Genomic DNA, 56,899 nt, shown 5'->3' with positions numbered 1-56,899 from the left:
TCGCCGCCGCAGTCACTGCCGCGCATCACGGCTTGAACGTGATCGTCGCGGAAAAGGCCAGCCAACTGGGCGGCACCAGCGCCTGGTCGGGTGGCTGGTTGTGGATACCCCGTAACCCCCTGGCCGTCGCAGAGGGTTTCATCGAGGCCGACGACGGGCCTGAACGGTACTTGCGCGCACATACCCAGGTAACCGAACTGGACTCCCGCCAGCGCGCCTTCTTGCGCCATGGTCCGGACATGGTGGCGTTCTTCCAGCAACATACCGCCGTGCAGTTCTTCTGCGGCTCGACAATGCCCGACATGCACGAAGGGGAAGGCAGCGCACGGGGCGGACGGTCACTGTGTGCGCTACCGTTCGATGGACGCCAACTCGGGCCATGGATACACAAGCTGCGGCCACCACTGGACATCGTCAGCCTGGCAGGCATGGGCATCGCCGGTGGCGCGGACATGGCCGCGTTCTTCAATGCCACAAGCTCGGCAAAAGCCGCCATGCACGTCAGCAAGCGCCTCCTGCGCCATGGACGCGACCTTCTGTTGCATCGACGCGGCCTGCAACTGGTCAACGGCAATGCCCTGGTAGCGCGCCTGCTGCGCAGCGCTCTGGACCTTGACGTGTGTTTGCTCACCGACCTTGCCGCGACAGGCTTGCTGGGCGACGACGACCGAATCACCGGGGCACGGTTCGCCAACGGCCAACGGGTGCGGGCCCGGCGTGGCGTGATACTGGCTTGCGGTGGTTTTCCCCATGACCGCCAGCGCATCGCCCAGTTGGTCGGCCATGCACCCGACGGTAATGCTCATCATAGCGCCGCGCCAAGGGAAAACAGCGGCGACGGCCTGCGCCTGGGCGAACAGGTCGGCGGCCAGGTCAGCCCTACGCTGGCCCATGCCGGCGCGTGGGCCCCGGTCTCCCTGGTGCCGCGAGGGGATGGCAGCCTGGGGCATTTTCCCCACCTGATCGACCGCGCCAAGCCTGGCTTCATCGTGGTACGCCGCGACGGCCGGCGCTTCGTCAACGAGGCCGACAACTACCACGACTTCATGAATGCACTGTTCGCCGCAACGCCTGAAGGTGAGCCCCATGAAGCCTGGCTGATCTGCGATCACCCCGCCCAACGTCGATATGGCATCGGCTGGGCCAAGCCCTTCCCCTTCCCCACAGGCTTCTACGAGCGGCGCGGCTATTTGTTCAGCGGCCAGACGCTGGACGCGTTGGCCGAGCACTGCGGGATCGATGCCCGTCAACTGAAAACGACAGTGGACGCTTTCAATCATCACGCAGCCCAAGGCGAGGACCCTGAGTTTCAGCGCGGCGCCACCGTCTACAACCGGGCGCAAGGCGACCCACTGCAATCGCCCAACCCATCACTGCGACCGTTGCGGCAAGGACCGTTCCACGCCGTCAGGCTGTTGCCGGGCAGCCTTGGGACCTTTGCCGGGCTGCGTACGGACGCCTGTGCGCGGGTAGTGGACAGCCATGGACGAGCGATCCCCGGCTTGTTTGCGGTCGGCAATGACATGCAGAGCATAATGGGTGGGCATTATCCAAGCGGTGGCATCACCCTTGGTCCGGGCATGACGTTCGGCTACCTGGCCGGCCTGGCGCTGAGCCAGACTCAGGCAACCTCTCGCTATTGTTCGGTTACCGAACAATAGCCCCTCCCATGAATTGACGCCTCTCCATTCACTACTCACCATTGCCTGGCCTTGCGTGTGCCCCCTGCCTGGGAAACAGCCACGACCGAGACGTACCGCAGTCATTACAATTTCAAGAAATAGCCTCGACATGACCCAATCCAAGTTCGACACCGCCTTGCCACGGCTTGGCCACGGCTCCATCGGCGACAAGCTCCGCGGCGCCTTCGCCGTCGGCAAAACCCGCTGGGGCATGCTTGCTCTGGTGTTCTTCGCCACCACCCTGAACTACATAGACCGAGCGGCGCTCGGCATCATGCAGCCGGTCTTGTCCAAGGAAATGGGCTGGACGGCGATGGATTACGCCAACATCAACTTCTGGTTCCAGGTTGGCTACGCCATCGGTTTTTTGCTGCAAGGCAGGCTGATCGACAACATTGGCGTCAAGCGTGCGTTCTTCTGCGCGGTGCTGCTCTGGAGCCTGGCCACCGGCGCCCACGGACTGGCCACTTCGGCAGCCGGCTTCATGGTGTGCCGGTTCATTCTCGGCCTGACCGAGGCGGCCAACTACCCGGCCTGCGTGAAAACCACGCGCCTGTGGTTCCCCGCAGGCGAACGTGCCATCGCCACAGGGCTGTTCAACGCCGGCACCAACGTTGGCGCCATGGTCACCCCGGCCCTGCTGCCGGTGGTTCTGGCCGTGTGGGGCTGGCAGGCTGCATTCATCGCCATGGGTTGCCTGGGCCTGGTCTGGGTAGTGTTCTGGGGCCTCAAATACTTCAATCCTGAAGATCATCCACGCCTGCGCCAGAGCGAGCGGGAATACATCCAGCAGGACGCAGAGCCTGACGTGCCACGCCTGCCGTTCAGCCGTATCCTGCGCTTGCGTGGTACCTGGGCCTTTGCCGTAGCGTACTCGATCACAGCACCGGTGTTCTGGTTCTACCTGTACTGGCTGCCACCGTTTCTCAACCAGCAATATTCCCTGGGCATCAGCGTGACCCAGATGGGCATCCCGCTAATGCTGATCTGGCTGACTGCGGACTTCGGCAGTATTGGCGGCGGCATCCTTTCATCCTGGCTGATAGGCCGTGGAGTGCGCGCCACCCGCGCCCGATTGATTTCGATGCTGGTCTTCGCCTGCACCATCATCAGCGTCGTCTTCGCCGCCAATGCCAGCGGTCTGTGGATCGCGGTCCTGGCCATTGCCGTGGCGGTGGGTGCCCACCAGGCCTGGACGGCGAACATCTGGAGCCTGGTGATGGACTACACGCCCAAGCACCTGGTGAGCACCGTGTTCGGCTTCGGCAGCATGTGCGCAGCGATCGGCGGCATGTTCATGACCCAGATCGTCGGCAGCGTCCTGACTGCCACCCACAACAACTACGCGGTGTTGTTCACCATGATCCCGGCGATGTACTTCATTGCGCTGGTCTGGATGTACTTCATGGCACCGCGCACGATCGAATCGGCCTAAGCGCGAATCCCTTTCCTCTACGGGGCCCTTCGGGGCCTCTTTTTTGGCCAAGCCGTAGGAGCCGGCTTACCGGCTCCTACAGGCAACGATCAGACTTGCGCCAATACCCCGCGTGCTTTTTCCAAGGCCATCCGCGCCCGTTGCTCGGCACTCACGCCCTGCTCCATCAAGTGCCGTGTCGGAATTTCCAGGCTCAGCGGCACCGTGGCCGGCAAGGTACGTAGCAAGCCGACCAGGTCAGCGTCGCCCTCACCGGGGAAGCGCCGCTCGTTGCGGGCCTGGCGCAGGATCTCGTCCATATCGTCCGGCACCGGCCCGGCAACGTCGCAAAGCTGCGCATAATGCATGCGCTCGGGCGCCAGACTCGCGAGCGCCTGGAGGCAAGATCCGGAACGGTTGAAATGGAAGGCGTCAACCAGTACGCAGCCGTTGACTCGGTCAGCCGCTGCAACGATGTCCACCGCCTGGCTCAGGTTGCGCACGTCAGTCCAGGGCATGAATTCAAGGTGCGGGCGAATGCCATAGCTCACCGCCAGATCGCACAACGCGGCAAAGCGTTCGGTCAATCGCCCATGGTCAGGGTCGTTCCCCGCCACCAGCAGCTCGCTCCCCCCCAACTCAGCCCCCACCGCCAGGATAGGCTCGAAATCGGCGACACAGGTCTGCGGTTGCAACCGCAGGATTTCCAGGTCCAGCACCTTGATGCCCGTATCACGCAGTCGCGCTTGCGTTTGTCGGCGCAGCTCGGTATCCGCCACCAGCGGGAAATGTCGCTCTTCCCTGGTAGCGGGCACCAGACGCAGGCCCACGTGGCTGTAACCGGCGCGAGCGGCGACTTCCACCATCTGCGGTGGGGGAAGTTCAAGCACCGTCAGGGCGGCAAGGGAAAAGATTCGATCGGTCATGTGTTTCACCAAAAGCATGAAAAAGAAAGGTCTCGCCGCTGACCTGCCACAGTGGCAATCCCAGCGGCGAGGTGTAGACGTCAGATGGGGGCTGGAGCGCAGGCTCGACCGCTTTCGGCTGCCTGGCGGATGGCTTCGATCAGCGCCAGGGTGCGGCCACCATCGGCGGCATCGATCAGTGGTGCTTCCTGACCACGGGCAACGCGGATGAAGTGCTGCAACTGCAAGGTCAACGCCTCACCAGGGGGAGTGGCTTCTTCGCTTTGCAGCAGCGGTGTGTGCCAGCCCGAACCCGTCTCGGCGTAGTGCCAACGCTTGAGCTGCGGAATGCTCAGCGCACCTTCGGTCCCGGCCAGCAAGTAGCAAGGCTGGTCGGCCTGGCGTGGGTAGACTGGGCTTTCGCCGGAGCCCAGCTCCCAGCTCCAGGGCGCGGCCACCGCGTCGGATCCGGTCAGGCTGCCCAGTGCGCCGTTGGCGAACTGCAACAGCACAGCAGCGCTGTCCTCGTTGGCGAAGCCCCGCACGTCATTGCGGGTGAACGCCTGCACCTGGACCACCTCGCCACAGAGGTAGCGCAACAGGTCAAGGTCGTGAATCAGGTTGGTCAGCAGAAAACCTGCGCCCGGCTCTCGGCGCCAAGGCGTCTCGAAGTAGCTGTCGGGCTTCTGCAACTGCCACAGCGCGGTGACGTTGATCAGCCGGCCCAGTCGCCCGTCCTGAATCACTTGGCGGGCACGGGCGATCAAGGGGTTATGCCGCCGGTGATGGCCGACCAGGACCGGTACACCATGGCGTTGCGACGCCGCTACCAGTGCGCGGACCTCGTCCAGGTGTACGCCCACTGGCTTTTCTACCAGTACCGGCACCCCGGCCTCGACACAAGCCAGGGCCGTAGCGACATGCTGGTTGTTCGGGTTGGCGATGATCACCGCTTCAGGCTTGATCTGCTCCAGCATCTGGCGGTGATCAGCGAACCAAGCCACGCCACACTCGGTGGCGAAAGCCTCGGCCTGCGGGCCTGGGTCGGCCACCGCGCACAACTGCGCTTGAGGAACATTGCGCAGGTGCTGGTAATGCTGGCGGCCCATGATCCCGGCACCGATGAGTGCGATACGAAGGGGTGCGTTCAACAGTCTGTCCTCTTGTCATTATTGTCATGGCAATTCCAGAACCAGGTTCCAGAATCAACCAACAATAATTTAGAACCAAGTTCCAGATACCAGAAGCGCCCTCGACACAGACTGTGCGGTAATCGACCGCAAAATGCCCGGATACCTTTACGACGCGAACAATTCGCTGGCCTGACTGGCCGCCGACAGCTCCTCCACCGCCGCCAGCAACTGTGGCGCCAAGTCTGGCAAGCGCGCCTGGGCCATACGAGCGCTGGGGCCGGCGATGCTCAGCACGCCGATGACCTCATCACTTTGCGGACGACGCACCACGGCAGCCAGCGCCGAGGTGCCGACCGCGGAGGTTTCCTCGACCCAGGCGTAACCACGTTCGCGGGCGCGGTGCAGGTAACCGAGCAGTTCCTCCGTGGAACGCGGTGCATTCGGGCCGAACTGCGCAGGGTCGGCAATGCCTTGACGCAAGACCATCTGCAGCGCCGCTTCATCGCTCAAGCTGGCCAGCCAGGCATGCCCGGAGGCGGTGTAGAACAGCGGCGCATCCCGGCCCATGTCGGGGTCGTAGCGCAGCCCGGACCGAGCCCCCTGGGACTTGGCGATCCATGTCTGGCGGCTGCCGTCGATTACACCGAGGCGAACCAGTTCGCCGCTGTCCTGGGCCAGACGGTCGAGAATCGGCTGAATGATGTCGGCGCCGCTGTTGGAAAGGTAGCGAAAGCCCAGCGCCACCAGCTTGGCTGACAGTTGGTAGCGGCTGTTGTCGCGATTCTGACGCACGTAGCCCAGGCGAACCAGCTCGGCGAGCATGCGGTGGGTGGCACTTTTGGGGATGTCCAGGCGCTCGGCCAGGGTTTGCAATGCCAACCCGTGCGGTTCGCCGGTAAGGCATTCAACAAGACTGAAGGCGCGTTCGATCTGACTACCAGCCATGACTACGAGATCCCTTAAAAATTGGGCGAATTCTAGAAGAAAATGCCGCATCCACAGACGTCTTGACAGCCAAGTGTCCGGTTATCGACCACTAATTGCCTCTAGCCTGCGCGAATCGCTTGCATCACGCCCGGCCTGCCAAGAACATTGTGGAACCGAGTTCCAATAATAATGCAGGAGACCCCCCGATGCCCACCGATACCTTCCAAGCCGACTGTGACGTTCTGGTCATCGGCTCCGGCGCAGCCGGGCTGGCTGCTGCCGTCACGGCCGCCTGGCACGGGCAGAGCGTCATCTTGGTCGAGAAGGAGCCGGTGTTCGGCGGTGCCACGGCCTGGTCCGGCGGCTGGGCTTGGGTGCCGCGCAATCCATTGGCCCAGCGTGCGGGTATCGAGGAAAGCATCGAACAGCCACGCACCTACTTGCGCAATGAACTTGGCGAGCACTTCGACGCCGAGCGTGTCGATGCTTTCCTCGAAGCCTGCCCGCACATGGTGGCGTTTTTCGAGAAGCACACCGCGCTGCAGTTCGCCGACGGCAATGGTATCCCGGACATGCACGGCGATACCCCTGGGGCGGCCACCGGCGGCCACCAAGTGATCGCGGCGCCATACGATGCCCGCGAAGTCGGCGCCCTGCTGCCGCGCCTGCGCAAGACCCTGCGCGAAACCTCGTTCATGGGCATGCCGATCATGGCCGGTACCGACCTTGGCGCGTTCCTCAACATGACCCGCTCACCGCGGGCCTTCCTTCACGTGTGCAAGCGCTTTGGCCGTCACCTCTACCACCTTGCCCGATACGGACGTGCCATGCACCTGGTCAATGGCGTGGCGCTGGTGGCGCGGCTGGCGAAATCGGCGCAGGACCTGGGTGTGCGTCTGCTGGAGTCCGCACCGGCCAGGCACTTGCTAATGGAAGATGGCCAGGTGAAAGGGGCAGTCGTCACGACGCCCCAGGGTGAGATGCGCATTCGGGCCAAGGCAGTGGTGCTGGCCGCCGGAGGCTTTCCCAATGACACCAAACGGCGTCAGCAACTGTTCCCGCGCGACGCCACTGGCCAAGACAACCTTGCCCTGCCCCCGCTCTCCTGTTCGGGTGATGGGCTGCGCTTGGGCGAGTCGGCGGGCGGCGTGGTCGCGACCGACCTGAAGTCACCAGTGGCCTGGGCGCCGGTGTCGAAGGTGCCGCACCGTGACGGCAGCATGGGCCACTTTCCGCACATCATCGAGCGTGGCAAGCCAGGGATCATTGGCGTGCTGGCCAGCGGCGAGCGTTTCGTCAACGAAGCGCACGGCTACTACGACTACGTTTCGGCCATGGTCGATGCGGTACCACCAGGAAAAGAAGTCTGCTCATGGCTGATCTGCGATCACCGCTTCCTGCGCCGCTATGGCCTTGGTCACGCGCGTCCGGCACCGCTACCGGTATGGCCCCACCTTCGCAGCGGCTACCTCAAGCGCGGCGCGACACTGGAACAGTTGGCGCTTGCCTGTGGTATCGACGCTGCTGGATTGATCAACACCGTCGTCGATTTCAACCGCCATGCACGAACCGGCCAGGACCCCGCATTCGGACGCGGCTCCACGCCATTCAACCGAAAGCAAGGCGACCCTCTGCACAAAGGCCCTAACCCCTGCGTGGCGCCCATCGAGCAGGGCCCGTTCTACGCCGTTAAGGTTCAACCCGGTTGCTTCGGCACCTTCGCCGGCCTTCGCACCGACGGCCATGCACGAGTGCTGGACGAAGCGGGCCAGCCGATAGCCGGCTTGTACGCTGTCGGTACCGACATGGCCAGTGTGTTTGGCGGTTGGTACCCCTCTGGCGGAATCAACCTGGGTCCGGCACTGACTTTCGGCTATGTGGCTGGGAGGCACATTGCCGGGGCGACCGCCTACGAATGAACCGCTGGCACTGCTGGCGCCAGGGGCACATCATCAGAACGCATGAAATAGCATCAGGCCGCCTTCCGCATCGGGACTGGCGTCGGAGAAACCTTTGACCGCGTACAACTGAACCTTCCATTGCGCGCTCAGCTTATGGGTGACGAACAGGGTGAGTTCCTTGATTTGCGACCCAGTGGACACGACTTTCTGCCGCCAGTCATAGGAAGCACCTGCCGTGGTACCCCTCGCCACTGGCAGGGCGAACCCCAGGCTGGCGAATACCGGGTCATCGAAATCGCTGCCTGGCGGGTCGCCGTACTTCTTCCAGCCCAGAGTGGCGAAGCCGGTCACCGGGCCAAATGCCTTGGCGATGTCGACCTGACCGGTGTAGTCGTACTCACCGGTACCCAGGCACTGGTCTTCATCGGCAGTAGGGAATTTGACCTTGCCGATCAGGTCGAGCAAGACGCCACCTGCACTGCCGTCAAGCAAGGCGTAAGCCGCGCTGGTGACCGTGTCGCCCAGACCGCTTTCCACATCCCTGCAACCGCCGGGCAGCGGGTCGCCATCGGGGCCCACCTCAGGGTTGGTGATGCGTAACCAGGGTACGGTGACCTTGTACGTCATCGGGCCGGTCTCGTATTTCGCCACCACAGGGACGTACCAGATCTCCGATGTGGTGCCGGTGCCGTAGTCGCCACTGGAATAGTCCAGGCCTGAGGCCAGGGTGAACGTGTCAGCCATCGCCGATGCGCTGATGCTCGCCAGCAAGCTGGTGAACAGAGGGAGCATGGGTCTCATCCGCACCTCAACTTCCCGTTGGAACGTGTGATCCGTTTCTCCCAGCCTAGTTGTTCCATGCCGAACTGCTTACCTCTAATGCCCGGAACGTTCGGGGCGCTCGACCTTCTCGGTTTTTTCTACTTTCTCGACCTTCTCCACTTTTTCGATTTTTTCTACCTTCTCGACTTTCTCAATCTTTTCAACCCGCTCTACTTTTTCGACTTTGTCCACCTTGTCGATCTTTTCTACCTTTTCGACTTTCTCGACCTTTTCGACTTTCTCGACCTTATCGGGCTTTTCGACCTTCTCGCCTTTCTCGATCTTCTCCACTTTCTCGGCCTTCTCTACTGCCTCGGCCCTCTCTACCCTTTCGGGCCGTCCACTGTTGCCGTGGCTCTCCTGCTTTTGCGCCGCCTCGACCCGCTCTGATCCAGCGTGGTCAACCGACTCGGTCGCTCCGTGGTCATCTGCCCCGACCTCGACTCGTACGCTTTTCCCGCTGTGGTCGTCGTTGAAAGCGCGGGTATCGCCCCCGCCATGCCCACTGTTGCGCGAGCCTGTCGTACTGTTCGAGTTCTGGTCGGTGCTGCGCTCCCGATTCCCCTTGCCCGAATGGTCGAGGCGTTCGCCAGGGCTTTCGACACGTGCTGCCCGTAGCTCACGATGGCCAGTGAACACCCCACTGACCCGAACGCGCTGATCCACTGCCAGGGTCTGCGCCTGCTCGCCTACGATCACCGTGTCACGCCCCAAGGTAACCTGAATGCCGCCAACGACCAGTCGTTGGTTCTGCCGACGCTGCACAAGCCCCTCGATCACAGCCGTCTGCACCCGACCGGCGAACGGCAGGCTTGGGTCGGGCCTGCTCTGTACGACTTCCAGCTGGCGCCCGGTCCATTGTCCCCGCACCAGCACTTCCTGCGCGGGCGCCATGCGGGTCCCGAGCTTCAGCCCCTGGAGGGAGCCAGCACGGTCTATCGTGCCAATCGCGCTGGACGCCTTCAGGCCCGGCGCACGCTCGATACGGCTGGCCACCACTGCGCCATTGGCATCGCGCAGGCCGCTGACTTTGACCGGCTCGCCAGGGCGTAACCCCTCTGCCACCCTCGCCCCTGCGGCCAGCCGCACTGGCTGGCCCATTACCCGCAGTGGCCCAGCAGCATTGGGCAGCGCGGTCAACGGGCCTTCGTAGACATTGAGAATCGAGATGCGCCCAGCATTCAGACCACGCTGGGTGACGAAGGCTTCTATGGCAACGACCTGGCCGATGGCAAGGTGGGCACTACTGGCGGGCATGCCGTTCTCGCTGACTGGCACGTCTTTGCCAAAGTGAACTTCAAGGCCATTGACGCAAATCGACGCAAACCCGGTTATGGTGCCGACGATGCCTGTGCCACCGGTTCCTCCAGGGCGCAGCACCGGAGCCCCCGTTCCGCCAACACCACCGTTATCGCGATCGAACAGAATGCCGTCCACGCCGTCTGCCACTGCCCCGGTACCGCCCGTGCCACCTGGACGCTGCTGCGCAGGTGCACCCGTGCCGCCTACACCACCGCTTGCGCTCCGTACACCAGTACCACCCATGCCCCCCGGAGACTGCAGGCCCGCAGCGCCCGCCATGCCCACTTCGTCACGGCTAACACACACGGGGGCGGCTTGCACGCCGGCACAGGTCGCCAGCCCCAGACCCAAGGCCAGCATGACCACACTGAGGCAGCGCGAGAAGGCATTCATGTGTCAGGCGTCTTGTGCGAATCGGGTTGGGTAGGCTCAGTGTAGAAATAAAGCCCGATGGTGATGCGCTGACGTTGTTCAGGACTGGGCGAGTCGGCGCTTTCAAGGTCGGCGGCCATCCGACTGAAGCCTAGCAGTGTTTGCATGCCGTCCTTGGCCACCAACTCACGCAGACTTTCCACGCTGGCCAGGCTAAGGGCATCGTAGTGCACACTTCGCTCGAAAAAGGGCAGACCCTGGCCGCTCAAGTTGTGCACCGCCGCGCTGGCGTGGTCATGCAGGTTATGACCAAAGTACGCGGCTTTTTCGTCGAACCCCTTCTGCGGCACGAATGCCTCGGCTTCCAGGTGCACACGGTCTTGCTCGTCCAATCGGACGATGCCCAGTCGCAACCACTCATCGAGCACCACCCGGGCACGGATGTCGGTGCTGACCTTCGCCACCAGAGCATCGAACGAGCACGCCCCTCCGACGCTGGCCAGCCGCGGCAACGGCAGCGCCTGCCCAACATTGGCGCAGAACGGCGGGCTGTTGGTCCAGAGATTGACCAGTTGCGCACCAAGCGTGATGTTTTCCGGCAGCGCTTGCGACGCTTCACTCTCGCCGCGTAGGCGCCTGACGTCCTTGCGATGCACCCCCGTCAACAGACTGATGCGGCTATCGCTGGGCGCCTTTTCGTCCAGTCGAAACTCCCGATGGGCAACATCGACGAACACCTGCTTGAGCAGGTCGGCGAACACCGTATAGGTGACCCCCTTGCGCAGCATCAACCGCACCAGCGGGTACATCACCCGGCGCAAGGCATTGAGCATGGAGGGCGGTAATGTCGGCGATTGCATTGAGCGCATTTCCTTGACAGGTGGAAGCCGTATACGACGCGGGAAATAATCCCATACGTCCCGTAACCATTTCCTTCCCGAAACACCAAATTAACTGTCAGCGCTCATTGCACATGCGTTGAGAGGGGCAGTCGTGGACTGGGCAAGCCCAGGCAAAACCCGCCCCCCAAGGTTTTGCTCATGGCCTGTCAGCGTGGCTCAGCTCCTGCTGTTGTCATCCCCCGCTTCGCCGCCAGCGTGAGTGCCGCGGTCATCACCCGGTTCGCCACCCACAGGGTTGCCGCGATCATCGCCAGGCTCGCCACCGACGTGATTGCCATGGTCATCGCCAGGCTCACCGCCAACATGATTGCCATGATCGTCACCCGGCTCGCCGCCAACATGGTTACCGTGATCGTCGCCGGGTTCGCCGCCGACATGATTGCCATGATCATCGCCTGCTTCGGCGTGGTTGCCGCTGCGCCCGGCATTGGAGTTGCCGTCGTGACCACGGCCTGCATCGCCATGACCGCTGCCGCTGTGGCCGCCGCTGTGGCCTCCATGACCGCCACCGTCGCCGCCATGACCACCACTACCGCCGTGGCCACCACCATGACCACCGCCACCGCCATGGCCACCGCCGCCACCACCGTGGCCACCACCACCGCCATGGCCTCCGCCACCACCGTGGCCACCACCACCGCCATGGCCTCCGCCACCACCGTGGCCACCACCACCGCCATGGCCTCCGCCGCCACCGTGGCCACCGCCGCCACCTCCATGACCGCCCCCCCCACCCTCCTTGGCGTACGCGCTGGCGCTTTGGGAAATCGTGTCCGGAACCAAAACGATGGACGCTGACAGCACGGCGCCTATGGCCGCCGCCAGTAATGCCCTCTTGAACAACCTCTGGATTTGCATTTTCCGTCTCCTGGTCATCACCGCGAGAAACGCCAAATCAAGTCGGGAATCGTTGGAAGCTTTTACTTTTCTTAGCGTGGGAATTTTTCCCACACATATTAATTAGTCCCTTTCGCCGCGCGGTTCAAGCCGCGTCGGGAAAAGCCGACCGGTGGTGAGTGATGGCAAGTGGAGACAATCGCGACGAGGGGCGGCTTGGCGGGCTCAGAACACAGACCAGCGGGCATCAGCGCCCCGCGCTTGGAACTATTCTCTTCGATGGGGTTAGCTTCCAGTGGAGAAGAGCCATGCGTACATTCCCATGGGGATACTTGCTGGTACTGCTGCTTACCGCCTCCACAGCCCAAGCGCAGTCAGTCGTGCCGCTCAAGGGCCAAAGCAGCCAGCAGATGCAACTGGATATCAATGATTGCAACACGGTCGCCAACAATGCGACCAGCACTGCAACCCACTCCGAGCCTCACGTCGGCGGCAGGGTTCGCGGCGCGGCCGCCGGGGCCGCGGCAGGTGCGGTAGGGGCCCAGGTACGGGGCAACCAGCACGAAGAGATCTATGACCGGGCCAGCGACGAGGCCAAGCAGCAGTACCGGCAGAACCGCGCCGGTGAAGGGGCTGCGGCCGGGGCCGCCGTGGGCGGTATGCGCCAGCGCCAGGACCGCCGCCAGGACCGCCGCACTCAGGACCAGGCACAAAGCTCGGCCTATGCCAGCGCCTACAGCGGATGCCTTCAGGGACGTGGGTATCAGGTCAATCCATGATCAGCAGTACGAGGCTCTGTACGAAAAGCCTTGAAACTCGGTGATGCTGTGTTGAAAACAGCCTCGGAGTGCTCATTTACAACCCGTAAACTCCGCTTCCTCGGCTGTTTTCGCCTTGCTTGAGCTTCATCTCAAGACTATTCACACAGAGCCTAAGCGGCAGGGCAACGACCCTGCACTGCCGCGCTACGCACCGCACCGGCCAGTTGGCGCAGGTTGCTTTGCTGGGCGCTGACCAAGCTGCTGACACTGGCTTGCGCCGGTGTCTGTACCGTGGTGCGACAAGTCAGCTCGTCCTGGCCAGGCCGCTTCAACCGCCATACCGCCTCCAGCAAAGCGTGCTGGCCTGGCACTGAATCGAAGCGCTGCACGTCAACCCGCAGCACTGAGCGGACACTGCTGCCCACAGGTCCGCCAAGCTGGTCCTGCAGGGCGCTGCGGAACTCATCCACAAGGTTGGCGCCCCACCATTCGGTATCAAGTATTGCCAGGCCGCTCTGGCCCTGGCGCACCACCAATTGCGGTCGATCCACCTGCGGCGGAACACTGACCCGCTCCACCAGCACGTTAGTACCCTCTTCGCGGGTCGGCTGTGGCGGCACCAGAGTATGGTAGTGGGTGGGCGAACTGCTGCAGCCTGCAGCCAGCACCGCCAACGCGACCAGTATCACAGCGTGAATCTGAGGCATCAGGTATCACTCCTCGATCGGGTGCGGGGTCAAGGCTGCACGTCATCGGCACCCGCCGCCTTGGGCCGCCCACGAATCAGCGATTCGGGGTGCCGCCCCAGGAAGTCGGCAAGGTCACGCAGCGAACGCGACATGCGCTCCAGTTCCTGCAGCGCATCGCCCAGTTTCTCCCGCTGCGGCGAATCTTCGGCGATGGCCGAGTTGGCCGTCCGCAAGGTTTTCTGGACATCTTCCAGCGTCGCCTTCACGCCCGGCAGTGTCTGGCCGTCAAAGCGCTTGAGGGTTGCCCTGAGCTCCCGCAGGGTACCGTCCAGGTTGCCGGCGATGCTCTCCAGCGGCAGCTTGCCGAGACGTTCTACCATGTGCTGCAACTGCTCCTGCAGCTTCTCCAGGCTGCCAGGCACCGTGGGCACCGTGATCGGGCTGGCGTTCATGTCGAAGGCCACCTTCGGCGCTGCGGGGTAGAAATCCAGCGACACATACATTTGCCCGGTGATGAGGTTGCCGCTACGCGCCTGGGCTCGCAGTCCGTGCTCGACGAAAGTGCCAATCAGCCGGCGGGCACCGGCATCGTCACCGGGGGTATGGTTGAACGCCTTGAGCATTTTCTGGTGCACCGGGCCCAAGCGTTGCGGATAGATCACCGCATCCACCACCACTGGGAAAGTCTGCTTCTGTTCGTCGTAGTCGAGCGTCACTGCCACCACCTTGCCGAACTCGACCCCCTTGAATTCCACCGGCGCGCCTGGAGACAAGCCGCGCATCGACTGCTCGAAGCGCATGCGCAGGTGCTGCTGCTTGCCCGTGGGTGGCGCCAAAGCCGCGTCGCGGTCGACGAACAGACGAAACTGCTGTTGATCGGGCGCGGGGTCGGCAGGTGCCGCGAAGTCAGGCGCGCCGAACGCCAGGCCACCCATGAGGATGGATGACAGCGACTGGGTTTCGACTTTCAGTCCATTGGCACCGATCTGCATGTCGACCCCGCTGGCATTCCAGAAGCGGGTATCGGCGGTAACGAAGGCATCGTAGGGCGACTGTACGAACACGCCGATGTCCACCCCTTTGCCATCCTGCTGCAGGGCGTAGGAAACCACCTCGCCGACCGGGATCCGCCGGTAGTAGATCGACGAGCCGACATCCAGCGAACCGAGGTCGTCCGCACTCAGGGTGAAGTGCTTGCCCTTCTCGCCATAGGTGATCGGAGGTGGTAGTTCGAGCCCGGTGAAGCGCTTGCGCGGCGCCGTCGACTCACCGGCATCGGCGCCGATGAAACTGCCCGAGAGCAAGGTGTCCACCCCTGAAACGCCCCCGGCCCCGATGCGAGGTCGCACTACCCAATAGCGCGCACCTTCGGTGGCGAACGATTCGGCTTCCTTGGCCAGTTCCACCTGCACCACCACGCTTTCGCGGTCCTTGGCCAGTTCTACCGTGGTGACCTCGCCGATCACCACGCTGCGGTAACGCACCTGGGTCTTGTGCGCCACCAACCCCTCCCCGCTGCGAAACGAGATGGTAATGACCGGCCCCTGCTGCATCCAGTTGCGCACCACCAGCGAGGCGCCCACCAGCAAGGCCAGGATAGGTACGATCCACACCAGCGACACATTCACCCGCCGGGTCCGCACCTGAGGCTGACCTGCTGCCACGGGTTTGTCAGTCTGCTGCGCCATCGCTGCGCTCTCCGTCTTGTGGCTCGCCATCCCAGATCAGTCGTGGGTCGAAGCTCATCGCAGAAAACATCGTCAGCACCACCACCAAACCGAAGAACAGAATGCCTGGACGCGGTTCGATGGTTCCCAGGCCACGCAGTTGCACCAGCGCAGCCACCAAGGCCACCACCATCACATCGAGCATCGACCAATAACCGATCAACTCGACACAGCGAAACAGTTGCGAGCGCTGACGCCTCGCCCAGGTGCTGCGTCGCTGGGCGGTTACCAACAGCAGGCCGAGGGAAAAAAACTTGATCGCGGGCACACCGATGCTGGCGATGAAGATGATCAAGGCAATGTCCCACGCCCCCGCCTCCCAGAACTCCAACACCCCACCAACGATGGTGCTGTCGGTACCCTGGCCAAGCATTTCGGTGTTCATCACCGGCAAGGCATTGGCCGGCACATAGAAGATCAGTGCTGCGCACAGAAACGCCCAGCCACGGGCAATGGGATTGACCTTGCGTCGGTGCAGCGGCGCACCGCAGCGTTGGCAGTGACAGGCATCTTCGCGCAGGTCGCAGGCCTGACCGCAGCCGTGGCACAGGCACACCTGCAGGTCGTCGGCCAACACCGGGACTGTCATACCTGCTCCCACAGGTCGCGGATATCGCGCCCGGCGATGTAGATCAGCAATACACTCAGCGCCGCCAGGGCAATCAGGCCGATACCAGGGATCACATCGAGCAAGCCGGCAAGCTTGATCACCGCCACCATCGCGCCGAGCAGGCAGACTTCCAGCATGCTCCAGGGCCTCAGCCTTTCCAGGGCCTGCATGCAAGCGCCAAACGCGGGTGAACGGCGGCCGGCCATGGCAAAGCTCAATACCCAGCACAGCACGGCGATCTGCAGCACCGGCGCGAAAATGATCGACAGCGCCAGTACCAATGCCATGAACGTAATGCTACCGCTACTCAGGACCATCACCGCGTCCCACAGCGTCGCCGAGTTGGACAGCCCGCTCATGCTGATGGTCATCACCGGGTAGGCATTGGCGAACACCAGCAGCACGCCACCCGTGATGCTGAGCGCCAGGCGCTGTTGGGGAGTCAGCCCATTGTGCCGATACAGCACGCCGCCACAGCGCGTGCACACAGCACTCTGGTGGCGCCGCAGCGGAGCACGGTGATAGACCGCGTCACAGTACTCGCAGATGATCAGGTCATTGCCCTTGCTCATGGCTTCTCTCGCGGCAGGTCCGAATGCCCTGCACAGCCCATGTCGCAGGCAAGATTAGTCAAGAAATGGCCAGTGCGTATTGGCCTCGATGTACAGTCGAACAACACCGGGAAACAGTATGTTCACCTCACCCGTGGGCACTTGCGAGTAATAAGGCCTCGTCTAAAGTTTAAATGCCCGAAGCCGACGTTCGCGGGTCTCTCACCATCGCCTCGCAAACCGCGAGAAGAGTGCCTTGTTCCACGATCGCAGAGTTCAAACTTAAATCTTGCGCCACCAAGAGTCGCCCGCATGCCTGCGGGATATCACTCAACGTAGGAAGGAGTGCTGCATGAAAACCCGGCCATTGGTTGCAACCTTGTGTCTTGCTACAGTCATGCTATATGGCTGCGCGAGCAAGTACGTGGAGTCCGATCAGTACTCGGGCTTCCTGAAGGACTACAGCTTACTGAAGGAAGACAAGTCGCCTTCCGGCGCGCCAGTCATGCGCTGGATCAAACCGGATGTCGACGCCAATCGTTATACCAGCGTCTACATCGAACCGAGCCAGCTTTATCCGAAACCCCAACCCACCGAAAAAGTCCCACAGTCGACTTTGACTGGCATTACCCACTACTACGACCAGACCCTCAAAAGCCACTTCTCTGAGGTGTTACCTTTGGCCAAAGGACCGGGTCCACGCGTCCTGATAGTGCGTCCGGCAATCACTGCAGTCAGTGCCAAGACCAAAGGCCTGCGCCCGTATGAAGTCATCCCGATCGCCCTGATCGCAGCAGGTGTAAGCACGGCCACCGGTATTCGCGACCAGGACACCACCATCGCCACCGAGGCGGCGTTCATCGACGGCGGCAACCAGCAGGTGGTCGCCCAGGTGGTCCGCAAGGGTGCAGGTAGCGAGCTTGAAAACGCCGACCAGGTGATGCAAACCAAGGACGCCAAGGCTGTGCTCGATGGTTGGGCCAAAGACATGGTGGCCTCCTTCCAGGCCGCCAAAGGCAGGAAGTGAATCACCCTGCCCCGTTGCCGCGCATGCTTGCAGCGGGGCAGCCCAGCGGACTCCTGCAGTTCACTCATCCTGTACGGGTATCGCAGTGCTCAGGCAAAACCAAACAAGCGCCTTGGGGTGTCCCACATGATCTGACGGCGCTGCGTGGGGTCGGGCACCAGGCGCTCGGCGAGTTTGAGCAACGGGCCGTAATCGACACGTGAGCGTTGGCGGATAAAGGGCCAATCCGAGCCCCAGATGCAGGCGTGGGGGCCGAACGCCTCGATCAATGCCTGGACATAGGCAGCACTTTGCTCGAACAGTGCCTGCGGCGCGGCGAACTTCTGCATGCCTGACAGCTTGACGGTCGCCCGGCCAGAACCTGCCAGGCGCAGTAACGCCTGGAAGCCCGGTTGTTGCAAGCCGGCAGCAACGTCAGGGCGGCCGCAGTGGTCGATCAGCAACCGCGTTGGCAGGCGCAACAACCGCGCTTGTACGTCCAGTAGCTGGTCTTCGCACACCTGGACCTGGGCGAACAGATCAAGCTCGGCCAGCTTGCCGAACAGGCTTTCGCAGCCGTCGAGGCAGCCTACCCCATAAAGCGCTGGATTGAAGGCAACCCCGACCACGCCTTGCTCCTTCAATGCCGCCAGCTGGCCAAGTTTCATGCCCGGCTCGACCACCGCGATGCCCCTGAAACGGCCCTGCCCGCGCGCCAGCGCATCGAGCAGGCAGCGGTTGTCGGTGTGATAGCCGCTGTTGGGGCCGACCAGCAACGCGTGTTGCACGCCATAGGCCTCCATCACTTGGGTGAACTGCTCTAGCGTGGCAACTTCCTGGCCCGAGGGGGCATAAGGCGCATCCGGATGGTAGGGAAAGCGATCGGGATCAAACAAATGGTTATGGCAATCGATCTTCGGTTCATCAAAGATGTTCATGGACAGCTCCCTGGTTGACGCTTTCTGCGCCTGAACGTAGATCCTGTTATCGTCCGCCATCGTGGCGGCGAGGCTGGAGCGACGATACTGCGCGCCGACGTTTGGCGCTCATACCCAGATGGCAGACATCATAACCAAAGGTAATACACATGCCCCAAGACCCGGACAGCCCAGCATCCAGCGCGATGGTGTTCAAACTGCGGCACATGGAGGTGTTTCGCGCGGTGATGCTGACCGGCTCGATCAGTGCCGCGGCCAAGATGCTGTATGTGTCCCAACCAGCCGTGAGCAAGCTGATCCATTACGTCGAAGGGCGTTTGGCATATCGCTTGTTCGAGCGCATCAACAATCGTCTGGTCCCCACCGAGGAGGCACATGTCCTGTTCCGTGAAGTAGAGCGGGTGTACCAGGCCGCCCTGCAGGTCAACGAGTGCGCGTTGTCATTGGCCTCGGGCAGCCACCGCAACCTACGCATTTCGTGCAGTGCATCGTTGTCGACAGTGGTGATCCCCATCGCCCTGGCGCAGCTCAAGCGCGAGTCGCCATCGCTGACCATCGAGTGGCAGACCTCGCTGATGAACGAGATGCCCAACCAGATCCTGTCGAAGAAGGTCGACCTGTCGATTGCTGCCCTTCCAGTGGTGCATGACCATCTGGTGTCCCAACCGTTCATGCGGGGGCGCATGGTTGCGGTAATGCCTGCCGATCACCCCTTGGCCCAGGAGCCGGCGCTGACGCTGCAGCAGTTGGTGGGGCACGCGCTGCTGCTGTTCCGGCCCGACATGCCGTTTGGCCGGTTGTTGGCGCATGAAATCCAGCGCCGAGGCCTGCACCTTGAGTCGTTGCTGTCGTTCACCAACGCCAACGAAGCTGTGGCCTTGGTAAAGCAAGGCATGGGCATGACCCTGATCGACGAGTTCGTGGCACAGGACAGTGGCCTTGAAGTGGTGCCGCTGGCGGAGGACATTCACTTCGATATCAGTTTCGTCTACTCACGCTTCGAGCCCCCATCCCAAGCTTCATTGCACCTGATGCGGGTGCTGCATGCCCAGGCACTGAAACTTGACAGGGCCATCACCGGGTTCGAACTGCCCCAAGGCTGAACGTCTGTTGCTGTGGCTCACCGCGCTGCCGGTGGACCGCGTGGAGTTGCCTGGGGCAGCCACCAAGCCCTGGCCATGCAGGGCGATGTCCGGGACGCTCGGACGCTGGCGCAGGAGGCCTAGTGCCTGGGGTTCGCTCACGACATTGCGCCGATTGCGCGGATGCCAGTGATGGTGCCTGGTGGTAATCGTCGCCTGCCGGTTGTCGAGCAGATACTGGCAGAGCTGCAGCGCTCGCCTACTTGTCGCGGGTGAAGTCGCGGAGAACGACCCAGCCTATGGCGAGCATAGACTGGGCGTTGCTCATTCAGCCTTCAGCGGTCGTTCTTGGAGGACGAGCGAACGGCATTGCTCAAGCCCTTGGTGTTGTGATCGCCCGGCGTGGTGCGCGACACGGCGGTCGACTTGGCCAGGCCACGGGTATCCTTGGAATGCGCAACACCGGAGGTGGCGGTGCCATGCCCACGGTCGTCGTTACGGGTACTGCCGTAGTGATTTCCGCTTACGCCATGATCACGGGTGGCTTTGCCCGCATGCTCACCCGTCGAGCCTTTACCGTTGCCATTGCCGCCCATACCACCCTGGCCGCCGCCATTTCCGTTGCCACCGCCATGACCGCCGCCATTGCCGCCGCCGTGGCCACCCCCGTTACCACCGCCCTTGGCATAAGCCGCGCCAATCGGCGAAACATCAGCCGGTAACAACGCCGCACTCCCCAACGCAAAGGCACAGGCAAACACGGCTACCAAGGTCTTTTTCATTTTCTATACGCCTCCATGGGCGAGGTGGGATCGCCGTAAGACCGGTGAACCGCCTTTAAGTTTTGTACCAGGCGACGAAATGCAGTGCGCTACACAAAGCCACACGGGCTTTCAACACACGCTGCCGGCTTGGCTAAGCTGTAGTTGACCTTCATGTGCTCAAGGAACAGCCCACATGCTCAAGCTCAAGACGCTGCTGTCGACCGCCCTCAGCCTGCTGCTGATGGGTACAAGCCCTGGCCTGCTCGCCGACCCAGGCAAGGGCAAAGGCCACGACAAGGGCGGGCAACACGGAAATTCGGGGCATCAGGGAAACGGCAACGACTGGCATGGTGGCCCATCGATCGATGTGGGCGGCGTGCGGATCATTCTCAACGATAACCGGGACTATTGGAACGCCGGCACTGCGCTGCCACCCGGCATCCAGAAAAACCTGGCACGCGGCAAGCCCTTGCCACCCGGCATAGCCAAGAAGCTCGATGGCCGCCTGCTGGGGCGCCTGCCGCACTACGACGGCTATGAATGGCGGCAGGCTGGTACCGACCTCATATTAGTGGCCCTCGCTTCAGGCTTGATCTACGAAGTGCTGCACGACGTGCTGGACTGATGCACTTACGCGCGGCCTTCGACAGCCGCATCTGATCGTTGCAAATAATCTTCAAATATCCCTGCAAAAATGATGGCATTTACCCATCAGCTAACTAGACTCCAGCTATCTCCGAGGCATCCAGCCTCCTCTGTTCGGGCCCCAAGGAAAGGATCATGCCCAAGCTACTAGCACGGAAGTAGTAGTCGGCCCCCGGCCAAAGCGGTTCTGTCTATCACCTGTTTCGTCGTACGCGGCGCTCAGCTCCCTGCGGAGATGGGCATTTACAGTGCATGCAGTTTGGGTAATGGAGACGTTGAAGCATGGACAATTTTCTAGGTGAAATCCGCCTGTTCAGCTGGCCGGTGATACCAAAAGGCTGGTTGCCCTGCGACGGCCGGCTGCTGCCGATCGTTCAGAACCAGGCACTTTTCGCATTGCTGGGTGTGCAGTTCGGAGGAGACGGCAAGGCCACCTTCGCACTGCCCGACCTGCGTGGTCGGGTGGCGATGGGGCGCAACGACTGGCCACCCGTGAACCCGGCATTCGCCTCTCACAGCACCGGACAAGCGGGTGGCGTCGAGTCTGTGATGCTGCCGCTCAGCGCACTGCCCGAACACACCCACAGCGTACAAGTCAGCAACGCCACTCTCGGCAATGGCGGCCCGGCCGGCAACTACCCCGCGACCAGCGCCAATGCCAACGGTGTTGCCGCGCAGCCGACCTACATCACCGCCGACACGAACAAGCTGGTGACCCTCCACGCTGACACCATCGCAGCCACCGGGCAGACGCCGATACCCAACATGCAGCCCTCGATCTGCCTGAGCTACTGCATCGCCACCCAGGGCGTCTTCCCGCCACGCCAGTAACGGCTACCACACCTATCATCTCAAGGGGCAAGTCATGTCAGATAACTACCTCGGGGAAATTCGGCTGTTCGCAGGTTCATACGCACCCGTTGGCTGGGCTTTTTGCGACGCATCCGTGCTACCGATCAGCCAGAACGAAGCGCTGTTCTCGCTGATCGGCACCACCTACGGTGGCGATGGCATAACCACCTTCGCCCTGCCCGACCTGCGCGGCCGGGTGGCTGTTGGCACCGGCGCAGGCAACAACCTGACACCCCGTACCCTGGGGCAGATCGTCGGCACCGAACAAGTGGCGATGACGGCTGCCAATACCCCGGCCCACAGCCATGGTTTCAGTGTCACCAACGCCCCCGCCACCACGGCGGAGCCGGCAGGCCCTTCCGCCCACAACACCTGCACCTTCGCCGCCTTCACCCCAGCCGGTCCGGTCAAGGGGCTGTACAGCACGGCAAACACGGATACCGCCGTCACGCTGAACAACGGCGCCTTGGTGCGCTCGGGCGGCATCGGTTCACCACACGACAACATGATGGGGTCGCGCGCCATCAACTACATCATCGCCCTGACCGGCATCTACCCGAGCCAATTCTGAGACCCAGGCCTGCTCTTCACTTTTCAGGGATATGACTCATGGACGCTTTCACTGGAGAAATTCGACTGTTTCCGTATACCTACATTCCCGATGGTTGGCTGCTCTGCGACGGTTCGGCAAGGCCGATCCAGCAGTTCCAGAGCCTCTTTGCCGTTTTGGGGTACGGGTTTGGCGGTAACACCAACCAATTCAACCTGCCCAATCTCAACGGTCAGGTCGCCATGGGCGTGGGTGCCGGCCCCGGATTGACCGCGCGTGCGCTCGATGCCAGCGCCGGAGCGGATGAGGCCACGCTGACACCAGCCAACTTCGCGCCTCATACCCATGCGCTCCGGGCCCAACCTGGGACGAACTTCGCGGCGGCCGTCGATACGCCCACCAGCCAAAGTTTTCTCAGCCAGCCGCGCAACCTGCGCCTGTACAACGGTGTAGCCGGCAACACCGACTACACCTTGGCCCCTGTCACCGTGAGCAAGGCGGGTACCCCGTTCAACAGGACGACCCGCAACGCCCAGCAACCTTATCTGACCCTGGCCTACTGCATATGCTACGACGGCAACTTCCCTGCGCGCCCCTGAGCGAGCGTCTTGCGCTGGCGCTGCCAGTAGGCATCGGGTTTGGTCTTCGGCGGCAGGGCGAAGGTGATGTCAGTCTGCTGCGGGCGCTGTTCGTGGCCCGACGAGGCATCGAGTTCGAGGGCTTGCCCTTGAGCGATACACAGCGTCTGGCGTTTCTCGACGGCCAGGCCGACCTGCAGTCACGTCACTATGCCGAGCACTATCCACAGGCCGCATTCCTGGTCGTCGAACGGGCCGGACAGGCCATCGGTCGCTTGTGCGTAGACGAGAAACAGGCCGAGCTGCGGGTGGTGGACATCGCCCTTATGCCGGCCTGGCAGCGCCAAGGCATCGGCACCGCACTGCTGCGGGCGGTACTGGCGGTGGCGGACCTGCACGGCAAGGCTTGTGCGCTCAGCGTCGACGCCTGCAACCCGGCCCAGGCGCTTTACCAGCGCCTGGGCTTCGAGGTACAGCCCGGCGATGGCCTTTACCTGCCTATGCACCGTTTCCCTGTAACGGCCTGACACGAACACCCAACGCAATGGAATGCGCACATGGACAGTTAGCCATTTTGCCTGAAGTCATGAAGAGGGCCGGCCCATCGCTCAGCCCCAGTTCTCCCCCACTCTGAGTCCGTAGGCGATCACTGATCGGAAACATGGCAGGAAGCCCCATGATGCACTCACTCGCGTACCACCGTGCCTGGCTGACCAGGTCGTTCCTTCTGTTGTGGCTGTCGGCGCTCGCCCTAATGATGCCAGCCCAGGCCATGGCGATGACGTTCAGCCCTGCCCCAGGCAGCAACCTGGGCAGTTTCCCCGCAGGTCAGAGCCTGAGTATCCCGCTGAGCGTCTCAGGCGGCGTCCTGCCGATGACCGGCTGGTATGAGTGCGATGTCAGCGTGACCTACGACCCCTCATTGAAGTGCTTGCCAACAGGCCTGACCATCGCCGAGTCCACGAACAGTGAGTCGACTACCATCAATGGCACCCCAAACGTCGCGCCCGGCGTTTACAGCTTCACCCTGACGGTGTTCGACAGCTTCACTCCCGCGACCGTGAACTACTCGATCACCATCACCGGCGGCCCCACGGTGACCAGCTTGAGCCCCACCTCGGGCAGCACCAGCGGGGGCACCAGCGTGACCATCAGCGGCACTGGTTTCACCAGCGCCACAGGGGTGGCATTTGGCGGCAACGCAGCGACATTCTCGGTCAACAGCGACACCTCGATCACCGCGACCACCCCCAGTGGGTCAGCGGGTACCGTGCCGGTGGTGGTCACCACGGCAGCGGGCTCCTCCGTGATCAATGGCAATAGCCAGTACACCTATGTCGCACCGCCCATTGCCGGTGCGGTGAGCGCAACTGTGGCAGCCAACAGCAGTAGCAACCCCATCCCCCTGAACCTTAGCGGCGGCGCGGCCACCAGCGTGGCGGTGGCCAGTCAGGCCAGCCATGGTACGGCGACCGCCAGCGGTACCAGCATCACCTATACGCCCACAGCAGGCTACTCAGGCCCAGACAGCATCACCTATACCGCTAGCAACGCCGTTGGCACCTCTGCACCGGCAACCATCAGTTTCACGGTTTCGCCGCCCACCTTGGCACTAAGCCCTGCGACCTTGCCCAGCGGAACCGCTGGCACCGCCTATAGCAGCACGTTGAGCGCCAGCAACGGCTCGGCGCCTTATAGCTTCAGCCTTACCAGCGGCGCGCTTCCCCCCGGACTGAACCTCAGCGGCAACACGCTGGGTGGAACGCCGTCCGCCAGCGGTACCTTCAACTTCACCGTCGCCGCAACCGACAGTTTCGGTGCCACAGGGTCGCAACCTTACGCCCTGTCCATCGCAGCGCCGACGCTCAGCCTCACGCCGACCTCCCTGAGCGATGCTAGCGCAGGAGTTCCTTACACCAGCACCTTCAACACCACGGGCGGTACGGCACCCTACAGTTATGCCATCATCGCGGGCAGCCTTCCGGCTGGATTGGCCCTGATCGGGAATGCGCTGAGCGGTACGGCCACCGTCAGCGGCACCTTCACCTTCACCGTCACGGCAACCGACGCCAACAGCTTCACCACCTCGCGCAGCTACACCTTGACCGTGGCGTCACCGACCATCACCGTCTCACCGGTCTCCCTGAGCGGTGGCATCGCTGGCGCGGCCTACAGCGCTATCCTCGGTGCCAGCGGCGGGACTGCGCCCTACACCTTTGCCGTGACGGCGGGTGCTCTGCCAAGTGGCATGACCCTCAGTGGCGACACCCTGAGCGGTACGCCTACCGCCGATGGCACCTTCAATTTCACCGTCACCGCAACCGACGGCAATAACTTCACTGGTTCGCGGGCCTACAGCCTGACCATTGTCCAGCAGCCCCCCGTGGCGGGCACCGTCAACCTGTCGGTGGCGGCCAATAGCACCACCAACGCGGTCACACTCAACCTCGGTGGGGGCCCTGTCAGCAGTGTTGCCGTGGTCAGCGCGGCCAGCCATGGCACGGCAACCGCCAGCGGCACCAGCATCACCTACACCCCGAATGCCGGTTACTCCGGGGCCGACAGCTTCACCTACACCGCCACCGGCCCGGGCGGTACCTCGGCACCGGGCTCCGTCAATATCAGCGTGGGCGCCCCAACCCTGGTCATCACCCCTGGTACCTTCGGCGGTGGCATCGTCGGCTCGGCGTACAGCACCCCACTCAGCAGCGTGGGCGGCACCGCACCCTACAGTTACAGCGTCACTGCCGGCAGCCTGCCCACCGGCCTCGTCCTGTCCCCGGCCGGCGTACTCGGCGGCACACCGACCAACAGCGGCAGCTTCAACCTGACCATCACCGCCACCGACGCCTACGGTGCCACCGGCAGCCAGGCGTACACCTTGGTAATCGCTGACCAGGCGCCGGTGGCCGGTGCTGTCAGCACTACGGTCGCTGCCAACAGTTCGACCCATGCCATCCCCCTCGCTTTGAGCGGCGGTCCGGTCAGCAGCGTGGCGATCAGCACCGCCCCCAGCCACGGCACCGCAGTGGTCAGCGGCACGGCGATCAGCTATACCCCCACGGCAGGTTTCTCAGGCAGCGACAGCTTTGCCTATACCGCCACCGGCCCCGGCGGCACTTCGGCGCCCGCCACGGTCAGCCTGAGCGTGACCGCACCGACCCTGGCGCTGAATCTCGCCAACCTGGTCGATGGCACCCTGGGCACTGCGTACAGCGCCAGCCTGGGTGCTTCAGGGGGCACCGCGCCTTACACCTATGCGATCAGCACAGGCAGCCTGCCAGCCGGTCTGAGCCTGTCACCGGCCGGCGTGCTCAGCGGCACGCCGACCAGCAATGGCAGCTTCGCCCTCACCTTCACAGTAAGCGACGCCTATGGCGCGGTCGGTAGCCAGGCTCATACGCTGGTGATCGCCGACCGCGCCCCCATAGCTGGCAACAGCAGCGCCACGGTTGCTGCCAACAGTTCAGCCAACGCCATCAGCCTCGCCCTCAGCGGCGGCGCCGCGACCAGCGTGACCGTGACCAGCGCTCCCGCACATGGCAGCGCCATCGCCAGTGGCCTGGGTATTCGCTACACCCCCAGCGCCGGGTACTCCGGCAGCGACAGCTTTGCCTATACGGCCAACGGCCCTGGCGGTACTTCGGCACCGGCGACGGTGACAGTGTCCGTCAGCGCACCGACCCTGGATGTCGAGCCCAGCGCTGGCAGTGTCGAAGGCGGCACCTTGGGCAGTGCCTATCGCATGAGCTTGCGCGCGCTCGGTGGCATGGCGCCGTACCGCTTCACCCTGAGTGCGGGCAGCCTGCCGACAGGCTTGGTCCTGGACAGCGGCAGTGGGGTGATCAGCGGCACGCCCCAGAGCACAGGCACCCACACCCTTGAGGTGACTGTCACCGACGTCAACGGCGCGGTCGGTACCTTCAGCTTCGCCCTGAGCATCGCGGCCCAGACGGTCACCGTGGTGTCGTCCAACGAAGCCCTGGTACCTGGCCAGGTGGCGAGCGTCGACCTGACCCAGGGTGCCACCGGTGGCCCGTTCCTGCGCGCGCGGCTGTTATCGCTCAGTCCGGCATCAGCCGGTAGCGCAAGCCTGAGCGGCCCGTTCACCCTGCGCTTCGCACCGACCACAGTGTTTGCCGGCACTGCCGTAGCCACCTTCAGCCTGGAAAATGGCAACGGCGGCAGTGCAACCGGCACCGTGACCTTCACCGTGCAGGCCCGCCCAGACCCCGGCCAGGATGCCGAAGTGATCGGCGTGCTCAACGCCCAATCACGCGCCGCTGAACGTTTCGCCAGCACCCAGATGGACAACTTCAACCGCCGCCTGGAACAACTGCACCGGCCAACCTGTGACCGCAACGCGTTTAACGCCAGCGTCAAGCATGGGCGCGAAGATGTGCGCCTTGGCGATCTGGGCAAGGCGCTGCGCGATGAACTGCAAGGCAACGACGCGGAGTCGGATGAGCAACGACGCAAGCAACGGGACAGCGCGCGGACAATCGATGGTGAATGCCGTGAGGCGCCGCTGGCCTTCTGGACCGATGGATTCATCAACACCGGCTCCAATCGCGCCCGTGGCGCCAAAGACAATAGCTACACCACCTATGGCTTGAGCGCCGGCGTGGACTATCGTCTTTCACCACGGACCGTGGTGGGCATGGGGGTCGGTTACGGCACCGACCGCACCGATGTCGGCGACCATGACACCCACATTGAAGGTGATGCGCTGGGCCTGGCGGCCTACCTGAGCACCCATCCGCTGTCGGAGGTGTATGTGGACGCGCTGCTTGGCTACAACCGCATCCGCTTCGACTCGCGCCGCTACGTCACGTCCGACCCGTCGAACGGCTACGCCCACGGCTCGCGGGATGCCGACCAGTGGTACGCGTCGCTGACCGCCAGCTACGAGTACCGTGCCGGCGCGCTTTCACTGGCCCCGTATGCACGGGTCAACGGCAGCGTCACCACGCTGGACGACTACCGCGAGCGTGGCGGTGGCATCTATGGCCTGAGCTACGACGAGCAGCATCAACGCACCTTCACCTCGTTCCTCGGCCTGCGCGGTGCCTACGACATCCAGACCCGCGCTGGCGTGCTCACGCCGCGAGTGGGGCTGGCCTGGGGCCACAACTTCAGCCATAGCGACGACTACCGCATGCGCTACACCGACCAGGGTGACGACGGTGTGCTGTATCGGCTGTCACCCGACCCGATGGACAGCAACTTCATCGACCTGGACACTGGGCTTGAGTTGAGCCTTGGGCGCAGTTGGCGTCTGGGCCTGTCCTACAAGACGGCCCTAGGTAGCGACGAGCGCAACGAGATGTTCCGAATCGGGCTGGACGGACGCTTCTGACCCGCGCGCCGCTTCAGGGGCTGCCCCATCAGCCTGTGAAGCGGCATCGCTCACAGCGTCATTTCCATCTCGTGCCAGGCCATGCCACCATGGTCGGATGCCGAGGGCTGCACGTAGCGGTATCCCATCTTCTCGTACAGCGCCACGTGCCGGTCCTTGCACATCAAGTGAATGCGGCGCTTGCCCATATCCCGCATGCGTTTGACGAATTCGCTCATCAAACGACCCGCATGGCCTTTGCCCTGGTGGGCCGGATCGACCACTACCGACATGATCACCACGTTCGGCGCAGCGGCGTCATGGCCTACCAGCGATTTGAACGCTTCGTCCGACATCACCACTTCCCAGGCACAGCCACTGTTGATGAAGCCGATCACCTCACCAGCGTCCTCGAGAATCAAAAACCCTTCAGGGTACTGGTCGATCCGCTTGCGGATCTTCTCCAGGGTCGCTGCCTCGTCGCCTTCGTAGGCCGTCGACTCGATCTGGAAACAACGCTCGGCGTCGGTGGGTACGGCAGTTCGGAAGGTTGCAGCGCTCATCGGGTTCCTCGCAAATAGCAGGCGGCAAAAAGCGATAGCTTACCGCTTTTTATTGCCTATGCTTGAACCGCCTCCCCCTCATTGGACCTTGCCATGTCATCACCCGAGAGCGATCTGCAAGCGAGCTGGCAGCGCAACGCCCAATCCTGGATCGACGCCGTGCGCAGCGGTGCCATAGACAGCAGGCGGCAGGTGACGGACCAGGCGATCTTACTGGCCATTCTCGGTCGTCAACCCAAACGGGTGCTGGACCTGGGCTGTGGCGAGGGCTGGTTGCTGAGGGCACTGGCAGAAAGCGGCATCGAGGCCGTGGGGGTCGATGGAGACGACGGATTGGTGCAAGCAGCGCGATCGGCTGGGTCGACACAGGTCTACCAGGCCAATTATGGGCAGTTGGTCGATGCCGAAATAGACGTGGGTTCAGGTTATGACCTGATCTGTGCCAACTTCGCGCTGCTGCATCAGAACATCATCCCGCTGCTGGCGGCCATGAACGCATTGCTCACCCCAGGCGGTGCGCTGGTGGTCCAGACGCTGCACCCCTGGAGCGTGGCTGCCGGGGACTATCAGGATGGCTGGCGAGAGGAATCATTCGCCGGAATGGCCGGGCAGTGGCAGCCGATGCCCTGGTACTTCAGGACCTTGTCCAGTTGGCTGAATGCGCTGGAGATGGCTGGGTTGCAGTTGGTCTGCCTACAAGAGCCCCAGCACCCGCAAAGCAGTGTGCCCCAGTCGTTGTTGATGATTGCGCAGCGCCGTTGACGTCATCGGTCCTATCGCCTGCAAGCCGGTGCCTGCTGTGTCACTCCTAAGGAGGCCGTGGGTCATTCACTGCAGTGTCGCGGTGACGGGCGCCACAGGCGGACGCAGGTGCAACACGCGGTCTCGCCCACCTTCAGCCAGCAAGTATCCGCCCTTGCCGTCCGGCACGATCGCCTGGGGCGCTTTGAGGTAGGACAGCACGGTGTGCTGGTCGCCCTGGGCATCGATACGCAGCAACCGTGCACGATGGGTGTTGTCTTCGCTGATCCACAGGCCGCGCTGGTCGCAGAAGAGGAAGGTCGGGTTGCGCAGGCCTTCGACCACCACCGGGTCCTGACCATCGTCGGACACCGCACGCACTTTGCCAGTGGCTTTCTCGGTATACAGCAAGCGCCCGTCGCTGCAGCGGGTCAGGCCTTCAGTTTCAGTCAGGCCCGAGCGCAAGACATCGAGCTGGCCACTGTGCCAGTCGTAACGCAGCAAGCGGCCATTACCTTTGCGGTCTTCGATGGCGTAGAGCGTGTCGCCGTCGTTCCACAGGCCCTGCACACTGTCGCCCTCGAACAGCGCAGTGACCTGACCATCACGGGCAAGGCTTACGGGCGCTCGGCCACCTTCCTGGCTGAACACCCATCCCCCTTGGGCGGCCACCATGCCATCTGGCTTGGACAGATGATCGACCAGCACCACCCGGTCGCCTTGGGCAGTGATCTTGAGGATGCTGCCTTTGCCATCGTCCAGTTCGCGGCTGACCAGCAGGCTGCCGTCGGCCTGGGGCAGCAAGGAAGCGGCTTTGTCTACCTGGCGATGCAACACTTCGACGTCCCAACCCTTGGCAGCCTGCACTGGATAGAAGCTCTGCCAGGCGAAGAAACCCAAGGTGGCAGCGAGCAGGCTGGCGGTGGCGGTCAGGGCAATACGCGTGCTGCGCTGGCGCAGGGTGGGCATGGACACAGGCTCCTTGAAATGGCCCGTCGATGCTAGCAAGGCAATGTGAAAAAAATGTCATTGACACCGCTGAAGGTAATCAACAAAAAGGATATAAAAATAAGAAAACAATCTAACTAAGGAGAATAAAGGAATTGAAAGCAACAGGCCTCCTCCTTAGGCTGGGTTCACGGTTTGCCCTATAAGAACTGAAGGAGCGTCAGCCATGTCCAAACGAACTTTTTCCCCTCTGCGCCGCCTGCTGCTCGGAGGCCTGCTGGCCGGTGTCGCCAGTGCCCTGCTGCCGTGGTCCAACGCCCTGGCCGAAGAGGCCAGGACACTGCGCATCGGTTATCAGAAATTCAACAGCATCAACATTCTCAAAGGCAGCGGCGCACTGGAAAAAGCCCTCGCGCCACAGGGGGTGAACGTCAGCTGGCATGAGTTCGCGGCTGGCCCGCAATTGCTCGAAGCCCTGAGTACCGGCGCCATCGACCTCGGCCACGCCGCCGATGCCCCGTCGGTGTTCGCCCAGGCCGCTGGCAAGCCTGTGGTGTACCTGGCCGCTGAGCAACCCTACCCACGGGGCATCGGTGTGGTGGTGCGCGAGCAGGACAACCTCGGCTCGGTACAAGACCTCAAGGGCAAGCGCGTGGCCACTGGCCGTGGCTGGAACGCCCAGTACCTGCTGGCGGTGGCCCTGGAGCAGGCTGGCCTGAGTTACAGGGACATCACCCCGGCCTATGTCAACAATGCCGCCGATGCGGTGGCAGCCCTGCAGTCGGGCAGCGTCCAGGCCGTCACCCTTTGGGACCCGTTCCTCGCTGCAGCCGAAAGCCAGCCCGGCCTCAAGAACCTGCGCGATGGCAGCGGCCTCTCCAACAACCGCACGTTCTACCTGTCCACCGCAACATTCGCCGACCAGCACCGCGACCTGCTCAAGACCTTCTTCTCCGAGTTGGGCAAAGTCAGCCAGTGGGCCAACGCCAAACCGGGGGAAGTTGCAGCCTTGCTGGCACCGCAATTGGGTATCGACGCCAAGGTGCTGGAAGTGGCCAGCGAGCGGCGCAACTACAACGCCGTGGCCATCACTGCGCAGATCGTCGCCGAGCAGCAGAAACTGGCCGACACCTTCCAGGGCCTGGGCCTGATTCCGCACAAGCTGCACGTGGCCGACGCGGTCTACCCAGCCTCCGTGCTGCCCTGAGCGGAGCTTGCCTACCATGCCACGCCCGATCCGCTTCAACGCCTTCAGCATGAACGCTGCCAGCCATCAGTCCCCCGGCCTGTGGCGACACCCGCGCAACACCAGCGTGGCGTTCAATCGCCTCGACTACTGGACCGACCTGGCCCGCCTGCTGGAGCGCGGACTGTTCGACGCCTTGTTCATCGCCGATGTACTGGGGATCTACGACGTGTACCAGGGCGGGCCACAGGCAGCCCTGCGCGGTGGTGTACAGGTGCCGGTCAACGACCCGTTGCTGCTGGTGCCGGCCATGGCCGGGGTGACCGAGCACCTGGGTTTTGGCGTGACTTTCTCGCTGACGTACGAGCCCCCCTACCCGTTCGCCCGGCGCATGTCGACGCTCGACCACCTGAGCAACGGCCGGGTGGGCTGGAACATCGTCACCGGGTATCTGGACAGTGCCGCGCGCAACCTGGGCCTTGCCCGGCAATTGGGTCATGACCAGCGCTACGACCTGGCCGAGGAGTACCTGGAGGTGTTGTACAAGCTCTGGGAAAAAAGCTGGGACGAGGACGCCGTGGTGCTGGAGCGCGAGACGGGCCGCTACGTCGAGCCGTCCAAAGTGCACGCCATCGGCCATCTGGGCGAGCACTTCCAGGTCCCAGGCATGCACCTGAGCCAACCGTCGCCGCAGCGCACCCCGGTACTGTTCCAGGCTGGCGCCTCGGCGCGCGGCCAGCAGTTCGCCGCGCGCCACGCCGAATGTGTGTTCATCAGTGGGCCGACGCCCACGGTGTTGCGCCGCTATGCCGAAGGCATCCGTCAGGCCAGTGACGCACAGGGTCGCGGGCGTGATGAGGTGTTGATCTACGCCCAGGCACTGTTGATCGTGGCGCCAACGCGGCAAGAGGCCGAGGCACGTTTTGCCCAATACAGACGCTATGTCGACCTGGATGCCGCCCTGGCCCTGCTATCGGGCTGGACCGGTATCGACTTCGCAGGCCTGGACCCGGACGCGCCCATCGAGTACGTCGAGAACGACGCCGGCCGCGCCGCGCTGGCCGCGTTCACCGCCGCCGACCCGAACCGCCGCTGGACCGTACGCGAAGCCGCCGAGTTCATCGGCTTGGGCGGGCGTGGTCCGGTGCTGATCGGCTCGCCCGGCGAAGTTGCCGACCAACTGGAAACCTGGCTCGACCAAACCGGTATCGACGGATTCAACCTGACCTATGCGGTGCAACCGGACGACCTGACCAACGTGGTGGAGCTGCTGGTGCCGGAGCTCCAACACCGTGGCCGCTACCCCACGGCCTATACGGAGGGCACCTTGCGGCACAAGTTGTTCGGTCAAGGCGCGCACCTACCCGGGGCGCACGCTGGGCGTCAGGTCAGCATTCAGCCGGCAAATACCGGGTATTCCAACATTTAATTTGTGGATGATACAGGCTCGCCCCTATGCTGTCCGTGCATCCCCTGCGCCGCACCGGCCGGTGCGGTTCACGGCACGGGGAGAGAACAACAAGTCGAGATTGTCCATGTCGAATCATTCGTACTTCGCCCCCCACGGTGGGCACCCGGCTCAGACCGAGCTGTTGACTGACCGTGCCATGTTCACCGAAGCCTATGCCGTCATCCCTAAAGGCGTGATGCGTGACATCGTCACCAGCCACCTGCCGTTCTGGGACAAGATGCGCATGTGGGTCATCGCCCGCCCGCTGACTGGCTTTGCCGAGACCTTCTCGCAGTACATCGTCGAAGTGGCCCCGGAAGGCGGCAGCGAGCGCCCGGAACTGGACCCTAACGCCGAAGCCGTGGTATTCGTCGTCGAAGGCGAAATCGACATCACCGTCGAGGGCAAGCACCACACCCTGGGCCAAGGTGGCTATGCCTTCCTCGCCCCTGGCGCCGAGTGGAGCCTGCGCAACAACAGCAAGGCCAACTGCACCTTCCACTGGCTGCGCAAGCACTACCAGAAAGTCGAAGGCCTGGACGTGCCGGAATCCTTCGTGACCCACCGCGACAACGCCACCGTCATTGAAATGCCGGGCACCGAAGGCCGTTGGGTTACCACCCGCTTCGTCGACATGGCCGACATGCGCCATGACATGCACGTCAACATCGTGACCTTCCAACCGGGCGGCGTGATTCCGTTCGCTGAAACCCACGTCATGGAGCATGGCCTGTACGTGCTGGAAGGCAAGGCGGTGTACCGCTTGAACCAGGATTGGGTCGAAGTGGAAGCCGGCGACTTCATGTGGCTGCGCGCCTTCTGCCCGCAAGCCTGCTATGCCGGTGGCCCAGGCAAGTTCAGCTACCTGCTGTACAAGGACGTCAACCGCCACGTGCACCTGACCCTCAACCCACAGCGTTGAGCCCAGGCTGACGGCCATCGATCACGCCGACTGCCACAGGAACGAGCAGGTCCTGTAGCAGTCGGTTCGCCGGCGCAGCGCTACCTCGCAGCCCCATGCCACTGGCGCTTGTGGCGCGCTTTTTCTTTGCCGCGCATACTGCTACTCCCCCCCTTGCGCGGTGTCCATCATGCTCCGCTACCGCCTGTTCGCTGCCCTGCTTTCTCTCTCGCCCATCGGCCCGCTGGCCGCTGAAGACTGGAACCTGGCCTATGACCGCGAAGGCATCAAGGTGTACCTGAGCGCTGTCACCGACTCACCCTACCAGCAGTTTCGCGGCGTCAGCCGGATGAAAGCCAGCGTGCGCACCCTCACCGACCTGCAGGAAAACCTGCGTGTCGCCTGCAAATGGCTCTACGCCTGCGCCCAAATGCGTCTGCTGGAGGTAGCAGGCGACAGCACCTGGGTCTACCTCACTACCAACCTGCCCTGGCCCACCATGCCGCGTGACATCGTGGTGAAGGTGACTACCGAGCGCCTGGAAGACGGCACCCTGTTCCGTCATCTGAGCGCCGACCCGGACAAGCTGCCCGAGGCGCCGGGACTCATTCGCGTACGACGGCTCAGTGGACAATGGATCATGAAGCCGTTGGGTGAGCGCGATACCGAAGTGACCTATGCCCTACAGGCAGATCCCGCCGGGGATGTACCCGGTTGGCTGGCCAACCGTTTCGTGGTGGATGCGCCAGTGGTCACCCTGCGCACGTTACGCGCCGTGGCTGAGCGCCAGCGTTGAGGCCAGGCCCGCGCATGTGGTTGCTACGCGGTGCCAGCAAGCGCCGCCAGCGAGGGCCTGCATCTGGGTTTCGCGGGCAAGCCCACGCCCGGCCCGCCCGGATCAGATCACCTTGACTGCACGGCCGATGAACTTTACCGGGCCCGTGGGGGCACCGGTAGGAGACCCTCCCGCTTTTTCAAGCGTCAACTCGAACAACTGGTTCGGCTCGAGCGCCGGCAGGCGCTTCACAGGCACACGGTAGGGCTCGCCCGGCTTGACCAACCCCAGCGAAACAGGTGCGCGCCACTGTTCACCTTTGGTCCAGAACTGCAAGGTCATGCCATCGGGCACAGTATCGCGGCCAAGGGGTATCAGTTCGATCATCCGCGCATCATTGGCGTGCACTACCCAGCCAGGGGCTTGGCCCGACGGCGCCACGAGCACGACTACATAGGTGGTCTCCGGTGGTGTGCGGGTCCACAGCGCCAGGGCCAGAAGCAAGCTTGCAGCCAGCCCGGCAGCACTCAAGCCTTGCCACAGGCCGACGCGGCGCCACCGACTGGCAGAGCGCGGACCTGGAGATTGGGACTCGTCAAGGCTGCGCTCAATCCGCCACCATAGGCGACGCGGGGGCTCGAGGGGCTCGGCCAGCTGGGTCAATGCGAGCAGTCGGGCCTCCCAAGACTCGACCGCAGCGCGTGCGGCGGGCTCTGCTGAAAGCCGCGCGTGCAAGGCGGCACGCTGCTCTGCATCCAGGGTTCCCAGGACGTACTCGGCCGCCAGATCGTCCAGCTCCTGATCACCTGCATCCACTGGGGTACCTTTCATGTCATGCACTCCCGCAAGGCCTTCAGGCTGCGCTTGATCCATGCCTTCACAGTGCCCAAGGGGGCGCCGAGCAGAATCGCGATTTCAGCGTTGCTACAGCCATCGACATAAGCGTGCAAGATGCAGCGCTGCGCGGCGGGCTGCAGTCGCTCAAGGCAGCGGTAGATCTTCGTCGACCCTGACCATAACTGCATGTCGCCACCGTCGGCCGGCAGCGTCAGCGCGGCCACCATGGAGGTTTCGTCCAGGTCGGTTTGGCAACGACTGTCGCGCACGTAGTTCAAGGCCAGGTGACGCGTGACGCTGTAAACCCAGCCGCGCGCTGAACCTCGCGTCGAATCGTAACTGGCGGCGCGCGTCCAGATGCGCAAGAAGGCATCGTGAACGATGTCTTGCGCTGCCGCCGGGTCCCGCGCGATGCGTTGAACGACCCCGAGCAAGCGGGCCCCCTCATGCTCGTACAGCGCCTGTAAGGCGCGGCGGTCTCCCTGGGCGCAGGCAGCGAGGCAGCCCTCGTAGTCAAAAGCAACAGCGGGCGCGTTCAAAGGTGGGACGCTCCTTTCATCATGCTCACGACGATGCCCCTGGCAACCCGCCAGGGGCTCGTCCAGCAGCGTAGCTGAGCAATGGAGACAGCGCTTCAAGCCCTGGTTACCCAGGCCGTCGGGTGGATCGTCACTTGGCTGACCAGAACACGTAGTCCGCCTGGTACTTGACGATCTGCTGCGCCCCTTTGTTTTGCTCCGTGCAACTCACCGCCGGTGCCACACCGCCACGGGTGGCGAGGCGCTGAATGTAGCTGACGCCTTGCATGGCGCCCGCACCGTCTGCCGGGTTAGCTTTGACCAGTTGATAAGGCAGGTCGCCTTTGGCCGCAGGCGCAATGGCGAGCTGGGTGCCAGTCACTTTCGAGCCATCCTTGGCTTGCCAGGTGGCGGGCGGACCGAAATAGTCACCCACTGGCTTACCAGCGCGGTCATTCAGAACGGCTTTGGGGCCAATGAAGAACCATTCTGTTTGACCTGGCGCATTGGCCTTGTCTCTGCACTCGTAGGTAATGTCCCCCACCCCCACGGTTTCCAGCATGACTTTGTGGCCGTCGGGTACCTTGACGGCATCCGGAATGCCAGACTGGGCATGGACGGGGGTAACCCCGAGTGCAAGACAAATCGCGAGCATTGCGGTTACGGGCTTGGTGCTCATAAGGAAGCTCCTGAAGAGGGTATCGGCAGCGCGATGAGCGACTGCCTGATAATCACTACCCGCCAACTGCCGATATGGATGCACTGCCGCGAAAAAATAGAGGGGCCGGAAAAGACCTCGAATGGATAAGGGCCAATGGCGACTGCGCAGAAAGGTCTTTTGGTTTCCGCGAGGAAGCAGCAGGGTATGTTCCTGCAACTGCTCATCCCGCTGATGTCGAGCAGCTCATCACGCGTCAGTGGATGGGGCTGGGAAATGGAAAGAGAGACCCACCGTGCGAATCTGCGATGGTTGCCCTTCATTCAGCTGACACAACGTCAGACATCGACGGCCCGGTGTAACCCACCTTCCAGCGGTAGCTCGTAGGATTTCTTCACCGTACGCACCACCAGGGTGGAAGAGTAAGTGCGAATCGGAATATCCCGGTACGTATCGAGAAACCGGTAGATGTAGTCGGTGTACTCGGTGGCGTCGCGAAACTTGGCAACCATCACGAAATCGAACTCGCCGGTCATCAGGTAGCAATCCTGGATCTCCGGGTGGCTGGCGAGGATGTGCTGCATCTTGCGGTCGATGTCGTTGCTGTCGCGATCGAGCTTGACCAGAAAGAACGCGGTCACCTGAATTCCCAGTTTGCGCTCGTCCAGTATGGCGACCTTGGCCTTGATGATGCCCGCGCTCTCCAATCGCCTGATCCGCCGGTAGCAACTGGTGGAAGACAGCCCGACGCTGTCGCTGAGCAATTCCAGATTCTGGCTGCAATCCTTTTGCAGCTTTCCAAGAATCTTCAGATCCATGGCGTCTGTCATTTTTCCCGTGTCTTCCTTGAAAAACTGCAATGAATCCGCCACGAGGACGCGCCAATTTGCACGATTCCCTGCGGGCTGGCTCTTTACCATCAACTGAGCTTAGCAGCCCGGTCAAATCTGGCCCGCAGGGCCGCATGAGAGGGACCTCATGATCATTGCCAAACCCACATGGGCCGCGGACATCCACGGCCTTTTCACCGCCCCGTACTGGATTCCCGCCGCGCAGCGAGCGGACGTGGCCGCCTCTTGGATCGGGTGCATGAATGCCTATTTCGTGTATCTGGACGACCCTGGGTCGGTAAAGGCCTGGTCAGAAACCATTTACCAGCACCTCGCCTCGCGCAACATGCCGCTGACGCTGGACCAGCAGCAGTTCTGGCCAATCGATGCGCTGGAAACCTTCAGGTTGTGGGTCAACCAGGGCTGGCGCCTGGACGACAGTTCTCCCTTCGACCTGGCCGAGCGCATCCCACCGCCGGACCTGCCGCAGCCGGTCAAGCGGGTGAGGCAGGACATCCGCGCCCTGAGCCTGGAGGAGCTGAACCTGTACCGCGCGCGCTTGGACGACGTGATGCACGTGGGCGACCCTGACAGCGGCTCGCCCTGGCAACGTTACGCCTATATCCACACCAATTGGTGCCTGCATTATCAGGAGGCCTTTGCGCTCTGGCATCGGGCCTACCTGTTGTACCTCGAAGAACTGATCGACTGCGCAATCCCTTACTGGGACTGGATGGCCGAAGACGCCAGCGTCGATGGCAGCGCGCAAGCCGGCCTGCCCCAGGCCTTCCTCGATGAAACCTATGTGCACCCGCACACCGGCCAGACCCGGCCCAACCCCTTGCGCTATGCGGCTGCCAAGGATGGCTGTTCCAAGGTCTGCGCCAGCGGCGCGGGCGACGGGGTGGATTGCCGGTACGTGCAGCGCGATCCATTGTTCTACACCCATGGCGACGAGTCGCGCTTCGCTCGCACGCGCTTGTTCGGCATGAGCCGGATCTTCCAGCAGCAGGTGGTCGATGCCCTGAAGTTCGCCACCTTCAGCCAGCCACAGGGCGTGCCCGGCTATCCATGGGCCAACATTCCAGTGTTCGATCCACCCCAGGAAGACCGCCTGTACCCCAATCGCAGCCTCAACTTCGATGGCCTGTACGAGCAACCTCATGACAACTACCACGGTTGGATCGGCGGCGACATGGCCGATAACGCCTACACCGCGTTCGATCCGGTGTTTTGCTCCTACCACGCCAACATCGACCGCATGCTCGAAGTCTGGATCAGGGCCCACCCCGGGGCGCAATTCACCACGCAGTGCCTGCTCCAGCCGTTCGTTGGGCGTGACGCCACGCAACTCAACTTCACCACTGCCGACCCTTGGCGCTACACCACCCTGGGTGACATGGCCCAGGACAGCCGACACATCGGTTACGACTACGGCGTGCCGGTAGCCCCGCAGTTTGGCGCACCCAAGGCAGCCAACAGTGCCTGCTGCAAGCACAGCGCAACATCCGCCTCGACTGCGGATACCGCTGCAGGGCCCGGGCCGTGGGTGGTGTTCGACCATGTTCGTTGCACCCATGACACCTACCTGATCGACGTATTCCTCGACCAGCCCGACGCCAGTGCGCAACACGTAAGCGCCGACAACCCTCATTACGTGGGGCGCTTCAGCCGTATCGGCATGGGGTTGGTGGACGACAAGGGCCGCTGCATCACCCACGGCGTGTCCCGCGCACTGAATGCGGCCCGCAATGCCAGCGCGCTGGGTCTCTCGCCCGACGCTACGACGCCGTTATCGCTGGTGGTCACACATGTGGACAGCGGCCGCGTGCTGACACCCGACCAATACACGACCCTGCCTGGATTCATCGCCCGACTGGTGTGGGATGACCCGCGCCAAACCCCTGCCGGTCCGCCCCCGGTGACCGGCTGTTGTTCTGCTTCCACCTCACGCCTACCAGGAGAACCGACATGAGCACGTCCTTCACACAGTTCACCTCGCCCGCCGGCCAAGCCCCCAAGGACTACAACAAGCTGGGCCTGGAAGACCAGTTGCCGCAGTTTGAAACCGACTGGAACAACAACCTCACCGGCTGGACCCAATCGTCCATCATCGGCAACCCCTGGTCCAACCTTAACGACGCCCCCCGCTCGGGTTACTACAATCCGCTCGTCGAAGGCTTCGGTGACGTGACTGTCCCCGCGATCACCTGGGCGCCCTTCCCCAACCGGCTCTGGACGTTTTTCTACAACAACGGTGCGGCGATCGTTCCCCAACTGGGCGGCAACGCCATGACTCTGGAGCAGGTGATGGAATTGGCCGATCACGGCCAGATCACCCTCAACAACACCCTCTACAAACTCTACGATCCCGACAACCAAGGGACCTTGCTGCAACTGCCGGCCAAGCGCTGCCCCAGCATCGACTGGAAAGGCCAGTACACGGCGTTCTCGCCCTCCGGCCCACGGGGCTGGCTCGACGAGTACTGCGAGTGGTCCATCGTGCGCGATACCGACGGCAACATGCGCAAGATCACATTCACCTGCGAAAACCCCGCCTATTTCCTGGCCATGTGGCGCATCGATCCGAACGCGGTACTGGGCCTGTACCGGGACTACATCGACCCGAACGTGCAACTCGAAGACCTGTACCTGCGCTATGCCGTCGATTGCCCGACCGGCAAGGCCGGAGATCCAGTGATCGACCCCACCACCGGCCAGCCGGCCTATGACACGGTCAACAAATGGAACGCCGGTACGGCCTGTGTACCCGGCCAGTACGGCGGCGCGATGCACCTGACGTCCGGCCCCAACACCCTCAGTGCCGAGGTGTACCTGGCTGCCGCCGCCACCCTCCTGCGACCGGTGAGCAGCAGCCAGAACGCCCAGTCGCTGATCTGCTGCGCGCAGTACGGACAGAACTATCGCAACTCCGACCCGCACATCGGCTTCATGGCCAATACCAAGGCGGTGAACAATCGGCTGTCGCTGACCAACCCCATTGGCCTGTACCTGCAACAGCCCACCGATTTCAGCGCCTGGAAAGGCCCGCAGGGCCAGGACGTGAGCCAGTATTGGCGCATCACGCGCGGCACGGCCAAGTCGGCGGCCAACGGCTCCGACCAGATCCTGCAGGCGGTGTTCGAGGTTCCGCAAAGCGCAGGCTTCTCGATCAATGACATCACCATCAATGGCCAACGGGTCGACTATGTGTGGGTCATCGCCCAACAACTGCTGGTGGGCCTGAGCGTCACCGCCAAGCCGATCACCGTCACACCCCCGTCGTTCCCTTGCGTACAGGCGCGGGTTGAGGGGCTGCAACCCTGGCCGGTTCAACTGCTGCCAGTAGACCTGTTCTACGGACAATCACCCACCGACCTGCCCGCCTGGCTTGCACCGGGCAGCAGCAACTCGTTCGTACTGGTGGTGCAGGGCGCCGACCCGAGCACCACGACGCAGAATGCACGGGTGCAATTCTCCAACCCCGGCATCACGGCGCAGGTCACCCACTACCTGCCAGACGCATCCGCCATTCCCGGACAGACCAACTCCGGCGGTACCCAGGCCTACATCCTCACCATCACGGTGAGCCCGACGGCAGCACCCGGTCTGGTCATGGTGCGCGCGCTCAATCCGGGCGAAGACGCGAACGTGAGCGCGGCCGATCACCCTTGGGAGGCCGGCCTGGCGCTGGTGCCCGGCGCCTGAACCACGCCCCTCTCGTGCCGCACCTTCGGGTGCGGCTTCACAGCTTGCAAGGAGCGCAATGATGTCCAGGTCACGCTTGAGTCTCATCTCGCTGTTGAGCGGCATGTTGCTGTATCTGTCGGCCCTGCCTCCCGCTGCGGCAGCCACGATGTCGGATGCCGACAGCTGTGTGCAGCAGCAATTGGTGTTCAATCCGGCCAGTGGAGGGTTCCTGCCGGTCAACAACTTCAATGCCACCAACCAGGCGTTCATGAACTGTTTTGCCTGGCAGTTGTTCATCGCCCTGAACTGGCCGGTCAATCCCGGCTGGCCTGCCACCGCCAGCCTGGCGGGTGAACCCGACATGAACAGCACCCTGGCGCAATTCGGAGTGCCCTCTTCCCCAGGGCAACCCATGAGCGTGGCGCCCGTGTGGGCCAGCTACAAAGATGCCAACGACATCTTCCTGCCCGGCGCGCCCACGCCCACCGGTTGGGGCGTGCAAACCATGGTACCGTCCGGTTGCAGCACCCAGGGCAGTCTGAAGGCCCTGAAGGTAGGTGCACGCAAGTTCATGAATGCCACCTCAGAAGGCGCGATCAACGCCTTGCATGGTTTCCACCTCTCGACCGGGACGGTCGCTTCTATTCCCGACCCCGTCATGGAAGCGTCCGGCGGCTGGCTGACGGACCAGTCTGGCAACTTGGTGTTCTTTGAACGCAAAGTGGGCAAGGCCGAGTTCGACTACATCGTCGAGAAGGGGCTCTATGATGCCGCCAATCAGTTGAAGGTCGCGCAAAACCTCGATGGCAATACACCGGAAGGCCTGTCGCTGCCCCTCGGCGAGCCAATGCGTTCGCTGCCGCCGACCCCTGTGCCACAGGAGCAGCTGGGCGCGCTTGAGCTCAAGGCCGCGTGGCGTGTGCTGACCGGCAAACCCGAGCTGTTCGGGCGCTACCTGACCACCGTCGCCTGGCTCAAACGCCCCGACACACTGGAGTGCACCCAGGAAGTGGTGGGGCTGGTGGGCCTGCATATCATCAACAAGACCCAGGCGTCGCCCAATTTCATCTGGACCACCTTCGAGCAGGTGGACAACGTGCCCGAACCGGACCAGGCCCCGCCGCAAGGAACCCCGCCGAACGGTTTCTCTTTCAACAACCCCGACTGTGGGAGCGGCCCTGCGTGTGAACCCAATGTGGCTCGTATTCAGTGCAAGCAATACCACCCCGACAAGGACTGCACCGATCTCTTTCCACGCGACCAGCCGGTACAGACCACCCGTGAGCACCCCGTCCCCAGCGACCTGCAAGCCCTGAACAGCGCGGTGCAATCCAACTTTGCACAGCAGACCCACGGCCAGTCGGTGTTCCAGTACTACAAGCTGATCAACGTACTGTGGACCCTCGCGCCCAATCCTCCCAGCCCGGAGCCGGGCGCCAATGCCCAGGTGCCGCTGTCATACGGGCCGTTCATCAGTCAGGGCAACGTGCCGGTGGCCAACACCACCATGGAGACTTACGTACAGGGCGATGACTGCAACAAATGCCATCAGTACGCGACGATTGCCGGCAGCCCCTCCTTGGCCTCGGACTTCTCCTTCCTGTTCAACAGCGCGAGTTCCGCCGGCCATAAAAGCCTGATCAAGCGCGTCAAAGCCTTCGAAACGCTCACGGACCGCCCCTGACGCGCAAATGAGGTGATCGCTGTTCGCACCGAACTGGGCCCCGGAGCCGGTGACGCAGGATGAAAGCTACACCTGCTTCACCGGTATCTCTAAGGCGCCGCCCTTTCCCTCGCGTCGCTCACTGATCCACGCGTTGACCTGCTGGCCAAACGCTGCCGGCGCTTTGCGCCCGAAACGCCGGGCAAGGTCAAGGATAGTTTGCTGGGCCAGCGCTTCCTCCATGCGTTTTTGTGCATTGAGCATCACCGCGTGGATCGCACAGGTGCCCTCGGTCGCCCATCCAGGAGGCGAGCCATCAAAGAGTGTGCAGCGCTCGCGAATTTCTCGGCAGTCGAAGATTTTCTTCGGGCCATCGATCGCCGTGACGATGTCGAGCACGGTGATTTCATCCGACGGCCGCGCCAGGCGGAAACCGCCACGCACCCCTTCGGTCGCCGCCACCAACCCCGCGCGCGCCAACTTGGTGAAAACCTTGGCCAGGTACTCCTGCGGCACGCCTTGCAACTCGGCCAGGTCGCGGACGCTGGACTCGCGCGTCTCACCACGCTCGTCCACCAAGTACAACAAGCAGTGGATGCCGTATTCGACCCCAGCACTGTAGAGGGACATATCTATCTCCGACTAATCCTGTCGCAAATGTTACGCGCTAACCGTCGTAATAGCAAAGTAGTCGATCGCCGTTCGTCGTTCACAAACATGCCTAAACCGCTGTTACAACCCCGGGATAAATGGCTTTCTCTGCGATTGATCGTCATCTTGCCAGGCGCCGAAGAGAAAAAAAGCTTGCGGCCATCAACTGCGATCAATACAGTCGTAGTTATTCGAACGACTCAGCTGACGTCATCGAATCCTTCCAGACCTCGTGAACGACCCCTGCGGAGCCCCTCATGAAATCCAACATCCTGATCATCGGTGCCGGCTTTGCCGGTGTTTGGAGCGCCCTGAGCGCCGCCCGCCTGCTGGACCAGGCTGGACGCGACGATGTGCGCATCAGCGTGCTTGCACCACAACCTGAGCTGCGCATTCGCCCGCGCTTTTACGAAGCGGATGTCCACAGCATGAAAGCGCCGCTGGGCGAGCTTTTCGAAGCCGTTGGCATTCACTTCATCCAAGGCAGCGCCGACACCATCGACGCCCAAGGCCGCAGCGTCAGCTACACCGACAATCACGGCCAGCTGCAACGGATCACCTATGACCGTCTGATTCTCGCCGCCGGCAGCCAAGTCGCGCGCCCCGCCGTGCCGGGCCTGGTCGAATACGCTTTCGATGTCGACCAGATGGAGTCGGCCATGCGTCTTGAACAGCATCTTGTAGCCCTCGCGTCGCGACCGGAGTCGCCAGCACGCAACACCGTGGTCGTGTGTGGCGGTGGTTTCACCGGCATCGAAACAGCAACTGAAATGCCAGCTCGCCTGCGGTCGGTGCTGGGCGAACAGGCTTCGTTACGGGTACTGGTCATCGACCGTGGTGCCACCGTGGGAGGGGCGCTTGGCGCAGGCATCACACCTTCGATCGTCGCGGCCTGCGAACAAGCGGGCGTGCAATGGCTGACCGGCAGCTCGGTAGTAGCAGTCGATGCCGGAGGCGTGACCCTCGACAACGGCGAATACGTCGCTAGCCATACGGTTATCTGGACAGTCGGCGTGAAGGCCAGCCCACTGACCGCGCAAATTGCCGGAGAGCGCGACAGCCTTGGACGTCTGCGGGTCGACGAGCACCTGAAAGTGATCGGCCAATCGCATATCTATGCCACCGGCGATACCGCTTGGGCGGCGGTGGACGATCTGGGCAACCACGCGCTGATGACCTGCCAGCATGCCATCCCCATGGGCCGCCACAGTGGTAACAACGCAGCGGCCGACCTGCTCGAGCTGCAACCGGTCGCCTACCGTCAACCCAAGTACGTCACCTGCCTGGACCTTGGTGAATGGGGCGCGGCATTCACCGAAGGCTGGGAACGTGAGCTCAAGCTGCAAGGCCTGGAGGGTAAGCATCTCAAACGCCAGATCAACTCGGTATGGATCTACCCGCCCGCTGCGGACCGTACCCAGGCCCTCGCAGCTGCCGACCCGTTGATTCCTGTCGTCTGACCGCCAGGGAACTGACAAGTCCGCCAACGAGGGCGGACGCGTCTTTTGCACAACGAAGTTGAATGGCTGTTCAGCAATGATGGCACCGTGGCATCATTCAAACAAAAAAGAAATGAGGGTGAGAAAAACACACTTAATTCGCAGCGCATCAAGAGCCTGGCGCCAGCCCCAGTGACCCGGCCTTGCGACCATGCTCTTGACGCCTGCACGACGACGTCAAGGAGCAATCAATGCAGCTAAGGAATATGAAGATCGGCATTCGCGCTGCCAGCGTGTTCGCCTTGTTGGGCATCCTGGTCCTGGCCATGGGCCTGATCGCGCTATTCGAAACCCGGCAAATGGACAAGGCCACGGATGAGATCCGCATGACGTGGATGCCTTCGGTGGTCGCATTGAGCGAGATCAGCAGCAATCTCGGTCGAGCCCGTGCCATCACCCTGCGCGCCGCACTGGACGATAACGACAGCGAACGCGCCCGCAACATCGAGCAGCTCAAAGGCATCAACGAGCAGTTGCAAAGCGGCCTCAAGGACTATGAGACAACCATCATCGACGCCGACGACCGCGCCCTGTTCGCTGCATTCACCACGGCTCACCAGCAGTACTACGAGGGCCAGGCCCTGGTGATCGAAGACCTCGCCGCCGGCCGTATCGCTCAAGCCAAGCAGCGTATCAGCGGCCCGCTGACCCAGCACGCCGATAGCATGATGAAGGCCATGAGCGCCCTCATCGCCTACAACGGCAAAGGCGCCGAAGACGCTTCGCAACGGAGCAGCGACATGGCGGACGAAGCCTTCCTGGCCATCACTGTTTCGCTGGTGGTCATCATGCTCGCCCTTGCCGCCATCGCCACCCTGCTCACGCGCAGCATCGTCGTGCCACTGGGCGAAGCCGTGAGCGTGGCCGAGCGCGTCGCTACCGGTGACCTGACCCAGCCGATCAAGGTGAGCGGCCGCGATGAGCCCGCCCTGCTGCTGGGCGCACTGAGCCGCATGCAGGAGAGCCTGCGCGACACCATTCGCAAGATCGCCGCGTCTTCCGACCAGCTGGCGTCGGCATCCGAAGAGCTGCACACCGTCACCGAAGACACCAGTCGCGGCCTGCACCAGCAGAGTGCGGAAATCGACCAGGCCGCCACTGCGGTCAACCAGATGACCGCCGCGGTGGAAGAAGTGGCCAACAATGCGGTGAGCACCGCCGATGCCTCCAAGGGCGCCGACCGCACCACTCGCGACGGCCGTGACCGGGTCAACCAGGCCCTGGAGTCGATCCAGCATCTGGTCCAGGACGTCTCCGGCACCTCACAGGAGATCGAACAGCTGGCCAGCAACGCCAACGAAATCAGCCGCGTGCTCGACGTGATCGGTGCCATCGCCGGTCAGACCAACCTGCTGGCCCTCAATGCCGCCATCGAGGCCGCACGCGCCGGTGAAGCGGGCCGAGGTTTCGCCGTAGTGGCTGACGAAGTCCGCGCCCTCGCCCACCGTACCCAGCAGTCCACCGCCGAGATCGAGCAGATGATCGTCGGTATTCAGTCTGGTACCGAACGGGCGGTGTCCGCCATGCACAGCAGCCAAGGCCGGGCCAACGGCACCCTGGAGGTGGCGCAATCAGCAGGTCAGGCGCTGGAAGTGATCGCCGAGGCAATCGCCTCGATCAACCAGCGCAACCTGGTGATCGCCAGCGCGTCCGAGCAGCAGGCGCAGGTGGCACGCGAAGTGGATCGCAACCTGGTGAACATCCGTGATCTGGCGATGCAGACCTCAGCGGGGGCCAACCAGACCAGCGCGGCAGCCCAGGACCTCTCGCGCCTGGCGGTTGACCTGAACGGCATGGTGGCGCAGTTCAAGGTGTGATCGGCTCAATAGTATTTATCCATTGAATACCGCGCGGCACCTGAAGTATGCTCGGGCTCATTCATTGGAGAGCAACATGCCGAAACACACCTGCAACCCCGCCAAACACACCGGTCGCACCGCGCGTCCTGTGCTGGCCGTTGCTGGCTGCGAGGCTGTCGCCAGCTTTTATTTTGGGTATTGGTTTAGCCACTAGGCGCCGCTGATACCCACACGGCGCCCACTTTCGAGGGGCCGCCGAATACGAGAATACTCAAACCCCCGGTCGGCTCCCCGACCGGGGGTTTTGCTTTTCAGGCCATCGACAACACCGATTCACACTGAGGACAGATTCATGAACTACGCCACTTACTGCTACGCAAATACCTATGCCTGGCGATTTAGCCAATCCCGTTCGGGCCAGCCTGCCGCCTCCGTACGGTCGATCTCCGGTGGCACTGCCGCACAAGAACCGAATTTGACGATCTGTCGAACACCTCGATAGGGCCGATCGAGCGGGCCAGCACCCGCCGTCCGCCCAGGGATACCACGCCATGCAAGCTTCCAACCTCGCCCTGCCCCTTTCCCAGCCTCAAGCTGCCAACACCACCGTCAGCAAGCGCCTGCCCAGCCCGCACTTGCTCAAGCAGCAGATGCCGCTGTCCCTCGAGCTCGCCCAACAAGTCCAGGCCCACCGCCAAGCGATCCGCGCCATTCTCGAAGGCCGCGACGAACGTCTTTTGGTAGTCGTCGGCCCGTGCTCGATCCACGACCCGCGCTCGGCCCTGGAATACGCCGACCGCCTCGCAGCCCTCAGCCGCGAAGTGAACGACCAGCTGTTGCTGGTGATGCGTGCCTACGTCGAAAAGCCACGCACCACCGTCGGCTGGAAAGGCCTGGCCTACGACCCGCACCTCGATGGCAGCGATGACATGCACTCGGGTATCGCCTTGTCCCGTGGCCTGATGCTCAACATGATCGAGCGCGGCCTGCCGATTGCCACCGAACTGCTGCAACCGATGGCCGCCAGCTACTTCGACGACCTGCTGGGCTGGGCCGCCATTGGCGCACGCACCACCGAGTCGCAGATTCACCGCGAGATGGTCAGCGGGCTCGAACTGCCAGTGGGCTTCAAGAATGGCACCGATGGCGGTGTCGGAATCGCCTGCGACGCCATGCGTAGCGCCGCCCATCCCCATCGCCACTTCGGCATGGATGCGCAGGGCTACCCGGCGATCATCGAAACCCTGGGCAATCCGGATACCCACCTGGTACTGCGCGGTGGCCACAAAGGCCCCAACTACGACGCACAGAGCATCGCCCAAGCCCGCCAGGGCCTGGCCAAAGCAGGGCTGGCAGCACGGATCATGGTCGATTGCAGTCATGCCAACAGCGGCAAAGACCCGGCTCGCCAACCGGCCGTGTTCGAGCAGGTGCTGAGCCAACGCCTGGCCGGTGATCGCTCGATCGTCGGCGTGATGCTCGAAGGGCATCTGTTCGACGGTTGCCAGGCACTGGACAAGGGCACGTTGAAGTACGGCGTGTCGATTACCGATGGTTGCCTGGGTTGGGCGTCGACCGAAACGCTGTTGCGTGACGCGGCAGCGCGCTTGTAGGAAACGTACAGCAAGCCTTGCGAGACATATCCCAGACAAGTGCGTTAGGCTTGCTTTTTTACCCAAGGAGTAGTTCCCATGGCACGTGCCACTGCCCGCCACATCCTGGTCAGCTCGGAAGAGAAATGCAACGAGCTCAAAGCCCAGATCGAAGCCGGTGCCGACTTCGCTGAAGTCGCCAAGGCCAATTCTACCTGTCCGTCCAGCCGTCAAGGCGGTGACCTGGGCTCGTTCGGTCCAGGCCAGATGGTTCGCGAATTCGATACCGTGGTGTTCAGCGCCCCGCTGAATGTTGTCCAAGGCCCGGTGAAGACCCAATTCGGTTACCACCTGCTGGAAGTGACCAGCCGCCAGGACTAAGTCACCGTTGCCGGTGATGTTCCCCAGGGGAGCAAGCGTGTGGGGGCTCGCACTGTTGTGCCTGTCCCTCACAGCCAAGGCAGCCCCCACCCACGCCCTCACCGTCTATGGTGAAGCCCCCCGTTATGGCCAGGCCTTCCGCCATTTCGACTACGTCAACCCCGATGCACCCAAAGGCGGTAGCATTCGCCGTTCGGCCATCGAAATCGGCCAGTTCGACCACATCCTGCCCTACATCGACAAAGGCATCGGTGTTTCCGAGGTCGACGGCTGGCTGTATGCGCCCCTGGCAGTGCGCTCGTTCGACGAACCCTACACCGTCTACGGGCTGATCGCCCGGCGCATGGAACGTGGGCCAGACGATGCCTGGCTGCGTTTGGAGATCGACCCGCGCGCCACCTTCGCCGATGGCAAGCCGGTGCGCGCCGAAGACGTACGGTTTACCTACCAGTTGCTGATGAGCAAGGGCAGCCTCAAGTTCCGCACCCAGTTCGCGGAAGTTACCAGCGTGACGGTGGAAAGCCCGCATCGGGTACGCTTCGATTTCAAGCAACCCCATGGCCGTACCCTGGCCTTGGACGTGGCCAGCCTTCCGGTACTGCCTGAGCACGACTGGCAGAACCGTGACTTTGCCAATGGCGCAGGCTTTGAAAAGCCCGTCGGTAGCGGCCCTTACCGAATCGGTCGGATCGACAACGGCCGCAGCATCACCTTCGAACGCAACCCCGGCTGGTGGGCCAAAGATTTGCCGGCCAGCCGTGGCCGCTACAATTTCGACCAGATCCGCATCGAGTACTTTGGCGACACCGAAGTGGCCCGCCAGGTGCTCAAGGGCGGCGGCTACGACTACAACCGCGAGTTCTCCGCAACGGCCTACACGCTAGGCTACAATGGCGCGCAGCTGGACGATGGTCGCTTGCAACGGGCCCATCTAGGCCCTGCCAAGCCGCAAACGGCCCAGGGCTTCGTATTCAACCTGGACCGCCCGCAATTCAACGACCGCCGTGTACGCCAGGCGCTGGCGATGCTCTGGGATTTCGAATGGAGCAACCGGCAGATGATGCGCCGCCTGTACATCCGCCAGCAGAGCATGTTCTCCAACACCCCCCTTGCTGCCCGTGCGCTGCCCGACGCCAGCGAACTGCAGGTGCTCGAACCGCTACGGGGCAAGGTCCCCGATGAAGTATTCAGCCAGGTGTATACGGCACCGGTGACCGACGGCTCTGGCATCATCCGAACTCAGCAGCTGCAGGCACTGGCCTTGTTGCAGCAGGCCGGCTGGCACCCCCAGGGTGACCAGCTAGTGAATGCGCAGGGCGAACCGCTGGCGTTCACCTTCTTGAACGGCCAGTCCGGGATGGAGCGGCTGCTACTGCCGTGGAAGCGCAACCTGGCGCAGATCGGCATCACGCTGAATATCCGCAACGTCGACTCGGCTCAGTACATCAACCGTCTGATGGCCCGAGACTACGACATGATCGTCACCGGCTACCCTGTCACCTTGTCGCCCGGTGCCGAACTGTACAATTACTTCGGCTCGGCAGCGGCCAACGACCCGGGGTCGAACAACCTGATGGTGCTCAAGGACCCGGCGGTGGACACCTTGATCGATGGCCTGGTCCGCGCCAGCACCCAGGCCGACATGCTGCGCCACGCCCATGCCCTGGACCGGGTGCTGCAATGGAACTACTACTGGATCCCCAACTACTATCCACCCGGCAGCTCCACCGTCTGGTGGAACCGTTTTGGCCTGCCCAAGGTCCAGGCTGCCTATGATGAAGGCCTGGACACCTGGTGGGAAATCAGCCCGACCGCACTGACCAATGCGCAGATGGCCGAGCGCCGGAAGATGTCGCCATGACTGCCTATATCCTGCGTCGCCTGTTGTTGATCGTGCCTACCCTGCTGGCCATCCTGCTGGTCAACTTCGTCATCGTCCAGGCTGCGCCGGGCGGTCCGGTCGAACAGGCGGTGGCCAGGCTGCAGGGGCTGGGTGGCGGTGCGCCCGGGGCACGGGCCGAGGCCGTGCATGGCGAGTCTCGCGCTGGCCGTGGCCTGGACCCCAAGCTGCTCGAAGAGATCAAGCATCAATACGGCTTCGACAAGTCCGCCCCCGAGCGCCTCTGGTTGATGCTCGAACAGTATGCCCGGCTGGATTTCGGCCAGAGTTTCTTCCGCGGCGCCAAGGTGACCGACCTGATTCTGGAGAAACTGCCGGTGACCCTGTCCCTGGGTTTCTGGGCCACCCTGATCACTTATCTGGTGTCCATCCCGCTGGGGATCCGCAAGGCAGTGCGCCACGGTAGTCGCTTCGATGCCTGGAGCAGCGCGCTGATCGTGGTCGGCTATGCCCTGCCCTCGTTCCTGTTCGCCCTGTTGCTGATCGTACTCTTCGCAGGTGGCACCTCGCTCAACTGGTTCCCGGTGCGTGGGCTGGTCTCGGAGAATTTCGACCAACTCAGCCTACTGGGCAAGGTCGCCGACTATTTCTGGCACCTGATACTGCCTGTCGGATCGCTGGTGATCGGCGGTTTCGCCACGCTCACGCTGCTGACCAAGAACGCTTTCCTCGACGAGATTTCCCGCCAGTACGTGGTCACGGCGCGGGCCAAAGGCCTCAGTGAGCGCCGGGTCCTGTACGGGCATGTATTGCGCAACGCCATGCTGCTGGTCCTGGCCGGCCTGCCCCAGGCATTGATCACAGTGTTCTTCGCCGGTTCGCTGATGATCGAGGTGATTTTCTCCCTCGATGGCCTGGGCCGCCTGAGCTATGAGGCCGCGGTGTCGAGGGACTACCCGATCGTGTTCGGCACGCTGTTCATCTTCACCCTGGCGGGGTTGCTGATTCGCTTGATCGGCGACTTGTCCTACACCCTGCTCGACCCACGCATCGACTTCGACGCGAGGGTACGCTGATGCTTTCGCCTGTCTCCCGCCGCCGCCTGCAGCGTTTTCGCAACCACCGCCGCGGCTGGCTTTCCTTGTGGCTGTTCGCCGGATTGCTTGTGCTGAGCCTCGGCGCCGAGCTAGTGGCCAATGACAAACCCTTGCTGCTGGGCTACAAGGGCGAGTTGTACGCTCCAGCGTTCAAGCGCTACAGCGAGCAGCAGTTCGGCGGCCAATTGCCGTTTCAGCCTGACTATCGCAGTGCCTATGTGCGCCAACTGATCGAAAGCCAGGGTGGCTGGATGCTGTTCGCCCCAATTCCCTTCAGCGCCGACACGCCAAACTACGACCTGCAGGTGCCCACACCCAGCCCACCCAGTGCCAGCAACTGGCTGGGCACCGACGACCAGGGACGCGATGTACTGGCCAGGGTGCTTTATGGCACGCGGGTGTCGCTGCTGTTCGCCTTCGCCCTTACCGTCGTCAGTGTGCTGATCGGGGTAATGGCCGGCGCCCTGCAGGGCTACCACGGCGGCTGGGTCGACCTGCTCGGGCAACGGTTGCTGGAGGTATGGTCAGGGTTGCCGGTGCTGTACCTGCTGATCATCCTCAGTGGTTTCGTCGAGCCTGACTTCTGGTGGCTGCTGGGGATCATGGCGCTGTTCTCATGGCTTAGCCTGGTCGATGTGGTGCGCGCCGAGTTCCTTCGTGGGCGTAACCTTGAGTACGTCAAGGCCGCCCGTGCCCTCGGGTTGCCCGATACCCAGGTGATGCTGCGGCATATCCTGCCCAACGCCATGAATGCCACCCTGACCTTCATCCCCTTCATGCTCACCGGGGCCATCACCACCCTGACCGCATTGGACTTCCTTGGCTTCGGCATGCCGGCAGGGAGCGCTTCGCTGGGCGAACTGGTGACCCAGGGCAAGCAACACCTAGAGGCACCGTGGTTGGGCTTTACCGCGTTCTTCGCCCTCGCGGTGATCCTGTCGCTACTGGTGTTCATTGGTGATGCCCTGCGCGAAGCTTTCGATCCTCGCCGCTAGCGTGGCGCGGACAAGGCAGCACAGTCTTCACCCAGGCCATACCTCGCCGCATAATGCGTCTCCCCCTCAACAGGCCTCCTCCATGCACGACAGCGACAGCCTCAAGGACTATCCCCAGGTAAGGCAACTGGCGATCCGCTCGCTGTTCGAGATCATCGAGCAATCCAGCGAAGGCACGGTGATCGTCGACCGCCAGGCCCGCATCGTCTGGATGAACGAGCGCTATGCCCGGCGCTTTGGCCTGGCCGATGCCGCGAGCGCCATCGGCCAGCCGTGTGAGTCGGTGATCCCTGGCAGCCTGATGCGGGAGGTGGTCAGCAATGGCCGGCCAATCCTGCTGGACATGCTCGACACCCACAACGACCCTTTGGTGGTCATGCGCTTGCCCATCCACGATGACCAGGGCGCGCTGATCGGGGCCATCGGCTTTGCCTTGTTTGACGAACTGCGCAGCCTGTCGCCACTCCTCAAACGCTACTCGAGCATGCAGCAGGAATTGGCGTCCACCCGCTCACAGCTAAGGGCACGTCAGGCCAAGTACAGCTTCGCCCAGTTCGTCGGCAGCAGCGCGGCCAGCCTCGAGGCCAAGCGCCGGGCGCGGCGTGGCGCGAGCAGCGATTCGCCCGTGCTGTTGCTGGGCGAGACCGGCACCGGCAAGGAGTTGCTGGCCCATGCGATTCATGCCGCCTCGGCGCGCGCGCACAAGGCGTTCGTCAGCATCAACAGCGCGGCCATTCCAGAGACCTTGCTGGAGGCCGAATTCTTCGGCACCGCCCCAGGTGCCTTCACCGGCGCCGACCGAAAGGGCCGCAGCGGCAAGCTGCAACTGGCCGAGGGCGGCACGCTGTTCCTGGACGAGATCGGTGACATGCCGCTGGCCCTGCAGAGCAAGTTGCTGCGCGTGCTGCAGGAAAAGGAATACGAGCCTGTGGGTTCGAACCAGATGCTGCGCAGCGACGTGCGGATTATCGCCGCCACCTCCATCGACCTGCAGGCCGCCATGGACCGTGGAGCATTTCGCGCCGACCTGTATTACCGGTTGAACGTGCTGCCCATCGACGTGCCGCCATTGCGTGAGCGCCTGGAAGACTTGCCAGCGTTATGCGAAGCGATCCTGGCCGAGCTGGGCAGCCAGTACGAGTTGGAGCCCGAGGCATTGCAGCTATTGGCCCGGCACGCGTGGCCAGGAAATATCCGGGAGTTGCGCAATGTGTTGGAGCGGGCCACGTTGTTGGCCGACCAGCCGCGGCTGGGGCCTGCGGAAGTACGCTCGGCGCTGGGGCCATTGAGCCCGGTGGCGGCGGCTGTGACGCGGCAAACATACCGAGAGGCCTGTGAACAGTTCGAGCGCAAGTTGATTGGCGATGCCTTGCTGGAATGTTCGGGGAATGTGCCGCACGCCGCGAAGTTGTTGGGGCTGGGGCGCTCCACCTTATACAAGAAGATGGTGGCGCTTGGGCTTTAGTCTCATTTTTGAGATTTTTGTCTCTATATAGGGATACCACCCCAACCGCCGGCAATCCTTCGCCTACACGACACGTGTTAGGACCCGGCGTGCCGGCGAGGGACTGCAAAGCGGGCCCAACCGTCTCAAATCAGAGACAAATACGTTATAACCACCAAATTTATCTATGTAATTCAATCACTTATAAGTTGGCACGATTCCCGCTATCCCCTGGTAACCGATAACAACAAGACCCACCCAGGAGATTCATCCCGATGACCGTGCTCATCGCACTGGCCGCCCTGGCCCTGCTGATGCTGGCCGCCTACCGCGGCTACAGCGTGATCCTGTTCGCCCCTATCGCCGCCCTCGGCGCGGTACTGCTCACTGACCCGGCCGCCGTGGCCCCCGCATTCACCGGGGTGTTCATGGAGAAAATGGTCGGCTTCATCAAACTCTACTTCCCGGTCTTCCTGCTAGGCGCGGTGTTCGGCAAGCTGATCGAACTGTCAGGCTTCTCTCGCTCCATCGTCGCGGCTGCCATCGGTCTGCTCGGCACCCGGCAAGCCATGCTGGTGATCGTACTTGTCTGCGCCTTGCTTACCTACGGGGGCGTGTCGCTGTTCGTGGTGGTGTTCGCGGTTTACCCGTTCGCCGCCGAAATGTTCCGCCAAAGCGACATCCCCAAGCGACTGATCCCGGCGACCATCGCCCTCGGTGCGTTCTCCTTTACCATGGACGCCCTGCCCGGCACGCCGCAGATCCAGAACATCATCCCCAGCACATTCTTCAATACCACCGCCTGGGCCGCACCCTGGCTGGGACTGATCGGCACCTTGTTCGTGTTCTGCGCAGGCATGCTCTACCTGCAACGCCAGCGCAACAAGGCCCAGCGCGCAGGCGAAGGCTATGGCAAGGACCTGCGCAACGAGCCGGAGACCGCCCCCGACCTGACCTTGCCCAACCCCTGGCTGGCCTTGTCGCCCCTGGTGCTGGTGGGGGTCATGAACCTGCTGTTCACCCATTGGATTCCACAGTGGTACGGCCCCAGCCACACCCTGCAACTGCCGGGCATGAGCGCGCCGGTCAACAGCGACGTGGCCAAGCTCACGGCCATCTGGGCAGTGCAGGCAGCCTTGCTGGTGGGTATCTTGATGGTACTGGTGTGTGCCTTTGGCGCCATTCGTGCACGCCTGGCGGAGGGCACCAAGAGCGCGGTCAGTGGTGCGCTGCTGGCGGCAATGAATACCGCCTCGGAGTACGGTTTCGGCGCAGTGATTGCGTCGCTGCCGGGATTCCTGGTACTGGCCGATGCCCTGCGCGCCATCCCCAACCCGCTGGTCAACGAAGCCATTACCGTCACGCTGCTGGCGGGCATCACCGGCTCGGCATCCGGTGGCATGAGCATCGCCCTGGCTGCCATGAGCGAAAGCTTCATCGCCGCTGCCAACGCCGCCAACATTCCGCTCGAAGTGCTCCACCGGGTGGCCGCCATGGCCAGCGGCGGCATGGATACCCTGCCGCACAACGGCGCGGTGATCACATTGCTGGCGGTGACGGGCCTGACCCATCGCGAGGCCTACAAAGACATTTTCGGCATTACATTGATCAAGACCCTGGCGGTATTCGTGGTCATCGCCACTTTCTACGCCACCGGCATCGTCTAAGGAGCTTTACATGACGCTCAACGGCAAGACTGCACTCGTCACCGGTTCCACCAGCGGCATTGGCCTGGGCATCGCCCAAGTGCTGGCGCGCGCGGGTGCCAACATCGTGCTCAATGGCTTCGGCGACCCGGCGCCAGCCCTGGCCGAGATCGCCCGCCACGGCGTGAAGGTAGCGCATCACCCGGCGGATCTGTCCGATGCGGCCCAGATCGAGGCGCTGTTCGCCCTCGCCAATCGCGAATTCGGCGGTGTCGATATCCTGGTCAACAATGCTGGTATTCAACATGTGGCGCCGGTGGAGCAGTTCCCGGTACAAGCCTGGGACAAGATCATCGCCCTCAACCTGTCGGCGGTGTTCCACGGAACCCGGCTGGCGCTGCCAGGCATGCGCGAACGCAACTGGGGGCGGATCATCAACATCGCCTCGGTGCATGGCTTGGTCGGCTCCAGCGGCAAGGCCGCGTATGTGGCGGCCAAGCATGGCGTGGTCGGGCTGACCAAAGTGGTCGGACTGGAAACCGCTACCGACAACGTCACCTGCAACGCCATCTGCCCTGGCTGGGTGCTGACGCCATTGGTGCAAAAGCAGATTGACGACCGTGCAGCCCATGGCGGCGATCCGCTGCAAGCCCAGCACGACCTGCTGGCCGAGAAACAACCTTCATTGGCCTTCGTCACTCCCGAGCATCTGGGTGAACTGGTATTGTTCCTCTGCAGCGAGGCCGCAAGCCAGGTCCGCGGCGCCGCCTGGAACGTCGATGGCGGCTGGCTGGCCCAATGACAGAGGGCGACCGGGGCCTGGCGGCGGCATTGCACCCGTTTGATTGCAAGGAGGCCCTATGCGCCCTACCCGTCTGTTCGCGATGTGTTCCCTGACCCTGGCCAT

General features: G+C 63.0%; 51 protein-coding genes (2 of these 51 cut by a window edge). 31 read left to right on the top strand and 20 right to left on the bottom strand.

Features of this window, described 5'->3' with window-relative positions; translation table 11 throughout:
* Together H620_RS0111330 and H620_RS0111325 are read left to right on the top strand one after the other, a co-directional pair.
* Positions 1–1,661 carry the 3' portion of an FAD-dependent oxidoreductase gene (locus H620_RS0111330; RefSeq protein WP_027907380.1) on the top strand. Its footprint begins 52 nt before the window's first position, so the window shows 1,661 of its 1,713 coding nt (coding positions 53–1,713); its start codon lies beyond the left edge, outside the window; the stop codon is at positions 1,659–1,661.
* A gap of 130 nt (positions 1,662–1,791) precedes the next feature.
* The gene (locus H620_RS0111325) at positions 1,792–3,117 is read left to right on the top strand and encodes an MFS transporter (protein ID WP_027907379.1); all 1,326 of its coding nucleotides are present in this window, start codon (positions 1,792–1,794) and stop codon (positions 3,115–3,117) included.
* Between the two features lie 89 nt (positions 3,118–3,206).
* On the opposite strand, the gene H620_RS0111320 is transcribed toward H620_RS0111325, so the two are convergent.
* The 3 genes from H620_RS0111320 to H620_RS0111310 form a co-directional block, all read right to left on the bottom strand.
* Positions 3,207–4,022, bottom strand: coding sequence for a sugar phosphate isomerase/epimerase family protein (locus H620_RS0111320; protein WP_027907378.1), 816 nt, complete (start codon positions 4,020–4,022; stop codon positions 3,207–3,209).
* Positions 4,023–4,102: 80 nt separating this feature from the next.
* Positions 4,103–5,152 carry a Gfo/Idh/MocA family protein gene (locus H620_RS0111315; protein WP_027907377.1) on the bottom strand — a complete coding sequence of 350 codons (1,050 nt, stop codon included), beginning with the start codon at positions 5,150–5,152 and terminating at the stop codon, positions 4,103–4,105.
* A gap of 147 nt (positions 5,153–5,299) precedes the next feature.
* The gene (locus H620_RS0111310) at positions 5,300–6,079 is read right to left on the bottom strand and encodes an IclR family transcriptional regulator (RefSeq protein WP_023380688.1); all 780 of its coding nucleotides are present in this window, start codon (positions 6,077–6,079) and stop codon (positions 5,300–5,302) included.
* A 188-nt stretch (positions 6,080–6,267) separates the two neighbouring features.
* On the opposite strand from H620_RS0111310, the gene H620_RS0111305 reads away from it, so the two are divergent.
* A complete protein-coding gene (locus H620_RS0111305; RefSeq protein WP_027907376.1) occupies positions 6,268–7,980 on the top strand; it encodes an FAD-dependent oxidoreductase in 1,713 nt (570 codons plus the stop codon).
* 33 nt (positions 7,981–8,013) lie between these two features.
* Here H620_RS0111305 and H620_RS0111300 read toward each other — a convergent pair whose 3' ends face one another.
* From H620_RS0111300 to H620_RS27430, 4 genes are all read right to left on the bottom strand, one after another.
* Complete coding sequence (locus H620_RS0111300; protein ID WP_049818773.1) at positions 8,014–8,763, bottom strand: hypothetical protein; 750 nt, start codon at positions 8,761–8,763, stop codon at positions 8,014–8,016.
* Positions 8,764–8,838: 75 nt separating this feature from the next.
* The gene (locus tag H620_RS0111295) at positions 8,839–10,479 is read right to left on the bottom strand and encodes a DUF5666 domain-containing protein (protein ID WP_027907374.1); all 1,641 of its coding nucleotides are present in this window, start codon (positions 10,477–10,479) and stop codon (positions 8,839–8,841) included.
* Positions 10,476–11,318 carry a DUF6502 family protein gene (locus H620_RS0111290; RefSeq protein WP_027907373.1) on the bottom strand — a complete coding sequence of 281 codons (843 nt, stop codon included), beginning with the start codon at positions 11,316–11,318 and terminating at the stop codon, positions 10,476–10,478. Before H620_RS0111290 ends, H620_RS0111295 begins: the two co-directional genes overlap by 4 nt.
* 198 nt (positions 11,319–11,516) lie before the next feature.
* On the bottom strand, positions 11,517–12,218 hold the full coding sequence (locus tag H620_RS27430) for a hypothetical protein (protein ID WP_081669689.1): 702 nt from the start codon (positions 12,216–12,218) through the stop codon (positions 11,517–11,519).
* Between the two features lie 287 nt (positions 12,219–12,505).
* Here H620_RS27430 and H620_RS0111275 point away from each other — a divergent pair, with 287 nt between their 5' ends.
* Positions 12,506–12,976, top strand: coding sequence for a YMGG-like glycine zipper-containing protein (locus tag H620_RS0111275; protein WP_023380695.1), 471 nt, complete (start codon positions 12,506–12,508; stop codon positions 12,974–12,976).
* 152 nt (positions 12,977–13,128) lie between these two features.
* On the opposite strand, the gene H620_RS0111270 is transcribed toward H620_RS0111275, so the two are convergent.
* Genes H620_RS0111270 through H620_RS0111255 form a run of 4 tightly spaced genes read right to left on the bottom strand, consistent with a single transcriptional unit; the run spans position 13,129 to position 16,556 of the window.
* Positions 13,129–13,665, bottom strand: coding sequence for a PqiC family protein (locus H620_RS0111270; protein ID WP_027907371.1), 537 nt, complete (start codon positions 13,663–13,665; stop codon positions 13,129–13,131).
* A 29-nt stretch (positions 13,666–13,694) separates the two neighbouring features.
* Entirely contained in the window at positions 13,695–15,335 is a 1,641-nt protein-coding gene (locus tag H620_RS0111265) for a PqiB family protein (RefSeq protein ID WP_023380697.1), read from the bottom strand.
* On the bottom strand, positions 15,319–15,963 hold the full coding sequence (locus H620_RS0111260; protein WP_023380698.1) for a paraquat-inducible protein A: 645 nt from the start codon (positions 15,961–15,963) through the stop codon (positions 15,319–15,321). The genes H620_RS0111265 and H620_RS0111260 overlap by 17 nt, the downstream gene beginning before the upstream one ends.
* Positions 15,960–16,556 (bottom strand): paraquat-inducible protein A, encoded by a 597-nt coding sequence (locus tag H620_RS0111255; protein WP_023380699.1) that lies wholly within the window; start codon positions 16,554–16,556, stop codon positions 15,960–15,962. The genes H620_RS0111260 and H620_RS0111255 overlap by 4 nt, the downstream gene beginning before the upstream one ends.
* 331 nt (positions 16,557–16,887) lie before the next feature.
* Between H620_RS0111255 and H620_RS0111250 the strand changes: the two genes are divergently transcribed.
* Positions 16,888–17,562, top strand: coding sequence for a DUF3313 domain-containing protein (locus tag H620_RS0111250; protein ID WP_027907370.1), 675 nt, complete (start codon positions 16,888–16,890; stop codon positions 17,560–17,562).
* A gap of 89 nt (positions 17,563–17,651) precedes the next feature.
* On the opposite strand, the gene H620_RS0111245 is transcribed toward H620_RS0111250, so the two are convergent.
* Entirely contained in the window at positions 17,652–18,479 is an 828-nt protein-coding gene (locus tag H620_RS0111245) for an amidohydrolase family protein (protein WP_027907369.1), read from the bottom strand.
* Positions 18,480–18,628: 149 nt separating this feature from the next.
* Between H620_RS0111245 and H620_RS0111240 the strand changes: the two genes are divergently transcribed.
* Positions 18,629–19,582, top strand: coding sequence for a LysR family transcriptional regulator (locus tag H620_RS0111240; RefSeq protein ID WP_027907368.1), 954 nt, complete (start codon positions 18,629–18,631; stop codon positions 19,580–19,582).
* Positions 19,583–19,896: 314 nt separating this feature from the next.
* Here the strand turns inward: H620_RS0111240 and H620_RS27090 are convergent, their stop codons facing one another.
* A complete protein-coding gene (locus H620_RS27090) occupies positions 19,897–20,343 on the bottom strand; it encodes a hypothetical protein (RefSeq protein ID WP_023380704.1) in 447 nt (148 codons plus the stop codon).
* A 175-nt stretch (positions 20,344–20,518) separates the two neighbouring features.
* Between H620_RS27090 and H620_RS0111230 the strand changes: the two genes are divergently transcribed.
* The 6 genes from H620_RS0111230 (at position 20,519) to H620_RS25740 (ending at position 28,309) form a co-directional block, all read left to right on the top strand.
* On the top strand, positions 20,519–20,950 hold the full coding sequence (locus H620_RS0111230; RefSeq protein ID WP_027907367.1) for an anti-virulence regulator CigR family protein: 432 nt from the start codon (positions 20,519–20,521) through the stop codon (positions 20,948–20,950).
* A gap of 302 nt (positions 20,951–21,252) precedes the next feature.
* Positions 21,253–21,801: a phage tail protein gene (locus H620_RS0111225; RefSeq protein WP_027907366.1), complete on the top strand. Its 549-nt coding sequence runs from the start codon at positions 21,253–21,255 to the stop codon at positions 21,799–21,801.
* Positions 21,802–21,835: 34 nt separating this feature from the next.
* Positions 21,836–22,393 (top strand): phage tail protein, encoded by a 558-nt coding sequence (locus H620_RS0111220; protein ID WP_023380707.1) that lies wholly within the window; start codon positions 21,836–21,838, stop codon positions 22,391–22,393.
* A 38-nt stretch (positions 22,394–22,431) separates the two neighbouring features.
* Entirely contained in the window at positions 22,432–22,971 is a 540-nt protein-coding gene (locus H620_RS0111215) for a phage tail protein (protein ID WP_023380708.1), read from the top strand.
* On the top strand, positions 22,938–23,477 hold the full coding sequence (locus H620_RS0111210) for a GNAT family N-acetyltransferase (RefSeq protein ID WP_049818772.1): 540 nt from the start codon (positions 22,938–22,940) through the stop codon (positions 23,475–23,477). Before H620_RS0111215 ends, H620_RS0111210 begins: the two co-directional genes overlap by 34 nt.
* Before the next feature lie 149 nt (positions 23,478–23,626).
* Complete coding sequence (locus H620_RS25740) at positions 23,627–28,309, top strand: putative Ig domain-containing protein (RefSeq protein WP_049818771.1); 4,683 nt, start codon at positions 23,627–23,629, stop codon at positions 28,307–28,309.
* Positions 28,310–28,359: 50 nt separating this feature from the next.
* Here the strand turns inward: H620_RS25740 and H620_RS0111200 are convergent, their stop codons facing one another.
* Positions 28,360–28,851, bottom strand: coding sequence for a GNAT family N-acetyltransferase (locus H620_RS0111200; protein ID WP_023380711.1), 492 nt, complete (start codon positions 28,849–28,851; stop codon positions 28,360–28,362).
* A 93-nt stretch (positions 28,852–28,944) separates the two neighbouring features.
* Here H620_RS0111200 and H620_RS0111195 point away from each other — a divergent pair, with 93 nt between their 5' ends.
* On the top strand, positions 28,945–29,613 hold the full coding sequence (locus H620_RS0111195; protein WP_027907364.1) for a class I SAM-dependent methyltransferase: 669 nt from the start codon (positions 28,945–28,947) through the stop codon (positions 29,611–29,613).
* Positions 29,614–29,679: 66 nt separating this feature from the next.
* Here H620_RS0111195 and H620_RS0111190 read toward each other — a convergent pair whose 3' ends face one another.
* Complete coding sequence (locus tag H620_RS0111190) at positions 29,680–30,561, bottom strand: NHL repeat-containing protein (RefSeq protein WP_023380713.1); 882 nt, start codon at positions 30,559–30,561, stop codon at positions 29,680–29,682.
* 205 nt (positions 30,562–30,766) lie between these two features.
* On the opposite strand from H620_RS0111190, the gene H620_RS0111185 reads away from it, so the two are divergent.
* From H620_RS0111185 to H620_RS0111170, 4 genes are all read left to right on the top strand, one after another.
* Entirely contained in the window at positions 30,767–31,747 is a 981-nt protein-coding gene (locus H620_RS0111185) for an aliphatic sulfonate ABC transporter substrate-binding protein (RefSeq protein WP_023380714.1), read from the top strand.
* Between the two features lie 16 nt (positions 31,748–31,763).
* On the top strand, positions 31,764–33,155 hold the full coding sequence (locus H620_RS0111180; protein ID WP_027907363.1) for an LLM class flavin-dependent oxidoreductase: 1,392 nt from the start codon (positions 31,764–31,766) through the stop codon (positions 33,153–33,155).
* A gap of 106 nt (positions 33,156–33,261) precedes the next feature.
* Positions 33,262–34,098, top strand: a complete 837-nt coding sequence (locus H620_RS0111175; RefSeq protein ID WP_023380716.1) for a bifunctional allantoicase/(S)-ureidoglycine aminohydrolase — start codon at positions 33,262–33,264, stop codon at positions 34,096–34,098.
* A 169-nt stretch (positions 34,099–34,267) separates the two neighbouring features.
* Complete coding sequence (locus tag H620_RS0111170) at positions 34,268–34,873, top strand: START domain-containing protein (RefSeq protein WP_023380717.1); 606 nt, start codon at positions 34,268–34,270, stop codon at positions 34,871–34,873.
* A gap of 102 nt (positions 34,874–34,975) precedes the next feature.
* Here H620_RS0111170 and H620_RS0111165 read toward each other — a convergent pair whose 3' ends face one another.
* From H620_RS0111165 to H620_RS0111150, 4 genes are all read right to left on the bottom strand, one after another.
* Entirely contained in the window at positions 34,976–35,683 is a 708-nt protein-coding gene (locus H620_RS0111165; protein WP_023380718.1) for an anti-sigma factor, read from the bottom strand.
* Entirely contained in the window at positions 35,680–36,228 is a 549-nt protein-coding gene (locus tag H620_RS0111160) for a sigma-70 family RNA polymerase sigma factor (protein ID WP_027907362.1), read from the bottom strand. The genes H620_RS0111165 and H620_RS0111160 overlap by 4 nt, the downstream gene beginning before the upstream one ends.
* A gap of 130 nt (positions 36,229–36,358) precedes the next feature.
* Positions 36,359–36,886 carry a DUF3455 domain-containing protein gene (locus tag H620_RS0111155; RefSeq protein ID WP_027907361.1) on the bottom strand — a complete coding sequence of 176 codons (528 nt, stop codon included), beginning with the start codon at positions 36,884–36,886 and terminating at the stop codon, positions 36,359–36,361.
* A 317-nt stretch (positions 36,887–37,203) separates the two neighbouring features.
* A complete protein-coding gene (locus tag H620_RS0111150) occupies positions 37,204–37,683 on the bottom strand; it encodes an Lrp/AsnC family transcriptional regulator (protein WP_027907360.1) in 480 nt (159 codons plus the stop codon).
* Between the two features lie 160 nt (positions 37,684–37,843).
* On the opposite strand from H620_RS0111150, the gene H620_RS0111145 reads away from it, so the two are divergent.
* From H620_RS0111145 to H620_RS0111135, 3 genes are all read left to right on the top strand, one after another.
* On the top strand, positions 37,844–39,670 hold the full coding sequence (locus tag H620_RS0111145) for a tyrosinase family protein (protein WP_023380722.1): 1,827 nt from the start codon (positions 37,844–37,846) through the stop codon (positions 39,668–39,670).
* Complete coding sequence (locus H620_RS0111140) at positions 39,667–41,403, top strand: hypothetical protein (RefSeq protein ID WP_023380723.1); 1,737 nt, start codon at positions 39,667–39,669, stop codon at positions 41,401–41,403. The genes H620_RS0111145 and H620_RS0111140 overlap by 4 nt, the downstream gene beginning before the upstream one ends.
* A 61-nt stretch (positions 41,404–41,464) precedes the next feature.
* Positions 41,465–43,069 carry a hypothetical protein gene (locus H620_RS0111135; protein WP_027907359.1) on the top strand — a complete coding sequence of 535 codons (1,605 nt, stop codon included), beginning with the start codon at positions 41,465–41,467 and terminating at the stop codon, positions 43,067–43,069.
* A gap of 66 nt (positions 43,070–43,135) precedes the next feature.
* On the opposite strand, the gene H620_RS0111130 is transcribed toward H620_RS0111135, so the two are convergent.
* Positions 43,136–43,678: an RrF2 family transcriptional regulator gene (locus H620_RS0111130; RefSeq protein WP_023380726.1), complete on the bottom strand. Its 543-nt coding sequence runs from the start codon at positions 43,676–43,678 to the stop codon at positions 43,136–43,138.
* A gap of 278 nt (positions 43,679–43,956) precedes the next feature.
* Between H620_RS0111130 and H620_RS0111125 the strand changes: the two genes are divergently transcribed.
* From H620_RS0111125 to eco, 11 genes are all read left to right on the top strand, one after another.
* Positions 43,957–45,159: an NAD(P)/FAD-dependent oxidoreductase gene (locus tag H620_RS0111125; RefSeq protein WP_023380728.1), complete on the top strand. Its 1,203-nt coding sequence runs from the start codon at positions 43,957–43,959 to the stop codon at positions 45,157–45,159.
* Positions 45,160–45,389: 230 nt separating this feature from the next.
* A complete protein-coding gene (locus H620_RS0111120; protein ID WP_027907358.1) occupies positions 45,390–47,015 on the top strand; it encodes a methyl-accepting chemotaxis protein in 1,626 nt (541 codons plus the stop codon).
* Positions 47,016–47,548: 533 nt separating this feature from the next.
* Positions 47,549–48,610, top strand: a complete 1,062-nt coding sequence (locus H620_RS0111115; RefSeq protein WP_023380731.1) for a 3-deoxy-7-phosphoheptulonate synthase — start codon at positions 47,549–47,551, stop codon at positions 48,608–48,610.
* A 78-nt stretch (positions 48,611–48,688) separates the two neighbouring features.
* The gene (locus H620_RS0111110) at positions 48,689–48,970 is read left to right on the top strand and encodes a peptidylprolyl isomerase (protein ID WP_023380733.1); all 282 of its coding nucleotides are present in this window, start codon (positions 48,689–48,691) and stop codon (positions 48,968–48,970) included.
* A 16-nt stretch (positions 48,971–48,986) separates the two neighbouring features.
* Positions 48,987–50,831, top strand: a complete 1,845-nt coding sequence (locus H620_RS0111105) for an extracellular solute-binding protein (protein WP_027907357.1) — start codon at positions 48,987–48,989, stop codon at positions 50,829–50,831.
* A complete protein-coding gene (locus tag H620_RS0111100; RefSeq protein ID WP_023380737.1) occupies positions 50,828–51,886 on the top strand; it encodes a microcin C ABC transporter permease YejB in 1,059 nt (352 codons plus the stop codon). The genes H620_RS0111105 and H620_RS0111100 overlap by 4 nt, the downstream gene beginning before the upstream one ends.
* The gene (locus H620_RS0111095; RefSeq protein ID WP_023380739.1) at positions 51,886–52,902 is read left to right on the top strand and encodes an ABC transporter permease; all 1,017 of its coding nucleotides are present in this window, start codon (positions 51,886–51,888) and stop codon (positions 52,900–52,902) included. Before H620_RS0111100 ends, H620_RS0111095 begins: the two co-directional genes overlap by 1 nt.
* 82 nt (positions 52,903–52,984) lie before the next feature.
* Complete coding sequence (locus H620_RS0111090) at positions 52,985–54,367, top strand: sigma-54 interaction domain-containing protein (RefSeq protein WP_023380741.1); 1,383 nt, start codon at positions 52,985–52,987, stop codon at positions 54,365–54,367.
* A gap of 254 nt (positions 54,368–54,621) precedes the next feature.
* A complete protein-coding gene (locus H620_RS0111085) occupies positions 54,622–56,013 on the top strand; it encodes a GntP family permease (protein ID WP_023380742.1) in 1,392 nt (463 codons plus the stop codon).
* 10 nt (positions 56,014–56,023) lie between these two features.
* Positions 56,024–56,794 (top strand): 3-hydroxybutyrate dehydrogenase, encoded by a 771-nt coding sequence (gene hbdH, locus H620_RS0111080; RefSeq protein ID WP_023380744.1) that lies wholly within the window; start codon positions 56,024–56,026, stop codon positions 56,792–56,794.
* A 58-nt stretch (positions 56,795–56,852) separates the two neighbouring features.
* On the top strand, positions 56,853–56,899 hold the start of the coding sequence (gene eco / locus H620_RS0111075; protein ID WP_023380746.1) for a serine protease inhibitor ecotin. The gene runs 433 nt beyond the window's last position; 47 of the gene's 480 nt are visible here — the first part of the coding sequence; its start codon is at positions 56,853–56,855; its stop codon lies off the right edge, out of view.

Origin of the sequence: Pseudomonas taiwanensis DSM 21245, assembly GCF_000425785.1 — a bacterium.
Lineage (GTDB): Bacteria > Pseudomonadota > Gammaproteobacteria > Pseudomonadales > Pseudomonadaceae > Aquipseudomonas > Aquipseudomonas taiwanensis.
This window is presented reverse-complemented; position numbering and strand designations above follow the sequence as displayed.

Bases quoted from the DNA above. Each gene is read 5' to 3' on its own strand.
- H620_RS0111325 (WP_027907379.1), top strand. From the start codon at position 1,792: ATGACCCAATCCAAGTTCGACACCGCCTTGCCACGGCTTGGCCACGGC.
- H620_RS0111320 (WP_027907378.1), bottom strand. From the start codon at position 4,022: ATGACCGATCGAATCTTTTCCCTTGCCGCCCTGACGGTGCTTGAACTT.
- H620_RS0111310 (WP_023380688.1), bottom strand. From the start codon at position 6,079: ATGGCTGGTAGTCAGATCGAACGCGCCTTCAGTCTTGTTGAATGCCTT.
- H620_RS0111305 (WP_027907376.1), top strand. From the start codon at position 6,268: ATGCCCACCGATACCTTCCAAGCCGACTGTGACGTTCTGGTCATCGGC.
- H620_RS0111300 (WP_049818773.1), bottom strand. From the start codon at position 8,763: ATGAGACCCATGCTCCCTCTGTTCACCAGCTTGCTGGCGAGCATCAGC.
- H620_RS0111295 (WP_027907374.1), bottom strand. From the start codon at position 10,479: ATGAATGCCTTCTCGCGCTGCCTCAGTGTGGTCATGCTGGCCTTGGGT.
- H620_RS0111290 (WP_027907373.1), bottom strand. From the start codon at position 11,318: ATGCAATCGCCGACATTACCGCCCTCCATGCTCAATGCCTTGCGCCGG.
- H620_RS27430 (WP_081669689.1), bottom strand. From the start codon at position 12,218: ATGCAAATCCAGAGGTTGTTCAAGAGGGCATTACTGGCGGCGGCCATA.
- H620_RS0111275 (WP_023380695.1), top strand. From the start codon at position 12,506: ATGCGTACATTCCCATGGGGATACTTGCTGGTACTGCTGCTTACCGCC.
- H620_RS0111270 (WP_027907371.1), bottom strand. From the start codon at position 13,665: ATGCCTCAGATTCACGCTGTGATACTGGTCGCGTTGGCGGTGCTGGCT.
- H620_RS0111265 (WP_023380697.1), bottom strand. From the start codon at position 15,335: ATGGCGCAGCAGACTGACAAACCCGTGGCAGCAGGTCAGCCTCAGGTG.
- H620_RS0111260 (WP_023380698.1), bottom strand. From the start codon at position 15,963: ATGACAGTCCCGGTGTTGGCCGACGACCTGCAGGTGTGCCTGTGCCAC.
- H620_RS0111255 (WP_023380699.1), bottom strand. From the start codon at position 16,556: ATGAGCAAGGGCAATGACCTGATCATCTGCGAGTACTGTGACGCGGTC.
- H620_RS0111250 (WP_027907370.1), top strand. From the start codon at position 16,888: ATGAAAACCCGGCCATTGGTTGCAACCTTGTGTCTTGCTACAGTCATG.
- H620_RS0111245 (WP_027907369.1), bottom strand. From the start codon at position 18,479: ATGAACATCTTTGATGAACCGAAGATCGATTGCCATAACCATTTGTTT.
- H620_RS0111240 (WP_027907368.1), top strand. From the start codon at position 18,629: ATGCCCCAAGACCCGGACAGCCCAGCATCCAGCGCGATGGTGTTCAAA.
- H620_RS27090 (WP_023380704.1), bottom strand. From the start codon at position 20,343: ATGAAAAAGACCTTGGTAGCCGTGTTTGCCTGTGCCTTTGCGTTGGGG.
- H620_RS0111230 (WP_027907367.1), top strand. From the start codon at position 20,519: ATGCTCAAGCTCAAGACGCTGCTGTCGACCGCCCTCAGCCTGCTGCTG.
- H620_RS0111225 (WP_027907366.1), top strand. From the start codon at position 21,253: ATGGACAATTTTCTAGGTGAAATCCGCCTGTTCAGCTGGCCGGTGATA.
- H620_RS0111220 (WP_023380707.1), top strand. From the start codon at position 21,836: ATGTCAGATAACTACCTCGGGGAAATTCGGCTGTTCGCAGGTTCATAC.
- H620_RS0111215 (WP_023380708.1), top strand. From the start codon at position 22,432: ATGGACGCTTTCACTGGAGAAATTCGACTGTTTCCGTATACCTACATT.
- H620_RS0111210 (WP_049818772.1), top strand. From the start codon at position 22,938: ATGCTACGACGGCAACTTCCCTGCGCGCCCCTGAGCGAGCGTCTTGCG.
- H620_RS25740 (WP_049818771.1), top strand. From the start codon at position 23,627: ATGATGCACTCACTCGCGTACCACCGTGCCTGGCTGACCAGGTCGTTC.
- H620_RS0111200 (WP_023380711.1), bottom strand. From the start codon at position 28,851: ATGAGCGCTGCAACCTTCCGAACTGCCGTACCCACCGACGCCGAGCGT.
- H620_RS0111195 (WP_027907364.1), top strand. From the start codon at position 28,945: ATGTCATCACCCGAGAGCGATCTGCAAGCGAGCTGGCAGCGCAACGCC.
- H620_RS0111190 (WP_023380713.1), bottom strand. From the start codon at position 30,561: ATGCCCACCCTGCGCCAGCGCAGCACGCGTATTGCCCTGACCGCCACC.
- H620_RS0111185 (WP_023380714.1), top strand. From the start codon at position 30,767: ATGTCCAAACGAACTTTTTCCCCTCTGCGCCGCCTGCTGCTCGGAGGC.
- H620_RS0111180 (WP_027907363.1), top strand. From the start codon at position 31,764: ATGCCACGCCCGATCCGCTTCAACGCCTTCAGCATGAACGCTGCCAGC.
- H620_RS0111175 (WP_023380716.1), top strand. From the start codon at position 33,262: ATGTCGAATCATTCGTACTTCGCCCCCCACGGTGGGCACCCGGCTCAG.
- H620_RS0111170 (WP_023380717.1), top strand. From the start codon at position 34,268: ATGCTCCGCTACCGCCTGTTCGCTGCCCTGCTTTCTCTCTCGCCCATC.
- H620_RS0111165 (WP_023380718.1), bottom strand. From the start codon at position 35,683: ATGAAAGGTACCCCAGTGGATGCAGGTGATCAGGAGCTGGACGATCTG.
- H620_RS0111155 (WP_027907361.1), bottom strand. From the start codon at position 36,886: ATGAGCACCAAGCCCGTAACCGCAATGCTCGCGATTTGTCTTGCACTC.
- H620_RS0111150 (WP_027907360.1), bottom strand. From the start codon at position 37,683: ATGGATCTGAAGATTCTTGGAAAGCTGCAAAAGGATTGCAGCCAGAAT.
- H620_RS0111145 (WP_023380722.1), top strand. From the start codon at position 37,844: ATGATCATTGCCAAACCCACATGGGCCGCGGACATCCACGGCCTTTTC.
- H620_RS0111140 (WP_023380723.1), top strand. From the start codon at position 39,667: ATGAGCACGTCCTTCACACAGTTCACCTCGCCCGCCGGCCAAGCCCCC.
- H620_RS0111135 (WP_027907359.1), top strand. From the start codon at position 41,465: ATGTCCAGGTCACGCTTGAGTCTCATCTCGCTGTTGAGCGGCATGTTG.
- H620_RS0111130 (WP_023380726.1), bottom strand. From the start codon at position 43,678: ATGTCCCTCTACAGTGCTGGGGTCGAATACGGCATCCACTGCTTGTTG.
- H620_RS0111125 (WP_023380728.1), top strand. From the start codon at position 43,957: ATGAAATCCAACATCCTGATCATCGGTGCCGGCTTTGCCGGTGTTTGG.
- H620_RS0111120 (WP_027907358.1), top strand. From the start codon at position 45,390: ATGCAGCTAAGGAATATGAAGATCGGCATTCGCGCTGCCAGCGTGTTC.
- H620_RS0111115 (WP_023380731.1), top strand. From the start codon at position 47,549: ATGCAAGCTTCCAACCTCGCCCTGCCCCTTTCCCAGCCTCAAGCTGCC.
- H620_RS0111110 (WP_023380733.1), top strand. From the start codon at position 48,689: ATGGCACGTGCCACTGCCCGCCACATCCTGGTCAGCTCGGAAGAGAAA.
- H620_RS0111105 (WP_027907357.1), top strand. From the start codon at position 48,987: ATGTTCCCCAGGGGAGCAAGCGTGTGGGGGCTCGCACTGTTGTGCCTG.
- H620_RS0111100 (WP_023380737.1), top strand. From the start codon at position 50,828: ATGACTGCCTATATCCTGCGTCGCCTGTTGTTGATCGTGCCTACCCTG.
- H620_RS0111095 (WP_023380739.1), top strand. From the start codon at position 51,886: ATGCTTTCGCCTGTCTCCCGCCGCCGCCTGCAGCGTTTTCGCAACCAC.
- H620_RS0111090 (WP_023380741.1), top strand. From the start codon at position 52,985: ATGCACGACAGCGACAGCCTCAAGGACTATCCCCAGGTAAGGCAACTG.
- H620_RS0111085 (WP_023380742.1), top strand. From the start codon at position 54,622: ATGACCGTGCTCATCGCACTGGCCGCCCTGGCCCTGCTGATGCTGGCC.
- hbdH (WP_023380744.1), top strand. From the start codon at position 56,024: ATGACGCTCAACGGCAAGACTGCACTCGTCACCGGTTCCACCAGCGGC.